Here is a 57,671-nt window from a genome sequence, read left to right as displayed (position 1 = left end):
TCATTAGACAGTTTATAAAAAGAAGAGCGGAGTCCACACCATTCGTAGCGACTTCCTTCCAGAAGAGAAGATTCAATATAATACGCTTTTACCTGTGTTCCATCTTCCATAGGAGAGATGTCTAAAACACGTGTTCCCGGTTTCAGGGCAACAGGGGGCTCTCCTGCCAAAGGTACAGAATACGTACCGTCAGACTTCTTCTCCAAAAGTAAGTCTGAGTTGAAAAAAACAAACCAATAATAATTCATTATTTATTGCCAAATAGGATAATACGATCCCTTTCGCCGGCAGGTATCGTCCAAACCTCCGGAATAAATTTCCAATTATGGTTAGGCTTAGGGTCAAGAACTCCTTGCTTTTCTATTTCCTGCATCAAGTAATATCGTTGATCTTTTTTACTCCGCCAGATAATACGCTTCTCTAATTCTTCTCTGGGGATTCCCGCGCCTTTAGTCAATAGCTCTCCTCCTCCATTGCCTCGATAGCTGTTTACCGCAACTTTATAAACTTTATTTTTATCAAAAATCTGGCCATTACTCATGTTGAGAATATTAACCTTTTCACCATAGGGCTTCGTTACGTCGACAGTATAATCTATACCGGCGGCACTATCAAAATTAAAAGAAAAATTTTTGAATCCCAGACGTTGTTGGTCGCCTTGCGTTTGATTATCAAGCAGCAGCAGGTGATCGTCCGGAGATTTCATTGTATTGATCCATAGATTATAGCTCATTTCCAGATATTTTTTAATCTCTTCCCCGGTAAGAGTCATAACATAGAGTTCGTTCTCAAATTTGTAGAGATTGAACATATCAGAAACATAGACCGGTCCCGCATGAATAGCAGCGTCGAAGAGAAGAGGGGCATTGAAAGAAATGTCCGCTCCTGTAATCTTTAATTGCAAATTCAGGATTAAATCAGTAAAGGCACTGTTGCCGAAATACGAATCTCTTGAATATATTGTACTTTTAAATTCTCCGATTTTTTTATTAACAAATTCATTCACCAAGTCTGTTTGGTGTTTAAACCGCCGCACTAAATTTTGATCAATGGGTTCATTCGTGATGTCAACAAGTTTGCCTATAACGTCTGTTTTGGTTTTCTTTCCATTCACAAATGTTATATCAATTTGCGCATCTGCAACTGCCATGGCATTATTTGCAGGATTAAGACAGGTTACTTTATTTCCGTTGATATCCGTAACGGAACCATTAAATCTTGTATGGTCATGTCCAAATAGAATAAGGTCGAATCCGGGAACTTCTTTCGCAACTTTAAGTGACGCGTCTTCTTCATAATCTTTTGTAACGATTCCCCCTTCTTTACCACTGTGAAACAGTCCGATAATCACATCAGGACGTTCGACTTCCTTCACATATTTAACCCACTTTCCGGCGCTTGTAACCATATTCTCAAATCGCAAGCCGCTCCATAAATCTTCTCTCAACCAGTTGGGTATAGCGGGTGTCAACAAACCAATAACAACAATCTTAACTCCATCACGATACAACACAGAATAGGGCTTGGTATAGGGTTTGTTAGTATGTGTATTGATAATATTCGCGCCTAAAACAGGGCAATTAAGTTCTTTGACCCATTTATCATAAACAGCGTGCCCCGTTTCTATATCATGATTCCCAAAGTTTTCTACATCATATTGCATATAATTCATAATATCCGCCGCAATATTTGTACTGCCGGTGTTTATGTAATTATAATAATAGCACGTAGGTTGACCTTGGAGAATGTCGCCATTATCAAGTAAGATAACATTCTTTCCGTAATCTTTTCTTAGAGAATTTACATAACTACTAACTCTTGCCAATGACCCTTTTTGAGGTTTTCTGTTTATAAAGTCATAGGGGAAAAAGCAGCCATGAACATCACTGGTTTCTATTATTCTTAATGAAACTTTCTTGATTTGAGCCATGGACGTAGAGTGTGTTGCAAATAGGAAGGCACTTGCGATAAAGAAATATTTTAAACGCATTTGAATGAATACTAAAATATAATTGATATGTTTTTTAATATCGATGAATATTTGTAAAAAGAATTTTATCTTAAATCGATAATCTCTGCTTTGGGATAGTCTTTAGACGGAAAAACAAATAGGGCATCAGACAACTTTCTGTTGTTAATGTTACTGATGGTTATAACCGTCCACTGGTCACCTTGCTTCATTTTAATCAAACTCGGTTTGTAGTTTGATTTGTTGATTGTAATATAAAGTTCTTGGATGCTACGTTGCTTGTTTTGGGCTGTCAGATGAACAATATAAGAGCCTTTAGCCTTTTTCAAGCTCATAGAGTCTCCGGTTTTATAAATGGTAATAAATTTGTAAGGATTCATCTGAGCCTGCTTAGCTTCATCCGGTACCGATATGTTGACCTCATTTGTACTCTTCATATAAGTCCATTGTGTTTTTCCATTATACCACACCGTTGCCATTGAAGTCTTCGCGCAAAATTTATTTCCTTTTAACAATATAGTTCCTTGCGAACTGATATGATTGCTCTTAATACTGAAATTCGCGACAGTCCCTCCGTGCGATGTAATGACTTGTGCAGCCTTATCTAAAATTTGGCGTGCGTTTTGGGCTATGGCTAAATGACTCGTTGTCAATAAGCAAATAACAAGAATGTATTTTATATTTATTTTCATTTCCAATAAATAATATTGATATTTATCCTCTAATTTGGGCTATAAGACTCTGTAATTGGCTATCATCCGCAATCAACACATCCCTTGGCTTGCTACCTTGAGCCGGTCCAACGATACCATATTGCTCAAGCTGATCCATCAATCTTCCTGCTCGGTTATAACCAATAGAGAATCTACGTTGTATCATGCTCGTGGAGCCTTGTTGTGAAATAACAATAGCATGAGCAGCTTCTTCAAAATAAGGATCCAAAGAATGGGTGTCGATACTTCCTCCTTGTCCGACGGAGAATCCTCCTTGTTCCTCGGTTGCCGGCTCCGGTAATTCCAAAGGCTCAATAGGGCCGGGCTGATCTGCAATAAATTCATTCACAGACTCTATTTCCGGCGTATCGATAAAGGCACATTGGACTCTCACGGGATCTCCTCCACCAAGGAAAAGCATATCGCCTTTGCCTACCAATTGATCGGCACCTTTCTTATCAAGAATGGTACGTGAGTCAATAACAGATGTAACACGGAACGCAATTCGTCCCGGGAAATTGGCCTTGATATTACCGGTAATGATTTTTGTAGTAGGTCTTTGGGTTGCAATAACCATATGGATACCAACGGCTCGTGCCAACTGCGCAATTCTTGCTATGGGTTGCTCTATCTCTTTACCTGCGGTCATTATCAAATCGCCAAACTCATCTATAATGACAACGATGTATGGCATGTATTCATGTCCCTTAGTCAATTCCAGACGACGATTTAGAAATTTTTGATTATATTCTTCTATCTTTTTCACGCCGGCCATCTTCAGCAAATCGTAGCGGTGATCCATAAGTTTACAAAGGGAACTTAAAGTCCGCACAACCCTACTTACATCGGTAATAATCGGCTCTTCATCATTTTCCGGTAAACATGCCATGAAGTGAGAAGCAATCTTGTTATAGATAGAAAACTCCACTTTCTTGGGATCAACAAGCACAAATTTGAGCTCATTAGGATGCTTCTTATAAAGGAGCGAGGTTATAATCGCGTTCAAACCTACCGACTTGCCTTGTCCGGTAGCACCAGCTACCAGCAAATGAGGCAACTTATGAAGGTCAAACATAAAAACTTCGTTTGAAATTGTTTTACCAATTGCTACAGGGAGTTCCATTTTGTTGTCTTGAAACTTTTTAGAATTTAGACAACTTTCCATAGAAACTATTTGTGGTTTTTTGTTTGGCACTTCTATTCCAATCGTTCCTTTTCCCGGAATAGGCGCGATGATACGGATACCTAACGCAGATAGGTTTAGGGCAATGTCATCCTCCAGTCCCCTGATTTTACTAACCCTGACACCTTCTGCCGGAGTTATTTCATAGAGTGTAATAGTTGGACCAACCGTTGCGTTGATTTTACTAATACTAACCCCGAAACTGTTTAAAACTTCTATAATACGCTGATTGTTAGCTTTGATTTCTTCCATATCAATTACCGGACAATCAGAATCATTATATTTTTTTAAAAGACTTAACGTTGGTTTCTTATATTTTGTAAATGGTTCAAGCGGATTGATGGGGGTATTTAGAATCTCCTCTATCGTTTTTTCGTTAGCGACCTCTTCTTTGGGGGCTGCCTCTACGGTCAATTCAGATCCATTATCGGACTTCATGGATCGTTCCTGAGAACCGATTATCGCCGGGCGCTTTTGTGGAGCGTCTATTACAATATCTGAAAGGTCAACGACAGGAGAAGGTACATCCACAGGAATATCTCCCAGCTTAGTATCATTCACTAAATTTTCAATTTCACTTTTCTTTTCCTGATCAACTGTGTCTCCATCCAAATCATTTTCACGTAGAGACTGCTCAGGCCCTTCCTTTTCTTGAACGGCAGGCTCTTGGTGAGGTTGCATATTTGTAATGGTAAGATGAACTTTACTTGTGAGATACTTTACCGGATTTAAAGCTTTTCTTATTACGTTTATCGTTTCTGCACTTAAATAAGTCAAAAAGGCTAAAGCAACAAACAGTAAAAGTCCGGTTAACCCCGGCGGGCCAATCAAATTCTCAAGTTGTTGTACACAAAAAAGCCCGTGATTGCCTCCCGGATTGAAAACTTGATCGCCCATGACAGGTGTAAGAAATTTTGCGAAGGTAACAGAAGTCCATATCATGACAAGCATGGTACCGAAAAACCATGAAAGCAAATTAATCTTATATACTTTCATTAATTGCAGCGCGGACAGAATCATGAAAGCCGGTATCATGACCGCAGGTAAGCCAAAATTAACAGTAATGAGGTAATAGGATATGATTGCGCCAAGAGATCCGCAATAGTTTGTAAAGGATTTATCTGTATTAATCCATTCACCAGGTCTCATGTCTTCTAAAATGCTTTGGTCAGCTTGGCCTGTCGCGAAATAAGACACCATTGCCATGATGATATATACGGATATGATAAGGAGGATTATGCCAAATAAAAAATCTGCTTTTTCATTACTAATAATATTTTGAAAGCCGACTGCTTGGCCTATATTCTTAGGCTTACGGTCAGATTTTTTTCTTGCCATCTTGATTTTTCTTATAATTTTGATTATAAAATTAAACATTAGGCAGCTTAATTCTATACATCGCCTTTGTTTATTTTCTTGCAAAAATAGTGGAAAAAACTAAGATACGACCATATTTCCATAACTTTTTTCTAAATTTGCAGTTTCTTAGAGGAATACGATGGGAAAGATTATATATAATAAATTTGACAAACAATTAATCGCTAATTTGCCACAGGTGCTTTTCCCCGGAAAAATTGTATCCGTAACTACGGAAAGTGAGGCAGATAAAGCTGTTATTTATTTGTTAGGTTGTAGTGTTTTAGGTGTTGATACTGAAACCAAGCCAACTTTTAGGAAAGGACAGAATCATAGGGTCTCCTTATTACAGGTGGCCAGCAAAGATATATGTTTCTTGTTTCGACTTAATTTAATAGGAATTACAGATTCGATCAAGAAATTACTTGAAAACAAGGTAGTTCCTATGATAGGATTGTCTTGGCACGATGACATTCTTTCACTGCATAAAAGACGGCCGTTTACACCTGGATATTTTATTGATTTACAGTCGATTGTTGGAGAAATAGGAATAAAGGATTTAAGCCTTCAAAAACTGTATGCCAACATCTTTCACCAGAAGATAAGTAAGCGCCAAAGATTGACTAACTGGGATGCGGATATTTTAACGGATAAGCAAAAAGAATATGCGGCAACAGATGCGTGGGCATGTATAAATTTATATGAAGAAATCAATCGGTTAAAATTAACAAGAGATTATCAATTAATTGTCGTGAAAGAAACTGAGCCTGCGTCTCCAAATCATGAATAGTTTTTCAGGCAACATTATATTTATTTTATCGAATAATCAGGTTAGCTATGACAAAATATAAGAATGTGTACCTAAAGCGCGGCAAGGAAGAAAGTTTAAAAAGATTCCATCCTTGGGTATTCTCCGGCGCAATCCTCCGTATGGAAGAAGGTATTCTTGAAGGTGAAATCGTTAGAGTTCTTACAAGCAATAATGATTTCATTGCTTTGGGGCATTATCAGATCGGATCTATTTCTATTCGGATTCTTACTTTCGAAGATGTCACTATAGATGAGGGCTTTTGGAAAGCAAGAATTCAATGTGCCTTAAATGCTCGCTTAGCCATAGATATAGCTGATAATCCGACAAATAACACTTTCAGGTTGGTTCATGGTGAAGGTGATAATTTACCGGGATTAGTGGTAGATTGTTATGGCGAAACAGCTGTCATGCAAGCTCATAGTGTAGGTATGCATATCGACAGGGAAATTATTTGCAAGGCTTTGGTCGACGTGATGGGTAACAGAATAAGAAATGTTTATTACAAAAGTGATACGACATTACCATTCAAGGCCGATTTACATCAACAAAATGGTTTTATCCACGGTTCAACGACGAATGATATCGCAATAGAGAATGGAGTAAAGTTTCATGTGGACTGGTTGCGTGGTCAAAAGACTGGCTTTTTTGTTGATCAGCGTGACAATCGTTCATTACTGGAGCATTACGCAAAAGATAAAAGTGTACTCAACATGTTTTGTTACACGGGTGGGTTTTCTGTTTACGCGATGCGGGGAGGGGCCAAGCTGGTTCATTCAGTAGATAGTTCGGCCAAAGCAATAGAGTTAACAAACGAGAATATATCTTTGAATTTTAAAGGTGATACGCGCCACGAAGCTTTTTGTGAAGACGCATTTAAATATTTGGACGAACATGATGACAAATATGATTTAATCGTGTTAGATCCGCCTGCCTTCGCAAAGCACAGAGGAGCACTGCATAATGCGTTAAAAGGTTATACCCGCCTTAATGTCAAAGGATTACAACGAATAAAAAAGGGGGGGCTCTTATTTACATTTAGTTGTTCTCAAGTAGTCACTAAAGAAAATTTCCGTAACGCGGTATTTACTGCTGCTGCACAGTCTGGCCGTAATGTTCGCATTTTGCATCAGTTGCATCAACCTGCTGATCATCCTATAAATATATATCACCCGGAAGGTGAATATCTCAAGGGAATTGTTTTATATGTTGAGTGATTTAAAGCTCTATGACTAAGTTCATTGAAAAAATCCACGAGTTTATCGTCGAGAATCATTTACTCGACAAGGATAAGAAATATCTGCTTGCACTCAGTGGCGGAGCTGATAGTGTGGGGCTTTTAACTGTTTGTATTCAGCTGGGATATACCATAGAGGCTGTCCATTGCAATTTTCATCTCAGAGGAGAGGAATCAGATAGGGATGAGCGTTTCTGTGAGCGATTATGTAGTAGCAAGGGGATACCATTTCATTGTGCCCACTTCTCAACGAAAGAATACGCTAAGACTCATAAGATTAGCATAGAAATGGCTGCGCGTGATTTACGATATAAATATTTTGAACAGCTTAGAAACGATATTGCGGCCGAAGCTATTCTTATTGCTCATCATCAGGATGATAGTGTTGAAACTATTTTGATTAATCTCATACGAGGCACAGGACTGCGCGGATTACAAGGTATAAAGCCCCAAAACGGCAATATAACAAGACCTTTGTTAGCGGTTTGTCACGATGAGATCGTAAACTATTTGAATTCTATTCATCAGGATTATATCGTTGATAGCTCAAATTTGGTTGATGATGTACAGCGAAATAAATTACGATTAAAAATCCTGCCATTATTACGAGAACTTAATCCTTCCGTATCTTGTAGTATTATCAAAACAGCTAAAAGGATACGTATGGCTGTTCAGTTTTTTGATTGTGCGATAAATGACAGTTTTGAAAGAGTAGTCATCAAACGAAGTGAGAATGAATTGCGTGTTTCAATCTCAGCGCTTGAAAGAGAATGTGCGCAAGAGTATATTTTGTTTGAATTATTACGGCCATACCTTTTCTCTCCCAAACAGGTTGAACAGATTGCGTTGCATTATAATTCCAATTCAGGACAGATTTGGGAGTCGTCTAAGTTTGTATTGTTGGCAGATAGGAATGAGCTCATTGTACAACTTAAAAAAACAAGAAGTAATAAGGTGATGAAAATTCCAGAGATGGGAGTTTATGTATATGACGAAGACCAAAGGTTTACTTTTGAGACAATCCCATGCACTTCATGCTTTGTTCCCAGTAAAACTAATAATGTAATTACAATTGATTTGGATAAGGTTAGTTTTCCCATATTTATCAGACATTGTAGACAGGGAGATAAATTTAGTCCCTTTGGAATGAAAGGTAGAAAACTAATAAGTGATTTTTTGACAGATTTGAAGTTAAGCCTTTTTGCAAAGCAACAACAATTAATTGTAGAAGACGCTTCCGGACAAATACTTTGGGTTGTAGGAAAGAGAATTGATGATCACTTTAAGGTTACGGCCAATACACGAAAAGTACTGACAATCAAAGTCGATTAGAGTTGTATAAAATCATAAAAAGCCATATTCTACAACGTGTAAAATATGGCTTTTTATCATTATGAGTTATTAATATATGTGGAAAACCTTAATAGCTTCTTGCAATTATCACCCGGTATTTTGCAGGTTTCCCACTCACCATATCAACTCCGGGAGTCTGTTCATACGCAAATGGAACGCAGCGGATAGTAGCTTGAGTTTCTTCCTTGATTTTTGCTTCTGTTTCTTCTGTGCCATCCCAATGGCAAAGGAAAAATCCTCCTTCTTTTATACGAGTTTTGAAATCTTCATAGTCTTCGCAAACATAAACATGGTCATCACGGTATTTACGGGCCTTTTCGAAGATGTTCTGTTGAATATCCACAAGTAATTTTTCGATACGACTTACAATGCCATCAAAGTTGACACTCTCTTTTTCAAGTGTATCACGTCGCATAATTTCTATGGTGTTATTTTCTAAATCACGACCTCCCATGACAAGACGAACAGGCACACCTTTTAATTCATAGTCTGCAAACTTAAATCCCGGGCGCTTATTATCCGAATCATCATACTTGACGGTAATACCAAGCTCTTGTAATTTATCTATTACCGGTCGCAATTTTTCTGTGATTGCTACATGCTGCTCCTCACCTTTATATATCGGTATAATAACAACCTGAATAGGAGCCAACTTTGGAGGGAGGACCAACCCATTATCATCTGAATGAGCCATGACTAAAGCTCCCATAAGACGAGTGGAAACTCCCCATGACGTAGCCCATACATACTCAGGCTTGTTCTCCTTATTCAAGAAAGTTACATCGAAACTTTTTGCAAAGTTCTGCCCAAGAAAGTGGCTCGTTCCACTTTGAAGTGCTTTACCGTCTTGCATCATGGCTTCGATCGTATAAGTGTCTAAGGCCCCGGCAAAGCGCTCTGTTTCACTTTTAACTCCTTGTAAAACTGGAACTCCCATCCATTTTTCAGCAAACTCTGCATAGATTTTAAGCATTTTCTGTGCTTCTATTTCTGCTTCTTCTCGGGTTGCGTGCGCAGTATGTCCCTCTTGCCATAAAAACTCAGACGTTCTAAGGAATGGACGAGTTCGCATTTCCCATCTCATGACGTTACACCATTGGTTACACATGATTGGCAGATCTCTCCAAGAATGAATCCAACCTTTGTATGTATTCCATATAATAGTTTCTGATGTCGGACGGATTATGAGCTCTTCGTCTAATTTAGCAGAAGGGTCAACCATCACACTATTACCATCCTCACCGGCCTTGAGTCGGTAGTGAGTTACAACGGCGCATTCTTTTGCAAATCCTTTTACATGCTCCGCTTCCCTACTTAAAAAACTTTTGGGGATAAGCAATGGAAAATAAGCATTCTGTACACCTGTTGCTTTGAACATCTTGTCAAGTTGCTCTTTCATTTTCTCCCATATTGCAAACCCATAAGGTTTGATAACCATACATCCGCGTACAGGAGATTGTTCTGCTAAATCTGCTTTTATTACAAGATCATTGTACCATTGGCTATAGTTATCAGCCCTTTTGGTCAACTCTTTCAATTCTTTTGCCATTAGTCAATATTTATTTGTTATAATTTCTTTATGATGATAAATCTTTACAAGTTATATAGACAGAATACACAAGAGTAAATTTATACAAGCTATAGGGAAATCCCTATAGTTTGATAGGATATTGTCTTTGATGATCTCATGTTTCTATAATACCTTTGCACCAGATTCAATGATTGCAAAATTACATAAAAAAGTTCAATAGTGTCCTAAATAATTTTCAAAAAGTGAAGAAAGTTGTTTTCACTAAGGCAAAAAAGTTTTATCTTAGTGTCTACCCAAAACCAAAACTTCCTTCATGACAAAGATAACACTTTTCGTTCAAATAATCCGACAATTACCTAAAGATTTAATCAAATCTCTGATTAAAAAGCATGGAACGGACAAACATTAGCTCACTCAATCATTTGTGGGGACAAGTCCGCAAGCGATGAAGTTATTATAAATCTGTCAATCGTTTATGGGAGCGGGAGAGACGCACCGGTGATGAAGTCTCCGGCTTCATCACTTGTAAGCCCATCCAATTGATTCAGCGTATCCGTGATTTTGTCAGAAAAAACTACCTGATTTTAACACTTCTACACCGCGTCATTTAGCTGCCGGCACGCCGAAAAAGGCCTTCACTTTGCCGATTTCGATACCCTTTCATGCCCAAAGTTATCCTTTTATCGGCTCAAAGCACAGCGATTACGCCGCCAAACCATAGCTTTTAGCCGATGAAAGGGCCGCGATTACAGCCTGAAAGCATAGCGATTAAGGGCGAAAAAGCGAAGAGAAAACAGCCTTAAAAGTACAATGTGTTGATAACCAACGTTTTATAAACTTGCTCTACAATCGCTTATTTTCGTCCGGCGCTTTTCTTTTTCAGAATAATGCCACTTTTTTGATGGTATATGTAAAGATAATTCAGGGTGCGGTAGATATCATCGATACTTGTAAACCTGTCCCCACTAATTTTCTACTGACCCGGTCAGAGATGTACAATTTACCGTTGAAACAAAATACGTCAAATCATATGATTTGATGAAACTTTGTATGCGTTTTCACAAAATTATTTAGGACACTATTGAAAAAAGTTAACAAAGCTGTGGCGTTGGTAAAAAAAACGATTACCTTTGCAGAAAATTGACATATTGAATAATAAACTATTATATTTAAAAAGATTAGAGATTATGAAGAAATTTAAATTGATGACATTAAGCATGTGCATGCTGGCTATTTGTAGTTGTGCAACCAAGCAAGGGACAGGAGCTCTAATTGGAGCCGGTGGCGGTGCTCTTCTTGGGGGTATTATTGGCAAAATTGCAGGAAACACAGCAGTTGGTGCGGCAATAGGAACTGCTGTGGGAACAGGCACAGGTGCAATTATTGGCAAACATATGGATAAAGTGGCAGCAGAAACTGCAGCTAAGGTTCAAAATGCCAAAGTAGAAGAGGTTACGGATGCAAACGGGCTCAAAGCAGTAAAGGTGACATTTGATAGCGGAATTTTGTTTGCGACTAATAAAGCTACGTTAAATTCAACAAGCAAAGGTGAGTTGGCAAAGTTCTCTACTGTGTTGAAAGATAATAATCAGTGCTATGTGGATATTTATGGACATACCGATTCTACAGGTAATGATGGTATCAATATTCCTTTGAGTAACAACCGTGCTATTAGTGTTGCTAATTATTTAAAAAGTTGTGGTGTAAATGCCGCTCAATTGCAGAATATTAATGGCAAAGGCAGTTCAGAACCGGTTGCAGATAATTCAACTTCAGCCGGCCGCCAACAGAATCGCCGTGTAGAAGTTTACCTCTATGCAAGCAAGGCTATGGTGGAAGCTGCCAATAATGGCACATTGAAATAAATGCTGTTTACATAATAATAATTTGTAGAATGGTCATCGTTATGTTGATAGCGATGACCATTCTTGCATTATAAAAACGGTTTTAGTTATTATTCTACATGTTTACTCACAAAATTTGGAAGGCTTTTAGATGGACGTTAGGGCTATTTTTAGCCACCTCGTTTTTGAGTGTTATCCTTCTGAAATTTCTTCCTGTCTATATTACCCCATTGATGGTCATTCGTTGCTTTCAACAACTTAGTAATGGTGAAAGCATAACCCTTCATCATCATTGGGTATCATTAGATGATATATCTCCCAGTATGCCGGTCGCCGTAATGGCAAGCGAAGATACGCGTTTTCTTTTGCACCATGGCTTTGATTATGCAGCTATTGAAAAAGCAGTACGGCGAAATATGAAACACAAAAAGAAGTTAGGAGCAAGTACTATTAGTCAACAGACTGCTAAAAATGTTTTTCTTTGGCCAGGCCGTAGCTGGTTGCGCAAGGGTTTTGAAGTCTATTTCACTACATTAATAGAACTAATGTGGAGTAAACAACGTATTATGGAAGTATACTTAAACTCTATAGAAATGGGTAATGGTATTTATGGCGCAGACGCTTGTGCGGAATATCATTTTGGCAAGAAAGCCATCGAACTGACACGGGCTGACTGTGCCTTGATAGCGGCAACATTGCCCAATCCAAGGGTATTTAGCAGCAAGATTCCAAGTGCATACATACAGAAACGACAACGGCAGATTCTGAAAAACATGCGTTATATACCAAGTTTCCCCAAAGCGGGTGAGGACTATGATCCAAACACGGCGGTAGGAGGAATTTATCACCATCGCTAATAATATTACTTCCTATTTTAATTTTGAAATGAACATATTAGAAGAGCTTAATCAATCACAGAGAGCAGCCGTTGAATATAATGAAGGGCCTGCACTTGTTATCGCTGGCGCAGGTTCCGGCAAGACTCGTGTACTTACTTTTAAGATTGCTTATTTGCTACAACAAGGATATCATCCATGGAGTATTTTGGCATTGACTTTTACTAATAAAGCTGCAAATGAAATGAAAGCAAGAATTGCGGCAATTGTTGGTGAGGAAAAGGCACATTATCTTTTTATGGGTACCTTTCATAGTATTTTTGCAAAGATCTTGAGAGTAGAGGCTACGCGATTGGGATTCTCTTCTAATTTTACCATCTATGATGAGAGTGATAGTAGGTCGCTGTTGAAGACAATTATCAAAGAGATGGGGCTTAATGATAAAGTTTACAAGCCTGCTTTTGTGCACAAGAAGATTTCTTTAACTAAAAACAAACTGATTTTACCAGCCGCATATAGCAGTAATTCTGCATTGTTAAAAAATGACCTAAGAGACGATATGCCTGAAATGGCAAAAATCTACTTAAATTATAACCAGCGCTGTCTGAAATCCAACGCAATGGATTTTGATGACTTGTTGGTTCATACATTCACGTTGTTTCAGAACTTTCCTGATATTTGCAATAAATATCAGGATCGCTTTGATTATGTCTTGGTTGATGAGTACCAGGATACAAACTATGTTCAGCAGCAAATTGTCTACATGTTGACGCAAAAGAAAAAGCGTATATGTGTAGTAGGAGATGATTCGCAGAGTATTTATAGTTTCAGGGGGGCTAACATTGATAATATCCTGAGCTTCCGGCAACAATATAATGGAGCTAAGCTTTTTAAATTGGAACAGAATTATAGGTCTACTCAAAATATTGTAAAAGCAGCCAACAGTTTAATAAAAAAGAACACGCTTCAGATAGAAAAAGAAGTCTTTACTTGTAATGCCGAAGGGGAAAAAATACAATATAGAAGCGCTCATAGTGACAAGGAAGAAGCTCTGATCGTATGTAAAAATATAAAGAGGATCAAGCGCGAAGATGATTGTAACTATTCCGATTTTGCCATTCTGTATCGGACAAACTCTCAAAGTCGAAGTTTTGAAGAAGAGTTACGAAAACAGAATATTCCCTATAAGATTTTTGGAGGTTTAAGTTTTTATCAGCGCAAGGAGATAAAGGATATAATCGCGTATTATCGTTTAGTAGCCAATCCCGATGATGAAGAAGCATTGAAAAGGATTATTAACTATCCCTCTCGCGGCATAGGGGATTCTACCATGGCAAAAATATCAGATTGCGCAATAGAAAATGCAACAAGCTTTTGGCATGTGATCAGTGATCCTGTCCATTTCAATTTAGATATCAATCAAGGAATTGCCGCAAAGCTTTCAATATTTCATAGTTTGATCCAGAGCTACATACAACGAGCCGACAAGGAAGATGCCTATGAGTTAGGGGCGGATATTATTAAAACATCAGGAATTAATAAAGACATTTATGGTGATACATCACCGGAAGCAATGGCTCGTCAAGAGAATGTTGATGAATTTCTTGGCGCTATACAAAACTTTGTAGAAGAGCGTAGAGAAGAAGGAAGAATAGAAGAGGCTGGAATTTCTGACTTTTTACAGGAGATTGCATTGCTTACGGATATAGAAAGCGAAGACGAGCATGGCGAAGATAAGGTAAACCTTATGACTATTCATAGCTCTAAAGGATTGGAGTATGGAACGGTTTTCATCGTCGGAATGGAACAAAATATTTTCCCGAGCCCTCTGTCTGCAAGTTCATTACGTAGTTTGGAAGAAGAGCGTAGATTGTTGTACGTTGCAATTACACGGGCAGAGCGGCATTGTTTCTTAACCAATGCGCACAATCGCTGGCGCTACGGAAAGACAGAGTTCTGCACCCCCAGCTGTTTCCTTACAGAGATAGATTCTCGCTTTATGTCTGTAGAGGAAGAAGTCGATATGTATGAGAATACTGCCCACAAAGAGTATGATGAAAGATTGAACTCTCTTCGTACAGCTTTCTCTATGGAACGACAAGATTCCGGTAGATATTTGAGAAAAAAGGTAGACCCACAGGAAGCAGAAGCAAGCTCCATTACAAGCATTAACACCTCTCAGGGCAAACTATCTATTGGAACCTTGATTGAACATCAGCGTTTCGGTTTGGGAAAAATCGTCAAATTAGAGGGTACCGGTGAAAATCAAAAGGCAACTGTCGAATTTGAAAATAGTGGGAGTAAACAGTTACTTCTTAAATTTGCCCGTTTTACGATTGTCAAGTCATAAATAGTTTCTACCAAAAAATTATCCAATATTACAGGTTCGGGATAAGTTTTTTCTCTAAAGACTGATTTGCGTCTACCGGGAAATATCGTGGTGTGAGCCGTTAGGGCATGATTTATCACTTTCCGCCCGGACAATCAAGCCGTGGCGTTTGCCCGTGTTGAGCAAAGCTGCTGTCATTTGCCGGGACGTTTGCTCAGCGTGAGCATTTAGCATCCGTTTCGCTTTGACGTTTGCTCAAGCTGAGCATTTAACATCTATTTTGCTTTGACGTTTGCTCAACTTGAGCAAGCCTGCCGTCATTTGCCGTGACTTCCCGCCCGGGCAATCAAAGCATTAAAACACTGCTAATTTTAGAAAACTTATTCCGAATTGGCGTAATATTGCAAAAATCCCTCAGAAAACAATGTATGAAGTTTTCTGAGGGATTTTTATTTATAGAAAAGCTTATCTTAGAAGAAGAGATATCTGTTGTCAGTCACTTTTGCATTGATATAAAGTTCATTCATAAAGTTACCTGCATATTGAGTGATCTTCTGTCGAATCTTCTGCTCCTCGGTCTTATCATCAAACTTGCCGGGGCGCATACTCTTATTGGTAACTTGGAAAAGATAAACGCCTGCGTTACCTTTTACGACATGCTTAGAGAACTGTCCCTTGGCTGTTGCCGCTACAGCACCGGACAGTGCAGGTTCGCTTGCCCCGGTAGCCGCAATAAATGCAGGAGCTGCAAAAGTAACTTGGTTCACAGGCGCAACTTTAGCTCCTTTGGCCTTAGCCGCGGCAATACTTGTAATACCATTCAATTTGGCAGATAACATTTCAGCCTTTTTGTCTTTCAAAACTTCTGCCTTAACCATCTCCTTCACTTGAGGATCATTAAGAGAACGGTAGCCCACCGCATGAATTTTATCAAGAACAACTAACAACAAATGATCATTGTCACCACATTCATACATTGGAGATACATCACCCTCTTTTGCGCCAAACAGCCATTTTAAAGCTTCACGAGTACTGTGAATATTGGCCAGATAATGTGTTGCGGTCGTGATATTATTTGCTTCTAAAACCCTAAATCCGCTTTTAGCCGCATTCTTCAAAACATCAGCACCAGTTTGATTAGCACTAACAAATGAACTAAAACGATTAAACGCAGCACTATAAGTATCTTTTGAGAATTCAATGGTCTTTTTTATCACAGCAGCAATGTATTTGCTTACCATGCTCTTGCGATCTACAACCTGGACAATTACATTACCCTGCCCCAGCTCTATATTCCTTGTTTCATTCAGCCCCAAAGTATTCAAAGTATTGATATAATTCTTTGTATCTTTATCCAAAGATGGCGCATTCTGATACTGACTTGTAGTTAGCCATACTTTCTCGCCTGTTTGTCCGTATTTTTTAGCGAGAGTTTCAAAATCTGCACCCTTCTGGAGTGCTGTATAAATTGAATCCGCGGTTTTATGCGCGTCTGCGGCAGAAGCACCACCTACTTGAATCTGGCGATACTGAATAGAATCGGGCAATTGCTGTTTTGCCAGCAACTTAATCAGATTCATCGTGTTATCCTGTTTGTCTTCTACAGGGCCCCAAACTTGTCCCACAGACATCGAATCAATGCGATTGGCTATATCAAAAGGAAAAGCTGTTTTCAAAACGGGAATGCCCAAATAGTTTATAAGAGAAGTACTTTTACGCACCACTTCCGTAGGATCAGATGCAGCGGCAAGTTCTTTTCCATAAGCGGCAAATTGCTTTTGGATAGCCTGTCGATCTGCGGCAGAGGGTGTCACTTGAACGTCAACATACTTAATATCACGACTTTCTACATACTGCTTAAAACGAGGCTTCAACTCGTCATATTTAGCTTTTAAATCTGATTCTGTAATCTCAACTTTTGAATCATCAATAGATGAATACGGAAAAGCTGCTAATTGGATCTGGCTTTCTTCATTAGCTTCCTTGAAGGCCATTTTTGCTTCTACAGGATTAGAAAGAAGGCAATGGGCAAAAAGTCCTTGGAACTTTTGAGCCAAAATCTGTTGGCGTAAAGTTTTCTCTATAAATGACCAGTACTTATAAATCGCGTCATACTGCTGAGCAAGTTGTGGATTTGTACCCTTTTGAGTTTTGTAGTCTGACAAAAACTTCTGCAAGGCGGATACATCAAAACGCCCGGTTTGACGATTAACAAAAGGTGTCTGCATCAACATGGGGTTAGTTCCTTCTTTCAAGATATTCTGCAACTCTGTATTAGTTACAGCTAATCCCAGTTTTTCTGCTTCTTTCTCTACAATCTTTGTCTGGATATAGGTATTCCAAACCATATCCTTTACTTGATTAAGCTGATCCTCATTCAAGCTTTGAGTACCTTGTTGCATTTTTACAACTTCTGTGTACTCATCTACCATTTTTTGAAAATCTTGAACACTGATTTTCTCACCTAACACTTCACCCACCTGCTGGCGCCTGTCATTCTGAGTAGCCTCGCAAGAGCGGAATGCCTCTTCGGCAATAAACGCAAACAGGCCAAAACCGATTATACCAATCAGAATTGGACCTCTGCCTCTAATTTTTCCTAATGCTGCCATTGTTTTATAAACTTATTTATATTTCTATTTTCTCATGTGTTAGCGACAACATATTCTGCTGTCTAAAAGCTAATAAAGATTTCTTATTGCACAAATTGCGTACAAAAATAATAATAAAATAGCAAATAGCGTAATAATTACCTAAAAAACTTGCTGTCAAGGACTTTTATCATCTTGATTCTAAAACCGTTAATTTTACTAACTCGATTTTCGTTCTTGTATTCTTTAATATCTTAAAATTGTATTTACCCAAACTTATTACTTCATTCAGTTTAGGAAAACTTTGGTACGCATGTAAAATCAAGCCTCCGACAGTCATATACTCATCACTTTCCGGCAATTCCAAACCAAACATCTCATTGATTTTATCAATCTCCAATCGAGCAGAAATAATATATTCATTCTCGCCGATCTTTTGAGCAATATATTTCAAATTATCATGCTCATCTTCTATATCACCAAAGATTTCTTCCACGATATCTTCCAAAGAAACAATACCACTCGTTCCTCCAAACTCATCGACAACGATACCCAATGACTTCTTTTGCTGTAAGAAAATTTGCATCATTTTAGGTGCAGACATTGTTTCCGGCACAAAAGGAATTTGTCGTATACCACTATGCCAATCCAAAGGCCCTTTAAACATTTCTGAAGAATGTATATAGCCAACAACATGATCAATATCCTCATCGTAGACAATGATTTTGGAGTTTCCGCTTTCCACAAATTTTTGCATCAGCTCACTTTGTGAACACTTTATGTCAACGGCATTAATCTCTGTTCGCGGAATCATGCAATCTCTTACCTTAGTCTCTGACAAATCAAGCGCATTTTGAAATATCTTCACCTCATCATCTATCTGTGTGTCATTCTTTGCACTGTCAATACTGGACTGAACCAAATAATCCAAATCGACTTTTGAGAATTCATCGCTATCCGAGTCTCTGGCAACCTTAATTCCTATCATTTTCAATAAGCCTTTCGACAACGAAGTTGCAAATCTACTAATCGGCCAAAGCATAATATAAAAAACGAATGCTGGAATTGCAAAAATCGTCAGCAAATAATTAGGATTACTCTTAAATAATGTTTTGGGCAGAAACTCTCCGGTAAAAAGAACTATCACCGTAGATAAAATCGTATCAGCCGGAACTGTAAACGCCGGCTCAAATTGACTAAATATTGTCGAATCAAACAAACGTGCTATCAAGATTCCATAAACAACTAAAACGACATTATTTCCAACAAGCATCGTCGAAACAAAATCATTTGGATGATGATAGAACAAATCTATGATTTTACGCGACAAACGCCCACTCTCTTTTTCCATTTCCGCCAACATTCTGTTGCTTGAGACATAAGCTATCTCCATTCCGGAAAAGAATGCCGAAAGAGCCATCATTACGATGATGCTAACAATCAACGAAACATCAACCTGTTCCAATATATATGCTTTTAGTGGGTTAAAGGTATTGATACATTCTTACGTTGAGGCAAAGCCTGTTGACGCATGGATTTCTGAATCGAATCCTGCGCATTCTTTGTAGAGTCTGATGACGTGTCTCCCTCACCTACCAAATCAGTACGTTCAAATGCCCCTTTCGAATTCGAAACGAAATATTTTGTCATTTTCTCATCACTTCGAAAATAACTACCTTGCAAGGTACGCTCGGGAGTTACCAACCGAGAAAATACATGAGAATATAATTCATGGGAAGACTCATCCCAATAAAGTTGTTCACTTGAAAATCTCAGCCCGTCTTTAGTCAGAATACGAACTCTGCTTCTTAACTCCCATAGTCTTAATTGATCATAATAAAAAGCCGTATCACACTGAACATAAGACTGCACATGAATTTTTTCGTCAAATTGCTCTAAGAAAAGTCCTTTGTTAAAGATCCAACGAGAAGGTTTTCTAATTTGGTTAACCTCCCACTCTTCTGTTACAATTCTATACTTTATAACGCCTGAATCAGATATTAAAGTATTAACACCATAAGTTATCATGACTGCGGCTGAATCGCGATCATGAATTGCGGGCGCGGTATGTTCTTTCTGTTCCTGGCAAGAGCAAAAAAAACAGACACACACACCAAGGTACACCAACAATCTTCTCATGCTGTAGCAAACTATAATTCTGAGAACAGCACTAAAAACTATTCAACTTTCCACTTAGCAAACCAACGTTCATTAAATGTCAAGCCAATATTAATGCGGAAAGTGTTTTCTGTAATAAATCCTTTAGCCTCCCGACGAACCCATTGGGCACTGATATTCAGCTGCGAACGATTATTCCATGAATTAGTAATCGGGAATCCCAAGCCAATACTGGCACTCATCTCTTTAGGACCATCCTGACCATTTATTTTATAATAAGGTGTCACATACGAGACTCCGGCTCTATAGTGCATTCTGTCTACATATTGACGACTACGGGCTGAAGGACACCAATCACCGCCTAACGTAATTTTCTGGCGATCCATATACTGTCCACCCACCAGCTGATACGTAGCCTTGGGAGTTTCGCTTGAATATAATGGCATTTTTAAATCACCCCATTTCTGTGTCTGATAATCAATACCAAAGCGCCAAGAATCCCTATGTGCCCACATCACCCCAAAGCCATAACTCTGAGGAAGTTCCAAACCATTGGCAATCGTATATTTGGCAGTATCAGCAGTTGCTGTCTGCTGATTAGAAGAAATCACGTCACAAGTCAAATCCGCGCCTAACTTATGACCAAGACCGTAAACTGCCCCTAATGTCAAATTGTCTTTTTTATCAATCGTAATTGAATACTGGGCACCCAAATCAATCTTGTAGTTATTGACGGAAACTGAATATTTTTTAGAAATCGAGTTCACGCCGGATTCACTGTAACTATTGACAAGAGAACGATTAATTCCTCCCCAAACGTATGAAACGTTTGCTCCCATAGCAAATCCCTTAAAAGGCATCCAGCCCAGACCAAGATATGCCTGATGCAAACCGCCACTACCGTTGTAGGTATTTTGATATGACGTAGTCTTATTACTGCTTACATAATTTGTAACAGCGTAATTATAGCCTACATTAGATAGGGGCAAAACACCAAAACTAAGGCCAAGATGGCGTGCAACCCGGAAACCGGCTACTACGTATTCAAAATCGGCGTTTTTTGCATTTTTCTTTACATTCCCTTCCTTAAAATTGGTAATTTGGCCGGAAACGCCCGCATCAAAAATAAAAGTAAGGGAATCCAATTGTGAATAAGATGCAGGATTAAGATAATTTACTTGGTTATGTTCATAAAAACCAATGCCCAATCCGTTCATTCCCCGATTAAAACTTCCCGATTGATCACTTAGTATTCCTATACCATAACGACTGTAAGGAGAATTTGTCCCACTCTGTGCAGACGCAACTAATGTTGAGCTCAGAATGACCACACTCAGAAATATTTTTTTCATATATAACTTATTCACGATACTTTATCACCAACTTTTCAATGAAAGTTTCTGACATATTCAGCATGCAAAATTATCAAAAAAAAAAGAAACAATTGCACGATAACTGAGAAATTAAGGTTATTTTTGCATCATGAAACAATTTAAATGGTATTTTAGAAACGCCATCTTCCTTATTTTAGTGTCTTTAACAAGTTTTGCTAAAGCACAAGATCGCGTTCTTACCTCCCAGATAAATAGGTTTCAGCACGATTCCATAGCAATTAGCCTTATTACATGTGGCCCTGGAGATCAAATCTATAGTCTTTATGGACATACCGCCATACGATACTGTAACCGAGCCGACGGAGAAGACTTTGTAATAAATTATGGAATGTTCTCGTTTCGTCAAAAATATTTCATTTTGCGTTTTATCTTTGGATTAACTGATTACGAAATGGGCATCATCCCCTATTCCAACTTTATTACTGAATATTTATCAGAAGGAAGATGGGTGAAAGAACAAATTCTAAATATCAGCAATACGGATAAACAAAATATCATAGAAGCTATTCGCACGAATTACCTTCCAGAAAATCGAGTTTACCGATACAATTTCTTTTATGACAATTGTACGACAAGAGCACGGGATATTTTGTTGAATCATTTAAATGAATCAATTGTTTTTCCTCATAATCAATCCATTAACACATCCTTCCGAAAAGAAATCCATCAATGGAACAAAGAACATCTTTGGTCACGTTGGGGCAATGATCTTTTACTCGGCTTTAAGGCGGATGTTCGCATCGACGAGAAAGCGCGACAATTCCTTCCTGATCAATTGAGGCAGGATTTTGATCGCGCAACCCTGGTCTCAAAGGACGGAAAGGAATATAAATTAGTAAAAGAGACACGCTGGCTGGTCTCACCTCATGAAGCTCAAATCCACCAAAAGGCTCGGTTAGATGCTCTTTTAATAAATAATCCGCTGTATCTTATCATAGCCATAGCCATCGTCTTTATATGTATCTCCATCCATGAAGTGAGACACCATACTTACCCTATCATTGGCAAAATATGTGACAGTTTGACATGGGGAATTTCCGGATTGGCAGGTTTCATACTCACAGCAATGATCTTCAGTCAACACCCAACCGTCAACTGTAATCTCCAAATATTCATTCTAAACCCTCTGAATATAGGACTCTTAGTCCCTCGCCTACGAAAGAGTCGCAGTTATAGCACCATATTACTTGGCTGTTATATTGTCGGCTTATTGGGAGCTCTTATTCAGACATATGCCAGTGGCATCATCTTGTTGGCATTAATTTTGATACTGCGAGTTACATTGTATATACGAGTAAATAACCTTTATACATAAAAAGCGTTGAATCGGTATTTAGCTTTCTTAATAGCAGCTTTTACAACTGCTGAGATACAAGCTTTTCAGCTAGCCCCCAGACTTGTGGTTAACATCACGGTAGACCAGTTACGCTCTGATTATCTGGAAGCTTTTTCACCATTATTTACTCTCAATGGCTTTAAAAAACTTTTAAGGGAAGGCAAAGTTTACGAAACTGCTTCTTATCCTTTCACTCCTGTTGACAGATCATCCGCTTTGGCCACATTGTCAACAGGAACTACGCCTTTCTATCACGGAATTATTTCTACGAATTGGCTGGATCGCAAGACATTACGGCCTACCTATTGTATTTCCGATGATCAATTCATTTACTCTCCCGGTAATCTCAAGACATCAACGTTAGGGGATGAAATGAAGGTTTCATCCCATGGAGCCAGCATTGTCTACGCGATCGCATCAATGCCCGACGCAGCCATATTGTCTGCCGGTCATGCGGCTAATAATGCTATTTGGATTGATCATGAAAGTAAAAGATGGAAAGGAACGTCTTTCTATTCTAACAGCTCAGAAAAATGGTTTAACAGTCTGTCCGGCAAATTAGCCATAGACAAGCAACATCCCTCTAAAAACGACGCACTTGCCGCCATGGCTGTCACAACCATCAAAGCCGCAGCAATGGGAGCTGACGAGATTACCGACTTACTTCATATTACACTGTCTGCCTCGGCACCAACAGAAGCTCCTGTACTCAATTGGCAAACCGAAATGGAGAGTGTTTACATGCAATTGGACAACACGCTCAGTAAACTCATCAATGAGATCGAATTACAGGTTGGCAAAGAACGTGTACTATTTGTTCTGACAAGTACAGGACGGGATGATGAGGCAGAAGATTATCAAAACTATAAAATACCAACTGGGACATTCTACATTAATCGGACTTCCAAACTGTTGAATGTCTATCTTAGTGCTATTTATGGGCAAGGGCAATATGTCAGCGCCTACTATCACAATCAAATCTATCTCAACCACAAGCTGATAGAGCAGAAGAAACTTTCCCTACACAATATTCTGAACAGTTGCCAGGAACTGCTGATTCAAAATGCCGGTGTTTCAGATGTTTATACACTCGAGCGGCTACTATCTGACAATGGAACATTGCATAAAGTAAGGAATGGCTTCAATCCGGCAAACAGCGGTGATATCATTATCGAGATTGCTCCAGGATGGAAACTTTATAACGAAGATACACAAGAGACTTCCACAAGTCGTTTTGCATTTATCCCTTTCCCCATTATTTTTTACGGAAACGGACTTAAACATGAAAATATTCTTACGCCTGTCACGGTAGATCACATTGCGCCTACCATCGCAAAATCCATCAGGATTCGAGCACCTAATGCGTGCTCTAAGTCACCACTTTTTTAATATTTATATGAATTTGGGCCATACTTGCCCTCAAAACCCATATAAACGATAACATACTGTAGATTTACAAAGACTGTTTTGCAAATTTGCAACATCATAATGAAATAATAAATATAATATATAAACAATGAATTTTAACAAATTTCTAAAATCATTATTCGGTGATAAATCCTCGCGTGATATGAAGTTGATCCAACCTATTGTCGAAAAGGTTAAAGCCGCATATCCCGAAATTCAAGCACTTAGTAACGATGAGCTTCGCGCCAAGACCCGAGAAATCCAAAAGTATGTTCAAGAATCGGCCAATGAGCAAAAAGAAAAGATTAAAGAATTAAAGGCCCAAATAGAAGAACTCCCTATTGACAAACGCGAAGATATCTTCAACGAAATAGATAAATTAGAGAAAGAAGTCTTAGACATTTATGAAGAAGCTCTGAACGAAGTATTGCCTGTAGCTTTTAGCATTGTAAAAGATACGGCACGCCGCTTCGCCGAAAATGAAGAGACAATCGTAACCGCTACCGATTTTGATCGTGAGTTAGCTGCCAATCCTCAAAATGATTTTATTTCTATCGACGGTGATAAAGCTATCTATCATAACCATTGGACGGCCGGTGGAAACGACCTCAAATGGGAAATGATTCACTATGACGTACAACTTTTCGGTGGCGCGGTACTCCATCAAGGTAAGATTGCCGAAATGGCCACCGGTGAAGGTAAGACTCTCGTCGCTACCCTCCCGGTATTCCTTAATGCACTTACCGGCAATGGTGTCCACGTTGTAACCGTCAACGACTATCTGGCCAAGCGTGACTCTGAATGGATGGGGCCACTTTATATGTTCAATGGTCTTTCCGTTGACTGCATCGACAAGCATCGCCCTAATTCCGACGAACGTCGTAAGGCTTATTTGGCAGATATTACCTTTGGTACAAACAACGAATTCGGTTTCGATTATTTGCGCGATAACATGGCTAACAGTCCGGCCGATCTTGTACAACGCAAGCACAACTACGCTATTGTCGATGAGGTAGACTCCGTGCTGATTGACGACGCTCGAACACCATTGATTATCTCAGGTCCTATCCCCAAAGGAGACGATCAGATGTTTGAGCAATATCAGCCTTTGGTAGAAAAGCTCTATGAAGTACAACGCAAGCAGGCTACAGAGCTTCTGGCCGATGCCAAACAGAAGATTACCGCTTCTCAAAACGAAACAGATAAGAATAAAGCGGCCCAACTCAACGAAGAGGGATTTCTGTCACTCTACCGTTCATACAAGGCACTGCCTAAGAACAAGCCACTCATCAAATATCTTTCTGAGGAAGGTATCAAGGCCGGTATGCTGAAAACGGAAGAATACTACATGCAAAACAACAACAGAGAGATGCCAAAGGCTGTTGAACCTCTGTATTTTGTTGTTGATGAGAAACTGAATTCCGCAGATCTCACAGACAAAGGTGGCGCGTGGTTAGCTCGACAGACGGGCGACGCCGATCTCTTTGTATTGCCCGATATAACCTCTCAACTCTCCGAATTGGAAACCCATAAAGAACTTAGCGAAGAAGATTATCTGAACAAGAAAGATGAACTTCTTAATCATTATGGTATTCAGAGCGAACGTGTTCATACACTCCAACAGCTTCTCAAAGCCTATACCATGTTTAATAAAGACGACGAATATGTCGTTATGGATGGCGAAGTCAAGATTGTAGACGAGCAAACGGGTCGTATCATGGAAGGTCGCCGTTGGAGCGATGGGCTTCACCAAGCCATTGAGGCCAAAGAACATGTAAAGATTGAAGCTGCCACGCAGACGTTTGCTACCATTACGCTGCAGAACTACTTCCGTATGTATCACAAACTGTCAGGTATGACCGGTACAGCTTCAACAGAAGCCGGTGAGTTCTGGAATATCTACAAACTTGACGTGGTAGAGATTCCGACAAATCGCCCCGTTGTACGCAAAGACTTAGACGACCGCGTCTACAAGACCGCACGTGAAAAATACAATGCCGTCATCGAAGAGATTATTGCCATGCGTGAAAGTGGGCGCCCTTGCCTGGTAGGTACCACTTCTGTAGAAATTTCAGAGCTGCTGTCAAAGATGTTGCAAATGCGTCACATCCCACACCAAGTTCTGAATGCCAAGCTTCACCAGAAAGAAGCCGACATCGTGGCGCTTGCCGGTCAAAGTACCAATGGCCTTGGCGCGGTGACTATCGCGACCAATATGGCTGGTCGTGGTACCGACATCAAGCTATCAGCCGAAGTAAAAGCAGCAGGTGGCTTGGCCATTATCGGTACAGAACGCCATGAAAGCCGTCGTGTCGACCGCCAGTTGCGTGGTCGTGCAGGCCGTCAAGGCGATCCGGGCTCTTCCGTATTCTATGTTTCATTGGAAGATAAACTCATGCGCCTTTTCGGCAGTGAACGTATAGCCCATGTCATGGACCGTCTTGGTTTTGAGGATGGCGAACGTATCGAAAGTCCGATGATCAGCAGTAGTATTGAGCGTGCGCAGAAGAAAGTCGAAGAAAACAATTTCGGTATTCGTAAGCACTTGCTCGAATATGATGACGTGATGAACAAGCAACGTACCGTTATCTATGAAAAACGTCGCCACGCGCTCATGGGCGAACGTATCGGCATGGATATTACGAATGCCATTTGGGACCGCGTCACCAATATCATCGAACAGAATGATTACGAAGGCATGAAAGAAGCATTCATGAAAGTGCTCGCCATGGAATGTCCGATTACCGAAGAAGAGCTTCTTAACGACAATCGTGAGGAAATAGAAGAGCGCACGTTCCAAATGGCCATGGATAACTTCAAGCGCAAAATCGAACGCATTCAAAGTGTTGCCTTCCCCGTTATCAAGCAGGTTGAAGAAAACCAAGGCTCTATGTTTGAGCGCATCCTTGTGCCTATTACCGATGGCAAGCGTACCTATCAGATTCCTTGCAACCTTAAAGAGGCTTACCAATCTGAAGCAAAGAGCGTTGTTAAGGAGTTTGAGAAGCAAATCATGTTGCATATCATCGACGATAACTGGAAAGAAAATCTCCGACAGCTCGACGAACTACGCCATTCCGTTCAAAATGCAAGCTACGAGCAGAAAGACCCATTGCTTATCTTCAAACTGGAAAGTGTAAAACTCTGGGACGGGATGATCAACGACATGAACAATCGCATTTGCAGTGTGTTGATGCGTGGCCAGATTCCTGAAATGCAGCAACAGGAAGTGCATGAGGCTGCTCCCGAAATTCGCGAGCGACAAAACTACGTAGAGCAAAAAGATAATATTGAAGAGTTGGAAGCCCGCAACGCACAACGGCAGGCCGCTACGCAAGATACACGTGAGGGAGCCTCCCGAACTAACCACACCCCCTATCGTGCCGAAAAGCTGCCTCGTCCTAATGATCCGTGCCCGTGCGGGTCTGGCAAGAAGTTTAAAAACTGCCACGGCAGGAATATACGATAAAGTCCGGGCTTCTATAGCTTATCACTTTTAACGTTTTGAAGACAGCGTTTTCTTAGATTAACAAAAAAAGAGATTTGTTTTTCCGGCCTTGTTGGCCTTAACCAACCAGGTTTGAAAGAAACAAATCTCTTTTCTTATATATTTTTTCATTGTGTGGGCACACAACTATTTTCTTAAAAAAATATTAATCAAAATATTTTGCGCATCAAAAATTAATACGTATATTTGCATCGTTATCCTGAAAACAATCTTTTTACCTTAAAGAAACTAATACCTATTGAAGATTTGGAGCGGTTGCCTGTGAAGGCCATCGCTTTTTTTACGCGCTTATTTTACCTATAAAATAATGTTATTCTTGCGCTAAACAAGACTTCTCTCCTATTTCTTATTTTACAATGCCTGCCTGATTAGACTTTTTTGATATTCAGTCAAACCGGTTGGCAATACAACATTATAGGTAATTATCAAATCGCCCATCGTGCCATCGCCTTTGTCATAGCCCTTGCCACGCAAACGGACTTTGGTACCGTTCTGTGTTTCAGGTTTAACTTTCAAACGAACTTTCTCCCCACCATTTAACTGAATAACAACTTCGCCACCCAATAGGGCCGTTTTCAGACCAATGTCTACGCTCGCGTTCATCATACCCGAATTGCCACTACTCTGGCGCGACCGCCGCCCACCGGCTTTAACTCCACCTCCAAAAAGATCTTGGAAGAAGCTGGAAAAGCCTCCGTCCGATCCAAACGATGAGAAATCAAAACCGTCAAATGGCGAACCACCGGCACTACTCCTGCCAAAGCCTCCACTACCCTGCTCGGCACTACTATTGAACATGTCAGCTTCACGCCACCGTTCGCCATACTGATCATACTTTTTACGCTTATCCGGATCAGACAACACGTCATACGCCTCATTCAGTGCCTGAAACTTGGCCTTAGCCTTTACGTCATTAGGATGCAAGTCGGGATGAAATTCCTTGGCACGCTTTCGATACGCACTTCTGATATCTTTCTGTGGAATATCTTTTGAAACGCCTAAAATCTTATAATAATCAATAAATGCCATAATTCAAACCTCCTAATTATAATTCATTTATAGACTCTCCCAGCAAAAAGCATGCCTATGGGCATACGTGCTACTATAAACGTGAGAATAATATAACAGAATGCTCAATGGGATTAATGTGCTCCACCGGCGAAAACATTATAAAAAACAATGCTTTTCCAAAAGCAGCCCTTTCACCTTGCAAGATAATTCTCAAAATGTATCTAATTGAAAATAAAGAAGTTACCTTGTTGCATAGACTAAATAGGTAACGATTTGGAAACGAGCGAATTACTTTCAATCGCAGGTTTCTGCATTAACAAAGAACGCTTGTTATTCTATTTGCAAAGATAATCATTTGCTTTGAATAACAAGCGTTTTTGATGAAGATTTCTCTCTTTTGCTTTGTCTTCGTTTTGGGATAGAGACTAGGAATAGAGAAAAGTGGTTACAATCCTCTTCCTCTTTTCTTCTTTTTCTTGGCTTGGTTTCTGAGCCTGTGCTGCCATGCTGTCTCGGCATAATCATCACCGTGTGTCTGTGGGTTGATTAACCCGCCTGCTCCGGAAATGATTTCTTCGGCTGCATTTATGGCAGTACTTGCCACATTGCCTACGGCTTGTGCAATAGATGAACGTTCATTTGTGTTGGCAGATGGTATATAGGAGCGGCTGGGAGGAACAAGTTGATAGCCTCTATCGGATTGAGCGTTGTTCTTTGCCGGCTCGTCTGCCATTGTCGTTGCTTTCTTTGGTTCTGTCTTGTTGCTTATCTCAAAGTTCTTCTGCAAGGAACGGTAACCGAACTCCCTGCCGATTTCAGAAGCTTTGAAACTTTGTCTGTTATATGAGAACTTCAAGCCATAGACCTTGCCCTGCTTGTTCTTCAAGCGGTCAATGGTTACGCCACTCTTGCTAAGGTCGTAGAGGAACATAGAATATCCAGATATGCCACTGCCCTTGTATTTGCCGAGTAAGGCATAGCAGATTTGTTGCACCTCTGTCTTTGTCTGTTCTCTCGTGGGATTGGCTTTTACCTTTTGGTGTTTCCTTTCCGCCTTGACCTCTTTTGCAATAGTCAAACCTTTCTCCCTGCTGATTTCCTCCGCCACCCTTGCTGCCCTGTTGCTCACAAAGGTGGTATCATAGACCTCTCCGTACAGACTGATACGGTTGGCAATGATGTGAATGTGTCTGTTGTCGGTGTCCTTGTGCGTTACTGCCACCCATTGGTGGTTGTCAAGTCCCATTCGCTTGGCAAACAAATGGGCTATCCTCATAAGTTCGGACACAGGCAGCTTTTTCTCGTCCTGAGGTGCGATGCCTATTTCGATACGGAGAAACTTGTTCCTGCAACGGCTGTTGTAGTCGCTGACCACTTTCATTTCCTCATAGATTGCCTTTGGCTCCCTGTTGCAAAGATTGTGGAAGGCAAGCCGATAGCCGAGCTTGCCCTCTCTGAAAATATAGTCCAGAGCCGTGCTGCCGTGGGCTATCGCCTTACATTTTCCTATCATCTCTTGTCAGATTTAAGACCTTATATATCTCATCGTCCACACGAAAATAGGGGTCGTAAAATCGCTTAAATGCTTCCTTTGCACATAGCGAGAGGTTCTTTGTGATATGTAGCCAATCCTCGTCCTTAACCTTGATGAGATTGGAAACCTGCCCATAGAATCGTCCTGTATGCTGGAGTATAGCAATGGCTTCCTTTTCATTGTCCGTCATCTTAGGAACTGCTGTTACCTCTCCATTAAGGAGTATCTCACGGCAGTAATCTGAGAACTTCCGCCCTGCGCTTTCTGCCTTTGATTTAATTCGTTGCTTCTCCTCTAAGGTGCACCTTACCTTGATGAACTCCGTCTTGTTCATCCGCAGTTCTTTCTTCTCCTGCTGCTGCCATCGGGCAGTCTTGCTATTGTATCTGTTCATATAAAAGTCCTCTTTTCGTTATTGCTTAATTCCTGAACACTGACCGATGAGAACGGAGTGATTACGGTCTAATCTCCCCGACAGTCTCACAAGGGGAGCAAGCGCAGTTTGTGGGTACAAACTGACGTCTTGCAATGTCAGTGATAAGACCATTTACGCACGAGGCGTTTTGCAGCCGAAAAGTGAATGCCGTGCATTCTGTGTTTAACTGTGTTCGTGGTGTTCTCACCATTCTGCCTGTTCAGTAAATTGCCGTTATCGTATTCTCTAAAAAAGGTTGTGGGTTTTGAATAAAACCCTCGACCCTTTTCCTGCGGTTTACAGCTTTCTCCATTTCTCTATGTCCTCACCGTATTCCTCCAAATGAATGCGCACGATATTCTCTACAAAACTTGAAAGGTTGCTGCCCCTGTCGCCCAGTCTGCGGACGATGATGTCTGCGCGCTCCTGTGTCGCCCTACTCAGATAAACCGCCTTTCGGTCGTTCAATTTGGTCGGAACAAGGAAAGCCTGCTTGTAGGCTTCGAGCGTTCCCCGTCTCATCTTGGCACTGATACGCCGTTGAACGGTTTCATTCTCTGTGTGCTGTGCAGGCTCAGAAGCTATTACTTCTTGGCAATCTGTTTCCTTTGATGGAGCTTTTGCCTGTGGTTGTTCTTCCACCTCGTCTTCTGTATCTCCCAAGTAGTATGAAAGACTTTTCCTTTCTGTTCTTTCATTACTTTCCTGTCTGTTCATGTTGAACGCTTCTTTTATGGATTGGTCTATCTCCTCTCTGCTTGCTTTTATCTTTTTCATCGTTCTATCGTATTTTTAGTTTGACTTGTTTGGGTTTATTGTTTGTTTTTGGAGCTTTCTCCAGCTTTTTCTGTTGCTCACGAACACGGCTGACATGATACTCGTTGAGGTCTTTGAAGTTCCCGTAATGTACAGACATGTCTTCTACCTTAAAACCTGCCCTTATCAGCTCCTGTGTTGCTCTCCGCCCGGCATCGTCGTTATCAAGGAAAGTACGGATAGAAGATACTTGATGGTTGTTCAGGTAGCTGATACTTCTTCCAATGTTGCTCACAGAGTTTATCACAAGGCAGCGGTTATTCACTTCTTCTTTCATTGAAAGGAAAGAGAGAAAGTCCATAAACCCCTCGAACAGACAGACGGGCTGTGGCTTATTCTCAAATACCGGGGTTATATCTTTCGGGACTACCGTTCCTTTGAACGTCTTGTCGTTCCGAAGTTCATAGCCGCCGGAGAGGTTGGCAAAGCCAATGGCTTCGTATCTTCTTCCTCTTACCTCATAGCTGATACATTTGAGAAAGGGTATCGCCTTTACCAAGTTGATGCAGCGCACCTTTGTAAGATACTCCTGCAAAGGTGGCGGCAAGGTGTCTGATACTTCTATCAGTCTCCTTGTCCCATTGGCCATTTTCTCTTTTAGCGGTTTGATACTGCCATTGCTGCTGTATGCCTTCTCCTTTGAGGGTTCGACATTGTTGCACGTTGTATCAAAGGAAGTGGTCTGCCCCAAACGGCAGATGGCTTCCGAGAGCGTGCAGTTCTCCAATCGCATACAGAGGTCGATGATGCTTCCGCCCCTGCCTTCGGCATAGTCTATCCAAAGGTTCTTCTCTGTGTCCACCTTGAAACTCGGATGTGTTTCTTCACGAAGTGGTGAACGGTACAGGGCATAGGCAGGGGTCCTGCGTACAGGCTTGATGCCTTTCCTTTCAAGATACTCCACGATGGGGTATCGCTTGATAAGTGATAAATCTTCTTTCATTGTCATAAACTTTAAATGGTAGGATAATTCTTATTTGAATAATAATGGTTGGTTTGAATTATATTTGAATGCCATTTGAATGAAATCCTCTTTTCTAAAGTTTTCCCCTCCAAACTTTTTTACCTTTCTTCTTACTACATACTATTTTAATATAAGTAATTGATAATCAACAATAATTAGTAGTATATGGAGATACTACACATTCTACTACATTTGGCTACTACAAGTTTGAATGAGTGGACATGGCAAGATTTTTCTAATCTTGTAGACATAGATGGGATTCCTACCGTTTCTTCGCTTACTCACCTTTATATATCCTGCTTTCTTCAAGGCTTCGCCCATACGTTTGGCAAGAAGTGGCTGGTGGGTATAAATACCCAAATAGGTGAGTATCTCCGTAGTGGTCATTAACAAATAGTTCTCGTCCTCCGTTGGCTTCTCAAAACAACGTAGCAAGAGTTCCATCTCTGCTGTCTGTACTTGGAAATCCTCGCTCTCCCGATACAGTTCGGCTATCTCGTCATCGTCAAACCAATAGCGGAAACCTGACCTTAACAGGGCTTTGGCTTCCGTATAAACTTTATCCATAGAAATTGCCTTTGCTCTTTCTATGTCTATGGAGAGTACTTCGAAAGGCAAAAAACGTCTGCTGCCTGTCGGGTCGGTAAGAAAGTTATTCCCGTTCACTGACGCCACGAAGCTTGCCAAGTGGGGATGCTCCTCAACATACTTGTCATACGGCATACGGTACTTGACCATCGGACAGGTGATAAGGTTCTTCAGTTCGTTTTCGTCCCGCTTATTGAGGGCTTTTAGCTGGTCGTCTATGTTTACGATAAGATTCTGACCGATATAGGTAAGTGTATCCTTCTCTTGTGGGTATATCTTGCCCGTATAGCTGTAACCGTGCAGTTTGGGTGGACAGAGCAAATCGAGAAACGTCGTCTTGAACTTGCCTTGCTCGCCTGTCAGCACGAGGCAGGTATGGTTGCGACACTCGCGGTCGTCCATCGCATTGGCGACCACCGCAACAAGCCATTTGGTAAGATACGGCAACCATTTGTTAGAATTACGGATAACAACGCAACTTGCCAAATCGGAAATTGCTTTCGGCGAAAAAGAAGGCACATTACTATCCCTGCAACCGACATCATCACAGCTACTGCTATCACCTATATCTATCAGTAGCAACTCTTTGAAATACTCCTGCACGGGATTGATACGGGGAGAGAAGCTGCTCTCGATGATGGAGTAGAGATTATCGGAGGAAGTCATTATATCTTCATCACAATCGAGTTCCCTGCGAAGCGTGTTGATTTCGTAGCGACCGACTTTTACAAAATCGCTATTATCCTTACTGCGATATTCGGTTCTGCCCAATATCGTGTTGCATCTGAACTCGTAGTGTGTGGAGAGGTAGTTTTCTATCTCTGCATTCTTGGAGGAACTACCCCTGCGATGAGGATTTCTCCTGCTGCCTATATTGCCTGCATCTGCGTTCTTTTTCATTATTTCCTTGAATTGGTTTCCAAGAGTGAAGTTAGGGTGAGAACGCGTAACTTCCAAGCATTCAGAGACTTCTTGCATAATGTTGCATCTGTCTGCTGCAAAATTCTTAGGTAAACGGGCAGGCAAGAAGAGCATTTATCGTCTCATTAAGCAAAAAACGGATGACAGGAAAGATAGGTTAGTAGAAATACGATTGTCGTTGTCTGCTTTCAGATACAGTTTTTTGCTCCAGCTATCTACAAACTATTGATTGGAGCATATTTTATCTCGGATTACTGTGCCAACCTATTCCACTACGACGCCACAAGCTGCCACTTGAATGGAAAGTGATGGAATAAGAAATATCCAATATTAATTTTGCATAAGACAAGCTGCGCTCAACAAAGGATAAGTGAACTTTCCTCTGCACTCGCTTGCATTGTCTTTGCAACAAAAGAAGAAGATGGGGCAGGAAAACGCAAATGCGAACCGATGGAACGGATTACCCTTTTCCCTGTTCTTCCCGAAACTTCCCTGCTGTTCACCACGGCTTTGAGAGGTGTACGTACGCCATTATCTTTGCCGATGGAAACAGGAAAGACCTGAAACAACAAACAATAACAATATAAAATTATGAACTATTACATCATTACAGAAACTAATTGGGCAAAGCTTCGAGATGAAATCTTGAGCCTTGCAGAATGCTGCCACAAGGCATTCGGAGAAAAGAGTAAGCACACGGACTGGCTGCACAACGGCGATGTGTGCCGACTGTTAAGCATCAGCAAACGCACCTTGCAGCATTATCGCGATACGGGCGTGCTGCCGTTTACGCAAATCGGGCACAAGTGCTATTATAAGCGCGAGGATGTGGAAGCATTGCTTCTTACGAAGTCTAACAAACCTAAAAACAGACAGATATAATGGAAACAGCAAGAGACTTGAACATGGAGACGGACGAGATGCAGCTGGTTGTCTCGGCATTGAGAGGTGTAGGCAAACGGATTGTGGAAGTGTCGGATACACACAAACCACTCTTTGCAGGAGAACTTTTCCTCACGGGTAAGGAAGTGTGTGAGCGGCTGTATATCAGTCCCCGTACCTTGCAGGACTACCGAGACAGGAAGATTATCCCCTACACACAGTTTGCAGGAAAGATACTCTACAAGGCTTCGGACTTGGAGAAGATGCTACAGGAGAATTACAAGAGCAGTAGAACAGGATAAAGGCAATAAGCGTATATTGCTGAACGGACAACGGTACTCGGATAGAGATGCATCTACTCCAAGTACCGTTTTATTTATTTCTCAATATAAGAATTTTCGTTCTTCTTGGGTTCATTTTATAATATTTATTGTATCTTTGTCATCGTGAATAGTAATAATTGTTTGACACATAGCAATAAAGGCGTGATGCTGTTACAGAGAAATACACATTTCCTTGCATCGCGCTTATACCTTTATATAATGTTACCGGCAGTTTCACTCTTGCTAATTCCTGATTGAATGTTATTTACATTTACAATTCACGCTGCAAAGATAAGTAAAAGTTTTGAAACAGACAAAATCTAATCTATTTTATTGGTTTGAAATAGAGCGTATTGGAAAACAGGAATGACCAAATATCGAGCTTATCCGCATGAAGCAACGCGTTTGGCCCTACGGAAAGCACAAAAATCATCAGCAATACCGACATACTTAGATTTATTTCACTCAGCCGTTTAACACCCATGTTTACACCAGCCACCGCCGACGCTATGGCCACAGAACTAACTAGTATGATAATTACGCATTGAAAAAAGAGACTTGATTGATTAAGGACTCCCAAGTGAACTAAACCAGCATTTAACTGAACTACACCAAAGTCCAAAGATGTTGCTATACCAAAAAAGTGCTCACCAAGGCAAAAACGTCAACAACATCGCCAATGCGCCCTTTTATACGTTCACCTAATAGGGGATAAAAACCACTCCTGATAGCCAAAGGTAGCTTATAACGGAAAGAGAAATACGCAAGGATAAGCCCCATAAGTGCAAATATACTCCATGCGTGCAAACCCCAATGAAAGAATGTAGCCAGCTGGGACTCCTTGGCCGGATTAGCTATATTAGGAAGTGCCGGGTTCACATAGTGAGACATCGGTTCGGCCACACCGAAATACATCAGACCGATACCCATTCCTGCGGCAAAAAGCATCGCTATCCACGAGAAGAAACTGTATTGCGGCGAAGAATTATCTGTACCCAAACGAATGTTGCCTAACTTGCTGAACGCCATTACTACGAGGAAAATAAAGAAAAACGACACCAAAAGGATATAAGACCAACTAAGGCTTCTGTAAATACCAGACTGGACCGAGCTTAGCATTGCATTCGTCCACTTTGGAAAAAAAGCACAAACCAATGATAAGCCTATCAGGACAAACAGCCCGGGATAAGCAACGTTACGTGTAAAAGTTGATTTCTTAAAATTCATCTCTCAATAATTAAAAATAATGATTCCGCCTACAATATATAAACATATCACAGGTGAGGAATTATCTATCTTAAATTAGATTAGATAGCACTGCCGGAAAGGTTGAAAACCGACACAAACAATTATTGTGTGGTAATGAGCCGCAAACTGTCTGCTTTCGACCGCGCTTTCAACCACCGTTGAAGCTGCAGGCGTTCAGCGACGGACAAAGGATTGCTACAGCCGGCAACGGCAATTGTGTAGCGGAGTGTTGTCGAAGTATCGGTGCGGGCTTCAGACACTTGCGAAAGACTTATTCTTTTCACCTTCGGGCAGACAGCTTTCACTTCTTGGGAAATCTCTTTCCCCAGATTCTCATAAGCGGTATATTCTTGTAGCTGTTTGCTCACTGTGTTCAGTTGCGCTGTTTGTTCTATTAGCTGCTGCTGGGTTGCTTTTGATGCCTGTGCCATCGTTTGTCCTTCAAGCAACAGGAGGCTGTCGGATTGGTATCCCTGAATGACATTCAGACGATACCCTGAAAGATGATAGTTCTCCAGCTTAAGGTTTGCCTTGTCAATGGCATTTTTCTCAATGGATTTTCCTATAGCCACGACTCTTATGGTCTTCTTGTCGTCGTTGCGACTATGGGAGAGTATCTGCGTGCCTTTAAAGGTGAGTTCATTCTTAATGAATTGCTGCGTATTGCTATCTCGCACACTCGTTCGAATAATCTGTATCGTCATATAGGTGGCTGGCAACATGGTTATGATAGTTATGGCAATAATATACTTCTTTACCTTTTTCAACTGTTGGGTATTAACAAACGTCTTCCGCTTGAACCGTAACATTCTCACCCCGACAAAAGTAGAAAGGGCTATGAAAACGGTGTTGATGAAAAAAAGGTAGAACGCTCCGAAAAAGAATGAAAATTCGCCAACAGCCAAACCATATCCGGCCGTGCATAATGGGGGCATTAATGCCGTGGCGATGGCTACCCCCGGTATTACGTTTCCCTTGCCCTTGGTGGCTATGGCAAGAATGCCGGAAGCACCACCGAAAATAGCCACGAGCACATCGTATAACGAAGGTGAAGTGCGCGCTAACAACTCGGACTGTGCCTCATTAAGTGGCGTGATGACAAAGTAGATGGTTGCCGTTATCACACTGATGACGGTAGCAACCAAATAGTTTTTGATAGACCGCTTGAGCAATTCAAAATCATTGATCCCTACAGACAGCCCCATGCCGATAATCGGACCCATGAGCGGAGAAATAAGCATGGCACCGATGATTACTGCGGTGGAATTGAGGTTCAATCCCAATGAGGCAATAAAGATGGCAAAGATTAATACCCAAAGGTTGGAACCGTGAAACCTGACCCCACTACTGATCTGGCTGATTGTCTCCGCCTCGCTTTCCTTATCGGGAAGAGCATTAAAGTATCCCTTTACGACCTGCCAGAGTGTTCTTTCGTCTTGCGTCATTGTCTTTTGTATTTTTGTTACAAAAATACAAAAAAGAAATAACAATAAGGCCGAAAAATACCGAAAATGCAATGACAACCACTGCTATCATAACACAAAATCTAACAAAGAAGTGGTAGCGTGTAGTCAGACTGTAGTAATAGCGATTTCTATTTTCTGACTACACGCTTAACCTTTTTCTTTCACCGTATTCCTTCTCCTTGTAGTTATGTAGTAAGATAATATCAGTGAAAGAGAAAGAAATGTATCAGCTATCCGTCTTGCCGATTAAGAATATCGGTGTTATGATATTTGTCGGGCGGTGTATTTCCCTATAAATGTACTTTCTGAACAGATAGGGCTTCCGTGCTGTCCAACTGAAAGGACAGGGCAATGATGGTTGAGAGCAGATAAAGCGGCGCATAGCCTTTTGGTCGTCCGTTCACAAAAACTTCTTCCTCACCAGCATCCCTTTCGTCAGGGTGCAGATGAGATGTTTTCAGAAGCAGTTGCAGACGATAATAGAGCTTCCTCCATGTTACACCGAAGAAATCTACAAGTTCAGTCTCCGTCATGGCTATATCGCCATTTCCTTTGCGGACAATTTGCATCTTATCGCCCCATTCGAAATAACTGCGGTCTCTTTTTGCTTGATGGTGATTGACGTTCATATCGCTTCCTCCTTTGCTTTCTCCTTTTGATATTTCCTAATCAGTCTGTCCATATCCTCCGAAATCTTATTATCGGTTACTTGCGCATAGATTTGTGTGCTGGCGATAGATGCGTGTCCCATCATCTTGGCAATGCTCTCTATGGGAATGCCGGCACTCAAACTCATCGTGCCGAACGTATGCCGTGCCATGTGGTAGGATAACCTTTCTCTAATGCCGCAAGCTTTGCCCACGATGCTTAGCTTTGCACTCATCATACTTCGGCTGCAATCACTGGGAAAGACAAGGTTATCTGTCGTTATTTCAGTTTTACCTTTTTCTTTCATCGATTGCATTCCTCCGTTTTCTTTTGTTTAGCCTTGCAATGTTTGATAATGGCTTCGGCTATCGGATGCAAAGGAACGACAAACTCCACCTTTGTCTTCTGCCGTTCCTTACGGATGTACTTCTGTCCGCCCGCCGCTGTTTGGATATGTCCATATTGCAGATGCTCCATGTCGGCAATAGCCAAGCCTGTAAAGCAAGCAAAGATGAACAGCAGTCTTGCCTGTTCTACTTCCTTGTCGTTTACTTTCAAAGCCATGAGTTTGGCCACATCCTTCTTTTGCAGAAAGCGTATTTTCTGTTCCGTTTTCTCGTACTTGGCATTCTCAAAGGGATTGCAACGAATGAGCCTTTGGCTGACCGCACGATACATCAATCGACTTAGCCAGCAAAGGAGCTTATTGATAGTTGATTCTTTCAGTCCGTTTTTTTTAAGAAAGAAACAATACTCTTCAAACAAATCTTCCGTAATGGTGATTACAGGTATATCCTTTACACCTTTATCCTTGACAAACTCGCATAACAGCTTGTCGGAATAGCAAAGATTCTGGTACGTACTTTCTGCTTTTGACTTTCCCACGCACTCTTTGACGGATTGCAGTTCAGCCTTGCTCATGGCAAGCAGCGTTGTCGGATGAGTGGCAATACCTTGCAAGCGGTTCTTGATTAGCTCCACGCTGACCATTCCGTCCCTCGTCAGTAAATCCCGATAAGTCTTTTCTACAAGTTCTTTGAACTCTGCAAGCCTTTTGTTTATTCTTTTGTCGGTAGTCTGTCCTTGTTTGGCGTTCCACTCTGTCGGCAGGCATTCCTCTCCTGTGGTTATGGCGGAACTTTTCCCATCTATGGTAATACGGCAGAGAATGGCTGTCTTACCATCAGTCTTTGTTTTCTGCCTGTTGATATAGAACAATATCTTGAATGTACTCCTCATTGTCTTGATGGTTTTGTATGTATATTTTTATCCAAAACGATGTCGAATGAAAGCAATTGGTCAAATAACCAACTGCAAATCTTCTGTGAAAGAGAGAAAGCGACCAAACTCTTCAAAGAGCTTTTGCGGGGTTACCTTTGCATAGCGTTCGGTCATACTTACGTTCGTGTGTCCGAGCATCTTGCTCACCGTTTCAATCGGTACGCCCTGTTCCAAGGTGATAAGCGTGGCAAAGGTGTGCCTTGCTGTATGCGTGGTAAAGGGAAAAGAAATACCTGCCCGCAGTCGTAAGGCTTTCAGGCAAGACTGATAAGCGGGATATTTAATGAAGGGGAGCAATGTTTCCCTTTCATCGATGTGCATTTTCTCGATTAGCTGGATGGCTTCGGGCAATAATTTGATGCGACAAAGCACACCCGTCTTCTGCCGATTGAACTTTAACCAAAGGCTACCATTATCATCACGAACAAGATGCTTCTTACCAAGCATCATCAAATCACAATAGGCTGCACCGGTATAACAGGCAAAGAGAAAAATATCCCTTGCCGTTTCCATTTCCTCCTCCAAGTCATCAAAGCGGAGAGCCTTTAACTTCTCCAAGGCTTCCCTGTCGAGTGCTTTCGGCGTTTTCTTGTCTCCACGTTCTATATGCGCTTTGTCAAACAGAAATGTATCGGCTATTCCCTCACGATAAGCAAGCCTACAGACAGTCTTCAAATCTGCTGCCACTCTGAAGAATGTGCTTTGCTGATAACCAAGTTCACCGAGACAGAACGTCTGCAGTTCGTAGATGAAGTTTTCTGTCAGCTGCGAGAATGCCAAGTCCGAAACATTATATTTCTTTTGAATGAACTCCTGCAATCGTTTTCGGGTGAGACGATAGGCAGACATAGATGCTCTCTTCATATCTATACCGATGTGCGCTTCACGCTCCTTGATAAGCATATCCAGCCTTTCGATGAACATACACCGTGCCTGTACGCTGCCTTGAAACTGCTCTTTTACTTCGGTTGCGTCAAATGGGCAACCTTTTGAAAACAAGGATTGATAAGCTGATTGAATGGAAAGCAGTAGGTTCTCCAACTTGCCGTTAATCTCCACCGCCTCGCGGCTCTTGCCATTCATACGACTCTCACGTGGATTCCACAAATCGGGAGTACAAGATAGTTTACAACTAAATTGGGCAATGGAACGCCCTATGGTTATTCGTCCCATAATCGGAGCCTTGCCCGACTTGTCCAAACTGCTCTTTTTAAGGTAGAGCAGCACCTTCATCTTCTCTGTTTTCATACGCTTTAATATTTGTGGGCAAAATTACCCGAATTAAAGCGTTCCTCACTTACGCAGAAAACTGCCGACCGAAGCAACAGATGCACGAGCGAAAATAATTCAGTTACCGAACATTACTCCATCGTTACCTATCCCAAAATCAGGTAATACTTTGGTAACTGAACTTCTGCCTAAATCTGCACTTTTCTGCCTTTTACGAATAAAGACGTATTGTGCAAATTAGAGCATTTCCTACTCATTATCAGTTAGTTTACATCAATTTCGATATTTCTCCATTTTCATTGATTAGTTACACGCTAAAAGCAGCCCTTTTACACGCTAAAAGCAGCCCTTTTACACGCTAAAAGCTGCCCTTTTAAAACGACCAAGAACAGCTTTCGACAACCAACTACTAAATTCCTGTTAATCAGTACATTAGAAAGATGAAGATGATAAACGTATAGTGCGTGAATTATTTGAATAATAAAAAAAGCATTGTGTATGTTAGGTGTCAGCCAATAGCATACACAATGCGATAATAAAAGTCTAAAAATCGGATCGGAAAAATTTAATTACCCAAAGCTTTAAGTTTAGCCCTGTACTTAATTGCTTTCTGGGCTTCTTTCAAAGCTTGCTTCTTTTGCTTTTCAAGTGTCTTAGCTTCTTGATAAGCCTTCTTTGCTTGTTGAAAACTCTTTTGGGCGTCTTTGTAGATTTCTTTAGCCTTCTTGCTTTGAGAAGTAGCTTCTCTCAACTCGTCTTGAAGGTTTTGCACACGAAGGTCCAACTGTTCGCGGGCCATTGTCCTGTAGTTAACGACCTTGTCATCCTGGGCCAAAGCAGTGCCTGTGAATGTCAATACTGACAATAGAATCAAAATGTTTCGTTTCATATACGATGTTTTATTACAAAATAAATATAATGTAGTTAAAAAATATTTAGTTTTCTCGGAGTGCAAAAGTAATACTAATAATCCAAAGCACCAAATTCTATCCAATTTAGATAGGTATTATTGCACAAATAAATATTTTTCAGTAACTTAGTGATCACATAATCAATGTAGAATATATGAGTACTTCAAGCCATATCGCTGTGATAGGTGGTGGCGCGGCAGGTTTCTTTGCTGCCATAACAGCCAAGCGTACTAACCCGAATGCTACAGTCATCATCTACGAGAAAACCGGTAAAGTGCTTGCCAAGGTGGGCGTTTCGGGTGGTGGGCGTTGCAATCTGACGAATAGTTTTGCAAATATAAAAGATCTGAAACACGTATATCCCAGAGGGCACAAACTGATGAAGCGCCTATTCAAGCAATTCGACTATAAGGAAGTATATCAATGGTTTGAAGATAACGGTGTAGAACTCGTGACACAGGCCGACCAATGTGTTTTTCCAAAGGCTCAGAATTCGCAGGCTATTATCGAATGTCTGACAAACGAAGCTAAAAAACTTGGCATTAAGATATTGTTGCACCATTGTCTCTCGGGTATTACGCCATTGGAAGAAGGCCGACTGAAAGTAAGTTTTGCGAATCAGCCTGCCCAACAGTTTGATAAAGTTATTATTACGACGGGTGGCTCACCCTTGCTCAAAGGACTTCAACACCATGCGCAGACGGGACATGAGATTATAGAGCCGGCGCCTTCGCTATTCACGCTTAGCGTCGAGGACAAGGCCTTTACCGACTTGATGGGAATCGTGGTAGACCCGGTTAGCCTGTCAATACCTTCCACCAAGTTTAAAAGTGAAGGCGCACTGCTTATTACTCACTGGGGCATGAGTGGTCCGGCAACACTGAAGCTATCGTCCTATGCAGCCCGCTATCTGCATGAGCATAAATATAAAGTCAACGTGGCTATCAACTGGATAAACGAAACGAATGCAGCTATCGTTGAGCAGCAACTTACAAAGATGATTCAGCTCAATCAAAAGAAACAAATGGCCGGCGTCGTCCCATATCAACTTACGACCCGCGTCTGGCAATATCTGTTGGAGCGGGCTGGACTGGACAGCAAAAAGCGTTGGGAAGAATTGGGACGTAAAGGCATGAATAAACTGATAGAGACACTCACCAATGACGTGCATAACATTCAAGGAAAAGGCCGATTTAAAGATGAGTTCGTAACTTGCGGTGGTATCAGTCTGCAAAGTATCACCCCCCGCACGCTGGAAAGCAAAGTATGCCGACACTTGTACTTTGCAGGCGAAGTGCTTGATATTGACGGAATAACAGGTGGCTTCAACTTGCAGGCTGCTTGGACAACAGGCTATGTTGCAGGAAAAGCGGCAGCGGAATCCTTCTCGATATAAACAAATATACTAAATGAGGGTATGTCAAAATAGGCATACCCTCATAGAAAGAATAATCTTACAGAAAAAGAGTTCTCGCCTCAAACCCATAAACATTATCACCAAAATCGGCCATATAAAGCCAACCATTAGCAACGGCTACCGTTGAGAAAATAGGAACACCTGTCTGAAACTTCCATACCGGTTTTCCCGTTTTTCGATGTAGTCCATAGAGATAGCCATCTGAAGCACCGATAAATACAATATCTCCCTGCAAAATAGGACGCGTTTCGACCGTGGCAGAAGGAGGACGCGTATAAGGTGACGTGTAGATTAAAGCAGGAGATGTTTGAAAACGCCATTTCTCCTCTAACGTTTCTTTATTCAAAGCTACCACTCCTCGTTGAGCTGTACCGAAGATAATCTCGTCATCGGTTATCAATGGAGCCGTATTAACATCCACTCCATACCCTAATGATTTATGAACAATGATGTGACCAGTATGGCCATCAATAAGAAACAACGACTTACCGGAAAGCAAATAAAACTGTTCGCCACTCCAAGTAACCGATCCTGAACGATAACGAAGTTCCTTATCTTTCTTCTCCCACAGCATTTTACCTGTACGGGCGTCATTAGCATACAATCCTTTCCAGTTGGCATGACCAATCAAAATATGTTGGTGAAGCGACAACGTGGCCACACAACCTTCTCCTCGCGACCATTCCTTGTTTCTCCACAATAGTTTCCCGTCAGATATTTGTAACGCGCACAAAGATAATCCTGTGCCGGCATACACAACATCGCCCACTGCCAACAAGCCATCATTCAATCCCGGCAACAAGCCAATGCCCAAGTTTTTCTCCCAATTCAATTGTCCCGTCAATGCATCAACAGCATACAACGAACCATAGACATCTTGTGCCAACACATAACCTTTAGAAACCGCAATACTACTTCGCACAGAACCGCGAATGGGATACTTCCAGCAGATTGCTCCAGTATTGGCATCCAAGCATACTAAGGCCGATTTGCCTGTTCCATTCTCATCAATGGTTGCTAAATAGACTTTGTTTTCCTGAACGACAGGTGCCGTCATATAAACCGAAGCACCAACATTCCGCACCCATGACAAACGCATGGGAGCCGGTTGTTCTAAAAGTCCATTAAAAAACGAACGCTTTGTCCTCTTTACCTCGCCATTCTTAAAAGTAGCCTGCACCTCTATGGTCACCTTGCGGTTGTTCCATTGCGAAGCTAACTCCAGCTCCGCATACCACGTAAAGTCGCTCTGCGGCTGCATAAAACGAAGAGGAGTTATGGGGCGACCTTCACACGTGCAGCGATATTGCACTGATTGTACCGGAGATACAGACGAATAGGCATTCACAGACAATGGAATTTTTCCCGAAGATAACTTCGGACGCTGCAATCCATTCAAAGAAGCGATCTGCACATAAGCAGGCAGATAGCTGTAACGCATCTCGGAAGTCGTCTTCCCCTTTGCGTCAACAGCTAATACCCGAAAAGCAGAAGTGGCATGATCAATGCCTCCGCTTGCAGGTGTAGCGGTACAAATGAGATTCATTTTCGTAGCAGGATGCTGAACCTGATGATGAATATGCCAATGTCCATAGAACCAGTTCTTCACTCCTCTTGCGGGCAAATCTATATATTCAGTCGGACTGATTCCATAGCGAAACGTGATAGTATCTTCGGGTATGCTATGATTGAAGAATACGATTGGTCTGCCTTTTTCCACCAAGGCCAAATCATTCTTCAACCAGCGATATACATCTTCTTTCCGATAGCTAGGACGATGGTCTCCTTGAAGCATCGGTGTCATCACATAGTGTACGGCTCCCACATCAAAAGAGTAAAACACGGGGCCATAGATTTTTTCATAAAGTTCTTCTCCATAAGCTCCCTTTACCAAATCATGATTGCCTATGCCATAAAACACCTGAGTATTATCCATCAAACGAGTATTCAGAATCCGAATATGACTTTTCAAACCTCCTTCGTAACAAATATCTCCTGTATGAACGACAAAGGCTATTTTCTCATTGTCGGCATATTCACACAGTTGACGTGACCACATGTCATGTCCTTCCTCCGTAGATATCTCCGTATCAGACAGATGGATGAATTGATGACTGCCATCTGACTTTATTCCCACAGAACAAGGATACAACGCAAAATCATACGAAGACGTTCCTTTCCTTACTTGTTGATAAAACGCATTAAAAGTCTTGTAGCCCGAAGGCGTTGTAATAAACAGAAAGCGCATACGCTCATGCCCCGGCAAGAGATAAGTTCCTTTTGCATCTGTCTGCACTACATGCAAACCATCAGACACCGCCACTTTCGGAAGCAACTTATCTCCTTTATCATATACGCCATTCCAATTTCGATCTTCAAACACTCTACCCGTATACTGAGCATAAAGAGGGAATGGAATAGTTAGCAAAAACATCAACAAACACACAACTTGAAAGAATGTTTGTTTACTTCCATTCGTACAACTCACACCCAAAGCAGTTTCCTTTTCGTATATATACATATTTCTGTATTCAAAGAAAATCATATTATTATCTTGTATCAGCTAAGTAAATTTTATACAACTTTCATCCTTTCGATAAAAAATAAGTTGTCGTTACACTTTGCGGCATCTATATCAAAAGCCTTTTGTTAATTGAATATTGATGGAGGTCTGTTGGCGGACAGCAACTTTCTTTTCTGTATACCCTTTTTTCGAAAACAAAAGAGTATCATTATCTGCAACCTTTATCTTATAAAGTCCTTTAGAATCGGTTTTTGTCGCAGCACCTGTCTTCAGACACTTCACCAGACATCCTGCCACAGGAGTTGCTTGCACATCACGCACACACCCTTCTATCATGAGTTGCCTGCTTGAAATAATGACTTGCTTTTTAGACGTTTGTACTTCGGAATCTCTAAACTGCATGTCCATAACACCAACAGTAACTGGCAATGTGTGATATATATGATCAGAAGCAGTACCTACTTGTATTTCAAAAACACCAGCTTCTAACATCCGCTGACCGAAATTATCGGTAAGATATAACTCTGTAACAGGCACTTTTATCACAGTTTCTATTGTTTCCCCCGGACAAACATCTATTTTAGAAAATCCTTTCAACTGCTTCACAGGTGTAACAACCGAGCTTACTACATCGCGCACGTAAACCTGCACAACCTCTTTACCCTTAACCGGCCCTGTATTCTTCACCGCCACAGTCACGTTGATGGTATCAAAAGGCTGATACTGCTTTTTATCAGTCACGGCATGCGAATAAGCAAAAGATGTATAACTCAATCCATGTCCGAAAGCCCAAAGAGCGGTTGGATCTGAAAACACATAATCTCTACCTGGTTTCTCGTATGTTCCAGGTTCCTTATAAAATCCCTTGTCGGTAGGTAAATGGTTATAATACGCTGGCAGATGGCCTGTACTCTTAGGGAAAGAAAAAGATAATTTGCCAGAAGGATTGACACGTCCGAACAACACATCTGCAATAGCATGGCCCTCTTGTTCTCCGCCATACCATTGAGCCACTATCGCAGGAATATGCTCTTTCACCCAAGGCATGGCGAAAGGCTTTCCTGCCACCAACACCACAACCACCGGTTTACCCGTAGCATATACCTGTTTGATGAGTGTTTCCTGTGCGCCTGTCAGCGATATATCGTTCAGATCAATACCTTCTCCACTTGTGGATGGTTCTGCGCTATGCCGCACAAAAGCCGTACTCGAACTACCCACAAATACCAATGCGACATCACTCTTCTTAACAGCCTCAACGGCTTCGGCAATCCCTGTCGTATCCATAGAAGCCAACGAACAGCCTTTTGCATAATGCACTTTCACTTTCCCTTCTAATAGCTGACGAATACCTTGTAACGGAGTAACTCCATCTTCCTTGTTTTTACTCCAAGTATAATCACCAAACTGCACATAATCGGCATTAGGGCCTATCACCGCTACTGATTTTAGTTCCAATGGATTCAAAGGAAGTAGTTGATTCTGGTTCTTCAGCAACACAATAGATTCTTCAGCAATTCGCCGACTTAACGCTACACTTTCGGGTGCACGCAATGCCAACCGATAAGTTGTTTTATCCAAATAGGGATCTTCAAACAACCCCAACTCAAACTTAGCAATTAAGACTCGTTTCACAGCTCGGTCTACAATCTTTACATCAAATGCGCCTTTGCGAATTTGCTCTATTAAAGAAGGAAAGCAGCTACTGGACGCTTCCACATCCACACCAGCCTCTAATGCCTGACGGGCAGCATCGAAGTTAGAACTTGCTGTATGATGAAATGTTTTCAACATATCAATCGCTCCCCAGTCAGAATAGACATAACCTCGAAAACCGAACTTATTACGTAAGATTTCGGTCAACATAAAATGGGAAGCGGAATTGGGCGTGCGATTCCAGGAATTATAACTCGACATCACCGCTAAAACACCCGTTTGAGCACAAACGGCTTCAAACGGCTTTAAATAGATATCAAACAAATCACGAATCCCACATTCTACCGAGGCTAAATTTAAGCCTCCCAACGGATTGCCGTGTGGACCATAATGCTTCAACATGGGAGAGATACCATGGTCTAAATAGCCTTTCACCTCGGCAACTGCCATCTGAGAACAAAGAAAAGGATCTTCTCCAAAAGATTCCTCCACCCGTCCCCAACGCAATTCACGTACTACATCAATACAAGGAGCCAGAACTTGTTTCACTCCCATCGTATTCAGTTCTCCTGAAATATGCTTTGTCTTCTGGTAAGCAAGAAACGGGTTAAACGTACTTCCCAAAGCTATATTTTGCGGATAGATTGTAGCTCCCTCGTGTACCACGCCATGCAATGATTCCGCTACAGGCAAAGCAGGAATACCCAAACGAGTATTCTCTACTAAATACGTCTGTATTTCCTTAAACGTCTTTTGACAATTAGCAGCTGTCAATGGAAAACCTTCAAAAAAACCATAACTAATGCCCGAGCATTTTTTTTCTAACTTATCTTTATTCAACTGTTGACCATCAAATACATCCCATGAATGTAGATGACGAATCTGTGCGACCTTCTCCTCTATGGTCATGCGGGAAAGTAAGTCCTCAGCCCGCGCCTCAGCAGGAAGCAATGGATTTTGATACGGCAATGCCTGCTGGGCATACCCAGCCAACATCCCCCCAAAAGCACCAGCTAACAATAAACATTTCAGTTTTTTCATGTTTCTATCTTACAGAATAAGCAAAACCTGCTACATCGTTTGGGCTTTAATTTCCTAATTTAAACAAATGACTCTTGGGATAACTGAACGTATTGTCTTGCATCCAACGTCCTTTATAAATCTTCGCGCCTCTAATAGTAAAGATTTTCTTGCCTTTCTCATTAATCAAACCGTCTGACCACCATTCTGTAGTTGGATACAACATCAACATCCCCTCTTTACTATCAGAAACACTCTTCACTGCATAAAACGGAAAAAATCTCTCCAACGTTTTCGTTTCTATGTCATATTGCCAAACTGTTTCGTTAGTAGTCAGCCACAAGCTATTCTCTTTATTTTGAACTGGGAACAAGTCATGTCCACAAGATTCTGTTTTCGGCAATTCCGTAATCAGAGTTTTATCCAACAACATCGGAGCCTTGCTGTCATTATTATATTTATAAGAATACAATGCACGATCTTGAGTTGTATACAATACGCTCCTCTTTCTATCCCACACTACATTGTGGGCACTTGGTAATTCATAAGACGCATGGAATTTACCAAAACCTTTAATGGTATCAGTCACAAACGTACGCAACTTACTGTCTGTCGAAGAAACTGCTACAATATTCCCATCAGGCAACAACTCTGCCGAGTGAGGATTACTTCCTACCTGGGCATAATACATCAACTTACTATCTGCAATACGAATCAGCGCCACCGCTCCTCCGGAAGCCGTCATCAAAATATATTGACTATTATATACGGGCTTTACTTCACTTGGATTTGTAAACCAAATTTGATGTTCTGCAGGAACTCCTGCTTGAACAGCATTCCATGACCACACTTTCTGATATGTATCTGCATCAATAATAACTACAGATTTTGTAGCCTGCTCAGCCAATACGATGGAACGTATTGGTATCTTCACAGTTTTATTGGGTAATACAGGATCATTTTCTGAACTACAACATAAAAACAATATAACACTAAGAAATATAAAGATAATATTTTTCATACTTATAAAATATTTAAAATGAATATAGAAGGCAACCGCTCCTTAGTCGCAACCGTTGCCTTCTTTGTCTACATATTATTTATCAAGTGGATGATATTCAAAGGCTCCCATATCAACTACATTATCCCAAATACGAAGTGCACCTAATATATCACAAGTCAAACCCAGCTTGCCGATTTCCTTATTTGAGCCTGCATTAATCAAGGGGGATGTTCCTTGCAACAGATAATCACTCTTTGTCGGATTCACAAAACGAGGGCCATTCACGGCGCCATTATCAGCATTCAACGTTATACACCCTTCTGTAGATAAAGGTGTAAAACCTCTATTAAATACATAACCATCTTGCACGGCACAATGAATAAACTTAGCATTCTTATCACTATCAAGATAACCTTGATGGTTTGCTCCACGTGTATGTTTATTACCCCAAACCACCGTATTAACTACGACGACATCCTTTCCTCCTAAACGCAGACCAGCACAACCGCCTCCACTTTCATTATTCACAATGGTAACATTATATAAATTCGTACCCGACGCATTGACAGTAGAAGATGTTGTCTGAGTCGTATTATTACAAATCAGCACATTAATTAGTGTGGCATTTGCAAAATAGCCACCAGCATCTCGATAAGCCGTATTATTACGAATAATACAATTACGAATCACCCAGTTGTCGTAAATAGTCATCGTACCTTCTCCTTTTTTTACATTTGATCCTGTAAATACAAAACCATCGATATAACGAGTTGTACCTTCAATCTTATAACCATAAATAGAAGGCCACGGATTCTTCGGAGCAGCAATCAATATTGACTTGTTATTCAAATCACGGTCAACCAACTTCGTTTCTGTTCCTTTGAATCCACCATATATATTGATCTTACGGAAGGTTGTATAGTCTTTCAGTTGATACTCACCAGCTGCTACCCATAATTCCATATCACTATAGTCGCCGCAAACTGCCAAAGCATCTTCTACTCGACCAAAAGCTCTGTCCCAACTTGTACCATCACCAGTACCACCTTTCTTCACATATACAATGCGACTGAAAGCGCGTTGAGTAATCCATAACGTATCCGATACGACCACTCTATCTCCTTTGTTTCTCACTACGACAGAGGCTGTACGTTCTTCAACACCATCATTTGGCTTCACTGACAAAGATATATTGATATCCTGTACAATATCACCTGTAAATTCCGGATACTGCCCTACGGCAACCCAGTTGTCAGATGCCACACACTCAAATGGAACATTTACCGATATCGGCATAACCAAAGAATGCGCTCCCTTCATCAAGATTTTATCTTTTTCTTCTTTCGTCAACGGAATAGACAACATTCTTTCTACATTACTCTGAATAATGGTAAGTTTGGTTTCCGTACTTCTTTTCGCATCGGTTAATGTCACAACTTGTTTCACCTCTTGCCCTGTTGTATTTTTAGAAACTTTAATCTTCAAATGTCCCTTATCAACCTTTTCAAACGTAATGCCACTTGCTTGTCCCTGGTCGACCAGCCAATCCAAATCAGTCACCACATCTAACATAGTTTCACCGCCATTCACATTGAAACAAAGCAACTCCTTTGACAAAGTAATCAATGATCCACGACCATTCTGCTTCACAGAAATACGTTTAGTCATCTGGTCCATCAAACGGATTTCAATCCATCCCTCTCTTTGTTTCATTTCTGGATTTTCCCCCAATTCCATCACAATAGAATCTGGCTTCAAAGCCTGCCCCCGATAACGATACAACTTAATCCATGCATCAGAAGCTTCAGCAAACCAAGGATAAGTAGAACGAAGTTTCACCACTTGACGCGCCCTTGAAGGCGACACTAACAACTCTTCCTCAATATTCAAATTAGGTTCTACCCTACGTACAATGTCAGAATCATCACACGCAACCAAACTTATCAATGTAAGTAGTCCTAACAGGGCTCTCCATAAATGATAACGTTTTATATATCGCTTTTTCATACTACTTATCTATTAATTATTTTTCTCTACTACCTGTATGCCATTCAACACGGCTCTGGCCGGATTATCTGAAGGCTTGTTCATCAATTCAAAGGACAATGGCTGACCAGGTTGTTCTACCCTGCGTACCATTGTTGTAGAACCACCTCCATCTAAATTCAGAGCCTGATAGCAACCAGCTCCCTTACAAAGAAGCATCATATCTTCTATCCGCATGCCATTGGAATAATCACTCTGGCGACCGTCAAGTACAAACAGAAATACTTTTTTATGATCTTGAGAAACACCCACAAAAGTGCGAGGGTGAAATTGCATCGAATTATCATTCACAGTAAAGTTGTCAACGGGCTTTCCATCGTCCACTAAATATTGCCAACCACCAATAGCATTTAGTACCCTACTTTCTTGCAACTGAAATTCTGGAATCAAAGAAATATGAGCAGTTCCATCATCCAAGATATAAAACACATAATTTGCTTCTGCATCTTTCAACGTTTTGATAGCGACTCCATCCTTATAACACAATCCATTGGTGTACCAACTACCATCTTTAGCTTTACCATAATAGTCGCCATTAGTAGCCAAAATGACTTTTCTTCCTGCTTCTTCAGCCTTCATTGCTTGATCAGCTACTGTCTGAAGTTTCGTTCCATAACTATTCTTGTTATCAGGTGTAGAAGTGACTAATGTCACATTCTTATTCAAATCTACCTCTGCAATAATCATACGGGTAGGTTTTGTGCAATAGGTAAAAGTTACATCCGTAATATGTACTCCTGCGTGCAATTCGTACGCTTGCTCTTTATCAATAGACTGAATGAGTGGTACATTTTGGGCAATCCCCTGAGTAATAGGAAGAGTAGCACCCTTAAAAGGTACATCTTCTTCATTATTGGAGCAACTGCACGAAAGCACCACGGCAGACACCAACATGGTAGCACGAAAGAATTTCGCTATATCTAAAAATAAGTTTTTCATATTTTTCTTTATTAAGTTCTTTATAATCTATTATTCCCAACCAGGATTCTGAGGAAGCAGATTCGGATTCAAAGAAATTTCATTCAACGGAATGTTATACAAATAATTCTTCTCCTTAAAATTCATCGTATAAGGAGAACGCTTCGTATACGGAGTTATGAAACCATCTTTATCAAATCCTACTTGTTCTCGGATAATTGCTATTTCTTTTTCTGTATACAATTTCGGATCCATCTTAGCACCACGGCGTTCGCGATTATACACCACTTCGCCCACATTCCAACGACAAATATCATCCCATCGATATCCTTCCGCAAAAAGTTCTATACGACGTTCGCGACGGATTTCTCGAATTAAATTCTTGTTAGGACCTTTCACATTGGGATATTTGGCCACCAAATCAGGATCTTCTATAGGATTTTCATTCAACTTGATGCTCAAACCAACACGCGCACGAAGTGCATTAATAGTTTTATCCAGATTCGGGTCTTTACCTAATTCTGCACCAGCTTCTGCACGAATCAACAAGACTTCTGCATAACGCATCACCAAACAATCAATACCACCTTTATGATTACCTATTAAATGTTCAGAATCTCTATAGAATTTACACATTGCATAACCTGTACTAGTAGCGCCATAAAACGTACGTTTATCCGATCCTGGAAGAATAGAAAAGATGTTGGGAGCTCCTCCTCTTATAGAGCCGCCATCAGCACGGAACAGATAACGAGCATACTTACTCCCTTTTTCTGGCAAACAAAGCGTTTGAAGCAGACGTCCATCACGATTCTTCATTTCTTCAACATATCCCATATTAGGATTATGACAACCACAAATTGAAATCGGTTTACCTGTTTTTGCACATAAATATTCTTCAAAGCAATCACGACTCATACCAATTTCGCTGTTTGGAATACTATTCGACACATTATGTCCCATATTAATTACCGGATCGTATTCACGCGACAAGATGGCTTCAGGATTATTATTATAATTATCTTGAATGAACAAATCAAAATAGCTATTTTCCACACCTGTTCCTTCATAAAGAGAATAACCATAACCCATCAATTTACCAGCTGTATCGTAAGCTTCTTGCAAATATTCCACATCACCTTCCACTCCACGATAACGTCTCCATGTTCCTTCATACAGACAAATCCGAGCCTTCAGCAACAAAGCTGCGTCACGGCTTACACGATAAACCTTAGTCTTTTTAGGCAAAAATTTAATGGCTTGATTAATCGTCTTCAAGATATTACGCATCACTATTACACGCGAATCACGCCCTTTAAACAATTCTGGATCATTCTTATTCAAGGTATTATCATACCATGGAACATCCCCAAAAAGACGCACCTTATTGAAATAGTCCATCGCCTTAAAAAACAATATTTCTCCTGCGTATTTCTTCTTATCAATATCTGAAGCTGGCGACTTCTGATAGTTCTCTAAAAAAGCATTACATCCTCTGATTATAGACCAATCCCAATCGGCACTTTTAGTCATCACAACATTCTGACCAAATGTAATCGCGCTCGGACCTGCAGACAACAAGTTGTCTGACTGAAATTCGGCGGTAATCATTGACCCAAGATTCCAAGCTAAAGGATCACCATGACCTTTTATCAATCTTGGATAATATAGGTTACAATATTGTTCCAAAGCCGCAGCATTGGATGTTTTCCAAAAATGATCACTGAAAATCACATCTCCTGGTTCTGTATCCAAATAATTACATCCAGAAAACAAAAAGGACAATAAACACACAAATGAAATCATATAGTATTTCATAATGGACAATTTTAAAATGTAAGATTAACACCAAACGAAAAACTCCTCATAAAGGCATATTGTTTACCTGAATTTTCTGTCATCAAACCAACATCTTCACCTGTCATTTGATCAACAATATCAGGAGTCATGAAAGGAGGCAGACCTGTTTTTTCCCAAAGGTTCAAACCACTAACATACACACGAGCCTGTTCCAACTTCAATTTAGACAACCAATTCTTAGGAATGTTGTAGCGTATCGTAATATCTTTCAAGCGAATATACGCTGCATTTTGTAGATATTTACTTTGAACCTGCTTACTACGTTTATTAGCACTACCTGTTAAACGAGGATAATATGCTTTCGGATTCTCATACGTCCACGTATTATCTATATGATATTGGGTGACACAAGAATTGTAAATTCCACGAGAAAATCCCCAGAAGATATCACTACTTGTCCACATATCGCGTTTTCCTATACCTTCAAAAATAGCACGAATATCAAAGCCATGCCATCCAACACTTCCTTGGAAGTTGAAACGATAGCGCGGAGTAGAGTTACCAATAATTTTCTTATCACCAGGATTATCCAACGTTACAGTACCATTATTAATTACACCATCACCATTCAAATCCTTATAACGAATGTCACCTGGATACCACTTACTTGAAATGAATTTCTGCACATAATTCATGCGGTCAGCTTCAAACTCATCTTGAATAAAACCATCAGTTACAAATCCCCAAATCTCTCCGAATTTATAACCTTTATAATACATACTCAACGAGCCATTTGGATTATCGAATTTTGTAATCTCTGCCTGATAATCTGATAAGCCTACCGTAAGCGAGTAATCCAGCGGACTACCTAACACATTCTTTATTCGATCCTTCCAAGTACATTCAACTTCCCAGCCTATGGTTCTCATATCGGCTACGTTTTCCTTGCCGCCACCTGTACCCAGCACAGCCGGCAGTGTTACCGAACGAACCATATCTTTTGTATCACGAATATAAAAATCGAAAGTTCCTGCAAAACGATTATTAAATATTGCCCAATCTAAGCCAACGTCCTTACTCACAACTTTTTCCCAAGTCACCAAACTCGGTAAAGTCGGAATATTCAAAGCATTAATTACCTTACCATTCATCATATAATTATTCAACACCCTACCTGTAAGCATAGACATATAGGGGTGATAACCATCTGTTATTTGATTACCAAGCGCACCTATAGAAGCTCTGATTTTTAGATTATCAATGATTTTACTCAGAGGCTTAAAGAATTTTTCTTCAGAGATACGCCATCCTACAGAAGCTGATGGAAAGAAAGCCCAACGATCATGTTTCGCATATTTTGACGAACCATCATACCGACCATTCAATTCCAACAAATATTTACTCTGATAGTCATAATTCAAACGGAAGAAGGTTCCTTGAACTCTCCATATATCATCCTGTTCATCATTATCTTTATAATTGATAGCCAAATCCGACACAGGTAGGTCATTGTTATACAAATCAGTCATGGTATATGCCGTAGAAAAATAGTGCTTTTCTTCTTGGTTATAACCCAACATCACAGCTAAATTATGCGTCTCATCAAATACTTTCTTATATTCAGCCCACACATTGATAGCTTGATAAATATTGTTCGAATTATAGTTCTTCACATAATTTGGCGTTTCTACGGTATATACAGGGCCACCTTCCGGAAATGTCTGAGTCATTTCTTTACGATGGATTTTCTGAATTGTTGAATAACGATTCCATGAATAATCTCCTTTAATCGATAGTCCTTTAATAGGATGCAAATCAAAGCGACCTGTATACCACTGATCCCACGTATTTTTCTTATTACGCCCAGCTAATGCCATCTTACCAATAATGTTAAAGTTGCCACTATTCAGATATAAGCCTGCAAAATCTCCATTGGGCAAGAAAACAGATAAAGTAGGATACATACGATATACCTCATAATACCACGTTTGAGCAGACGATCCACCATTATCCATATAAGGTTCGTCATTCTTTATATTGCTCATGCGAGTCGCAAAACTCATATCTAACCAAGGAGTCAGCTTTGTATCAAAATTAAACGATAGGTTGAAACGTTTATAGGTATCATTTCCATAACGGAAAATACCAGACTGATCTTTATAACCAACGGATGCATAATAATTATTACGCTCTGTTCCACCAGAAAGGCTCACGTTATGTTGCTGCATGAAAGCCGCTTTGCGATAGAATTCTCTCAACCAGTTCGTATTACCCACATACGCCCATCCTGGATTACTCGGACTATAATTAGAGTTCTGTATACCTTCGGTATCTACAAGAATGGCAGGATTGTTTGCAGGATCCGCAATATGAGCATCTAATGCAGCCATAAATTTGTCATTAAAATAATAACCACCCGGAGTATCATAGCCGTATGCCTTGTTCCACATACGCGCCCATACGTCTGAACGAGGCATCTTTGGTAAACGAGCTGGAGAACTCCAAGACATATTATTATTATAAGTCACACGGGTCTTTTGATTGCGCTGTCCTTTCTTGGTCGTAACCAACATCACACCAAAAGCAGCGCGAGCACCATATACAGCTGCAGCCGACGCATCTTTCAAAACAGATACTGTTTCTACGTCTTGCGGATTAATCAAAGATAAATCAGATATTTCTACCCCATCTACCAACACCAAAGCATTACCACCATTCAGTGACGTGTTACCACGTATATTGATTTTTGCAGCTTGATTGGGCTGACCGCTATTGAAGGTAATATTTAAGTTTGGAATCATTCCCTGCAATCCTTGTGCAATATTACCAATCGGACGATTCTCTAATATCCCCCCCGATACAGTAGCCACAGCACCGGTCAAGTTCAATTTCTTTTGAGTACCATAACCCACTACAACCACCTCATTTAAAGATGCAGAACCTTCTTCTAATTTTATTTTCAAGAATCCTGTTTTATCTGTCACCCATATTTTCTTCGTATTGAAACCAATGTATGAAACCACAAATAAAACGCGCTGTCCTCCTTTTACTTCTACAGAGAACGCACCATCTAAATCGGTGATCGCATTAATATTAGTTCCTGGCAAAGTAATATTAACACCCGGCAAAGGAACTCCATTCGCGTCTACGACCTTACCGCTAACTTTATAGTCTGTTTGAGTATCTACAACATCCTTGACCGCATCCTCTGTATTTGCTAAATTAACTATGACTACTTGTTTTCCTTTAACGGTATATCCCAAATTTCTAGACGGAAGTACTTTGTCTAAAATAGAAACTACTGATTCATTGTTTGCCTTAACTGTTACTTTTTCGTGATTTCTTAAAACATCATCTTTAAAAAAGAATACATATTCGCTTTCCTTTTCCAATGTTTTAAATAAAGTAGTTAAAGGCTTATTTATCAAATTGATTGATACACGTGTAGATTGAAGCAATAACAAACTTTCATTCGCCCGAGTTTTTGGCAAATGGACCATTAAAAGAAGACATAAAAGTAAAATTCGCCCTACATT

At 40.7% G+C, this 57,671-nt stretch carries 37 protein-coding genes and 3 pseudogenes (2 of these 40 cut by a window edge); 12 read left to right on the top strand and 28 right to left on the bottom strand.

Translation table 11 applies throughout. From position 1 onward, the window contains the following. The 4 genes from nudC to JHU38_RS02610 form a co-directional block, all read right to left on the bottom strand. On the bottom strand, nt 1-248 hold the start of the coding sequence (gene nudC / locus JHU38_RS02625) for an NAD(+) diphosphatase (RefSeq protein WP_107582583.1). The gene continues 532 nt to the left of window position 1, outside the view; only the first 248 of its 780 coding nucleotides appear in the window; its start codon is at nt 246-248; its stop codon lies off the left edge, out of view. Continuing rightward, nucleotides 248-1,990, bottom strand: coding sequence for a bifunctional metallophosphatase/5'-nucleotidase (locus JHU38_RS02620; RefSeq protein ID WP_369917271.1), 1,743 nt, complete (start codon nt 1,988-1,990; stop codon nt 248-250). Before JHU38_RS02620 ends, nudC begins: the two co-directional genes overlap by 1 nt. Before the next feature lie 65 nt (nt 1,991-2,055). Next, a complete protein-coding gene (locus tag JHU38_RS02615; protein WP_232369808.1) occupies nt 2,056-2,661 on the bottom strand; it encodes a LolA-like putative outer membrane lipoprotein chaperone in 606 nt (201 codons plus the stop codon). A 22-nt stretch (nt 2,662-2,683) separates the two neighbouring features. Continuing rightward, nucleotides 2,684-5,203, bottom strand: a complete 2,520-nt coding sequence (locus JHU38_RS02610) for an FtsK/SpoIIIE family DNA translocase (RefSeq protein ID WP_107583146.1) — start codon at nt 5,201-5,203, stop codon at nt 2,684-2,686. Between the two features lie 160 nt (nt 5,204-5,363). Between JHU38_RS02610 and JHU38_RS02605 the strand changes: the two genes are divergently transcribed. The 3 genes from JHU38_RS02605 to tilS are packed head-to-tail and all read left to right on the top strand — an operon-like array spanning nt 5,364 to nt 8,598. Continuing rightward, a complete protein-coding gene (locus tag JHU38_RS02605; protein WP_107582585.1) occupies nt 5,364-6,011 on the top strand; it encodes a 3'-5' exonuclease in 648 nt (215 codons plus the stop codon). A 47-nt stretch (nt 6,012-6,058) separates the two neighbouring features. Beyond that, nucleotides 6,059-7,246 (top strand): class I SAM-dependent rRNA methyltransferase, encoded by a 1,188-nt coding sequence (locus JHU38_RS02600; protein WP_107582586.1) that lies wholly within the window; start codon nt 6,059-6,061, stop codon nt 7,244-7,246. A gap of 11 nt (nt 7,247-7,257) precedes the next feature. Beyond that, the gene (gene tilS, locus JHU38_RS02595; protein ID WP_107582587.1) at nt 7,258-8,598 is read left to right on the top strand and encodes a tRNA lysidine(34) synthetase TilS; all 1,341 of its coding nucleotides are present in this window, start codon (nt 7,258-7,260) and stop codon (nt 8,596-8,598) included. Nucleotides 8,599-8,686: 88 nt separating this feature from the next. Here the strand turns inward: tilS and proS are convergent, their stop codons facing one another. Then, complete coding sequence (gene proS, locus JHU38_RS02590) at nt 8,687-10,168, bottom strand: proline--tRNA ligase (RefSeq protein ID WP_107582588.1); 1,482 nt, start codon at nt 10,166-10,168, stop codon at nt 8,687-8,689. Between the two features lie 1,169 nt (nt 10,169-11,337). Between proS and JHU38_RS02585 the strand changes: the two genes are divergently transcribed. The 3 genes from JHU38_RS02585 (at nt 11,338) to JHU38_RS02575 (ending at nt 15,180) form a co-directional block, all read left to right on the top strand. After that, nucleotides 11,338-12,015: an OmpA family protein gene (locus tag JHU38_RS02585; RefSeq protein ID WP_107583148.1), complete on the top strand. Its 678-nt coding sequence runs from the start codon at nt 11,338-11,340 to the stop codon at nt 12,013-12,015. Between the two features lie 98 nt (nt 12,016-12,113). After that, nucleotides 12,114-12,851, top strand: coding sequence for a monofunctional biosynthetic peptidoglycan transglycosylase (mtgA, locus tag JHU38_RS02580; RefSeq protein WP_107582589.1), 738 nt, complete (start codon nt 12,114-12,116; stop codon nt 12,849-12,851). 28 nt (nt 12,852-12,879) lie between these two features. Then, complete coding sequence (locus JHU38_RS02575; RefSeq protein WP_199222675.1) at nt 12,880-15,180, top strand: ATP-dependent helicase; 2,301 nt, start codon at nt 12,880-12,882, stop codon at nt 15,178-15,180. Nucleotides 15,181-15,629: 449 nt separating this feature from the next. On the opposite strand, the gene JHU38_RS02570 is transcribed toward JHU38_RS02575, so the two are convergent. The 4 genes from JHU38_RS02570 to JHU38_RS02555 all read right to left on the bottom strand — a co-directional run bounded on the left by JHU38_RS02570 (nt 15,630) and on the right by JHU38_RS02555 (nt 21,220). Next, entirely contained in the window at nt 15,630-17,771 is a 2,142-nt protein-coding gene (locus JHU38_RS02570; RefSeq protein ID WP_107582590.1) for a peptidylprolyl isomerase, read from the bottom strand. A gap of 169 nt (nt 17,772-17,940) precedes the next feature. Continuing rightward, entirely contained in the window at nt 17,941-19,173 is a 1,233-nt protein-coding gene (locus JHU38_RS02565) for a hemolysin family protein (protein WP_199222683.1), read from the bottom strand. Nucleotides 19,174-19,226: 53 nt separating this feature from the next. After that, nucleotides 19,227-19,889, bottom strand: coding sequence for an LPS export ABC transporter periplasmic protein LptC (locus tag JHU38_RS02560; RefSeq protein ID WP_107582592.1), 663 nt, complete (start codon nt 19,887-19,889; stop codon nt 19,227-19,229). A 38-nt stretch (nt 19,890-19,927) separates the two neighbouring features. Beyond that, entirely contained in the window at nt 19,928-21,220 is a 1,293-nt protein-coding gene (locus JHU38_RS02555) for a hypothetical protein (RefSeq protein WP_107583152.1), read from the bottom strand. A gap of 130 nt (nt 21,221-21,350) precedes the next feature. Here JHU38_RS02555 and JHU38_RS02550 point away from each other — a divergent pair, with 130 nt between their 5' ends. The 3 genes from JHU38_RS02550 (at nt 21,351) to secA (ending at nt 27,474) form a co-directional block, all read left to right on the top strand. Then, on the top strand, nt 21,351-22,577 hold the full coding sequence (locus JHU38_RS02550; RefSeq protein WP_107582593.1) for an Lnb N-terminal periplasmic domain-containing protein: 1,227 nt from the start codon (nt 21,351-21,353) through the stop codon (nt 22,575-22,577). A gap of 6 nt (nt 22,578-22,583) precedes the next feature. Then, nucleotides 22,584-23,987 (top strand): alkaline phosphatase family protein, encoded by a 1,404-nt coding sequence (locus JHU38_RS02545; protein WP_107582594.1) that lies wholly within the window; start codon nt 22,584-22,586, stop codon nt 23,985-23,987. A 127-nt stretch (nt 23,988-24,114) separates the two neighbouring features. Next, nucleotides 24,115-27,474: a preprotein translocase subunit SecA gene (gene secA, locus JHU38_RS02540; protein WP_107582595.1), complete on the top strand. Its 3,360-nt coding sequence runs from the start codon at nt 24,115-24,117 to the stop codon at nt 27,472-27,474. Nucleotides 27,475-27,864: 390 nt separating this feature from the next. Here the strand turns inward: secA and JHU38_RS02535 are convergent, their stop codons facing one another. From JHU38_RS02535 to JHU38_RS02510, 6 genes are all read right to left on the bottom strand, one after another. Next, nucleotides 27,865-28,542: a DnaJ domain-containing protein gene (locus JHU38_RS02535; RefSeq protein WP_107582596.1), complete on the bottom strand. Its 678-nt coding sequence runs from the start codon at nt 28,540-28,542 to the stop codon at nt 27,865-27,867. Between the two features lie 427 nt (nt 28,543-28,969). Beyond that, the gene (locus JHU38_RS02530) at nt 28,970-30,037 is read right to left on the bottom strand and encodes a relaxase/mobilization nuclease domain-containing protein (protein WP_107582597.1); all 1,068 of its coding nucleotides are present in this window, start codon (nt 30,035-30,037) and stop codon (nt 28,970-28,972) included. Further along, nucleotides 30,021-30,452, bottom strand: a complete 432-nt coding sequence (locus JHU38_RS02525; protein WP_107582598.1) for a plasmid mobilization protein — start codon at nt 30,450-30,452, stop codon at nt 30,021-30,023. Before JHU38_RS02525 ends, JHU38_RS02530 begins: the two co-directional genes overlap by 17 nt. A 318-nt stretch (nt 30,453-30,770) precedes the next feature. After that, nucleotides 30,771-31,250, bottom strand: coding sequence for a DUF3408 domain-containing protein (locus JHU38_RS02520; RefSeq protein WP_107582599.1), 480 nt, complete (start codon nt 31,248-31,250; stop codon nt 30,771-30,773). 4 nt (nt 31,251-31,254) lie between these two features. Then, complete coding sequence (locus JHU38_RS02515; RefSeq protein WP_107582600.1) at nt 31,255-32,238, bottom strand: toprim domain-containing protein; 984 nt, start codon at nt 32,236-32,238, stop codon at nt 31,255-31,257. Between the two features lie 201 nt (nt 32,239-32,439). Beyond that, complete coding sequence (locus tag JHU38_RS02510) at nt 32,440-33,876, bottom strand: VapE domain-containing protein (RefSeq protein ID WP_107582601.1); 1,437 nt, start codon at nt 33,874-33,876, stop codon at nt 32,440-32,442. A 477-nt stretch (nt 33,877-34,353) separates the two neighbouring features. Here JHU38_RS02510 and JHU38_RS02505 point away from each other — a divergent pair, with 477 nt between their 5' ends. After that, complete coding sequence (locus tag JHU38_RS02505) at nt 34,354-34,644, top strand: helix-turn-helix domain-containing protein (protein WP_107582603.1); 291 nt, start codon at nt 34,354-34,356, stop codon at nt 34,642-34,644. Continuing rightward, nucleotides 34,641-34,946, top strand: a complete 306-nt coding sequence (locus tag JHU38_RS02500) for a helix-turn-helix domain-containing protein (protein ID WP_036859640.1) — start codon at nt 34,641-34,643, stop codon at nt 34,944-34,946. The genes JHU38_RS02505 and JHU38_RS02500 overlap by 4 nt, the downstream gene beginning before the upstream one ends. A 346-nt stretch (nt 34,947-35,292) precedes the next feature. Here JHU38_RS02500 and JHU38_RS02495 read toward each other — a convergent pair. The 6 genes and pseudogenes from JHU38_RS02495 to JHU38_RS02470 form a co-directional block, all read right to left on the bottom strand. After that, a pseudogene (locus JHU38_RS02495) lies at nt 35,293-36,194 on the bottom strand (BCCT family transporter). Between the two features lie 122 nt (nt 36,195-36,316). Further along, nucleotides 36,317-37,660: a TIGR00341 family protein gene (locus tag JHU38_RS02490; protein ID WP_107582604.1), complete on the bottom strand. Its 1,344-nt coding sequence runs from the start codon at nt 37,658-37,660 to the stop codon at nt 36,317-36,319. A 247-nt stretch (nt 37,661-37,907) separates the two neighbouring features. Further along, a pseudogene (locus JHU38_RS02485) lies at nt 37,908-38,310 on the bottom strand (hypothetical protein). Continuing rightward, nucleotides 38,307-39,568: pseudogene (locus JHU38_RS02480) on the bottom strand (tyrosine-type recombinase/integrase). Before JHU38_RS02480 ends, JHU38_RS02485 begins: the two co-directional pseudogenes overlap by 4 nt. Before the next feature lie 60 nt (nt 39,569-39,628). After that, on the bottom strand, nt 39,629-40,858 hold the full coding sequence (locus JHU38_RS02475) for a site-specific integrase (protein WP_107582605.1): 1,230 nt from the start codon (nt 40,856-40,858) through the stop codon (nt 39,629-39,631). A gap of 547 nt (nt 40,859-41,405) precedes the next feature. Next, the gene (locus JHU38_RS02470; RefSeq protein ID WP_107582606.1) at nt 41,406-41,729 is read right to left on the bottom strand and encodes a hypothetical protein; all 324 of its coding nucleotides are present in this window, start codon (nt 41,727-41,729) and stop codon (nt 41,406-41,408) included. 176 nt (nt 41,730-41,905) lie between these two features. Here JHU38_RS02470 and JHU38_RS02465 point away from each other — a divergent pair, with 176 nt between their 5' ends. After that, a complete protein-coding gene (locus JHU38_RS02465) occupies nt 41,906-43,147 on the top strand; it encodes a BaiN/RdsA family NAD(P)/FAD-dependent oxidoreductase (RefSeq protein WP_107582607.1) in 1,242 nt (413 codons plus the stop codon). A 58-nt stretch (nt 43,148-43,205) separates the two neighbouring features. Here JHU38_RS02465 and JHU38_RS02460 read toward each other — a convergent pair whose 3' ends face one another. The 7 genes from JHU38_RS02460 to JHU38_RS02430 all read right to left on the bottom strand — a co-directional run. After that, nucleotides 43,206-45,689 (bottom strand): outer membrane protein assembly factor BamB family protein, encoded by a 2,484-nt coding sequence (locus JHU38_RS02460; protein WP_394370893.1) that lies wholly within the window; start codon nt 45,687-45,689, stop codon nt 43,206-43,208. 114 nt (nt 45,690-45,803) lie between these two features. Next, nucleotides 45,804-48,389, bottom strand: a complete 2,586-nt coding sequence (locus JHU38_RS02455; protein WP_107582608.1) for a glycoside hydrolase family 3 C-terminal domain-containing protein — start codon at nt 48,387-48,389, stop codon at nt 45,804-45,806. Between the two features lie 46 nt (nt 48,390-48,435). Further along, complete coding sequence (locus JHU38_RS02450; RefSeq protein WP_107582609.1) at nt 48,436-49,389, bottom strand: DUF6528 family protein; 954 nt, start codon at nt 49,387-49,389, stop codon at nt 48,436-48,438. A gap of 75 nt (nt 49,390-49,464) precedes the next feature. After that, nucleotides 49,465-51,378 carry a BACON domain-containing protein gene (locus JHU38_RS02445; protein WP_107582610.1) on the bottom strand — a complete coding sequence of 638 codons (1,914 nt, stop codon included), beginning with the start codon at nt 51,376-51,378 and terminating at the stop codon, nt 49,465-49,467. Nucleotides 51,379-51,390: 12 nt separating this feature from the next. After that, nucleotides 51,391-52,356 carry a phosphodiester glycosidase family protein gene (locus JHU38_RS02440; RefSeq protein WP_107582611.1) on the bottom strand — a complete coding sequence of 322 codons (966 nt, stop codon included), beginning with the start codon at nt 52,354-52,356 and terminating at the stop codon, nt 51,391-51,393. 30 nt (nt 52,357-52,386) lie between these two features. Further along, complete coding sequence (locus tag JHU38_RS02435; RefSeq protein WP_107583156.1) at nt 52,387-54,153, bottom strand: RagB/SusD family nutrient uptake outer membrane protein; 1,767 nt, start codon at nt 54,151-54,153, stop codon at nt 52,387-52,389. 11 nt (nt 54,154-54,164) lie between these two features. Then, on the bottom strand, nt 54,165-57,671 hold the 3' portion of the coding sequence (locus tag JHU38_RS02430) for a TonB-dependent receptor (RefSeq protein ID WP_107582612.1). 48 nt of this gene lie beyond the right edge of the window; 3,507 of the gene's 3,555 nt are visible here — the last part of the coding sequence; the start codon falls outside the window, past its right edge; the stop codon is at nt 54,165-54,167.

The organism is Prevotella illustrans (assembly GCF_017426725.1).
Classification (GTDB): domain Bacteria; phylum Bacteroidota; class Bacteroidia; order Bacteroidales; family Bacteroidaceae; genus Prevotella; species Prevotella illustrans.
Note: the sequence above shows the minus strand (reverse complement) of the source record. Positions and strands in the feature narration are given on the sequence as shown.

Excerpts from the sequence above, each read along its gene's own strand:
- JHU38_RS02620 (WP_369917271.1), bottom strand. The coding sequence starts at position 1,990 with ATGCGTTTAAAATATTTCTTTATCGCAAGTGCCTTCCTATTTGCAACA.
- JHU38_RS02615 (WP_232369808.1), bottom strand. The coding sequence starts at position 2,661 with ATGAAAATAAATATAAAATACATTCTTGTTATTTGCTTATTGACAACG.
- JHU38_RS02610 (WP_107583146.1), bottom strand. The coding sequence starts at position 5,203 with ATGGCAAGAAAAAAATCTGACCGTAAGCCTAAGAATATAGGCCAAGCA.
- JHU38_RS02605 (WP_107582585.1), top strand. The coding sequence starts at position 5,364 with ATGGGAAAGATTATATATAATAAATTTGACAAACAATTAATCGCTAAT.
- JHU38_RS02600 (WP_107582586.1), top strand. The coding sequence starts at position 6,059 with ATGACAAAATATAAGAATGTGTACCTAAAGCGCGGCAAGGAAGAAAGT.
- tilS (WP_107582587.1), top strand. The coding sequence starts at position 7,258 with ATGACTAAGTTCATTGAAAAAATCCACGAGTTTATCGTCGAGAATCAT.
- proS (WP_107582588.1), bottom strand. The coding sequence starts at position 10,168 with ATGGCAAAAGAATTGAAAGAGTTGACCAAAAGGGCTGATAACTATAGC.
- JHU38_RS02585 (WP_107583148.1), top strand. The coding sequence starts at position 11,338 with ATGAAGAAATTTAAATTGATGACATTAAGCATGTGCATGCTGGCTATT.
- mtgA (WP_107582589.1), top strand. The coding sequence starts at position 12,114 with ATGTTTACTCACAAAATTTGGAAGGCTTTTAGATGGACGTTAGGGCTA.
- JHU38_RS02575 (WP_199222675.1), top strand. The coding sequence starts at position 12,880 with ATGAACATATTAGAAGAGCTTAATCAATCACAGAGAGCAGCCGTTGAA.
- JHU38_RS02570 (WP_107582590.1), bottom strand. The coding sequence starts at position 17,771 with ATGGCAGCATTAGGAAAAATTAGAGGCAGAGGTCCAATTCTGATTGGT.
- JHU38_RS02565 (WP_199222683.1), bottom strand. The coding sequence starts at position 19,173 with ATGATGGCTCTTTCGGCATTCTTTTCCGGAATGGAGATAGCTTATGTC.
- JHU38_RS02560 (WP_107582592.1), bottom strand. The coding sequence starts at position 19,889 with ATGAGAAGATTGTTGGTGTACCTTGGTGTGTGTGTCTGTTTTTTTTGC.
- JHU38_RS02555 (WP_107583152.1), bottom strand. The coding sequence starts at position 21,220 with ATGAAAAAAATATTTCTGAGTGTGGTCATTCTGAGCTCAACATTAGTT.
- JHU38_RS02550 (WP_107582593.1), top strand. The coding sequence starts at position 21,351 with ATGAAACAATTTAAATGGTATTTTAGAAACGCCATCTTCCTTATTTTA.
- secA (WP_107582595.1), top strand. The coding sequence starts at position 24,115 with ATGAATTTTAACAAATTTCTAAAATCATTATTCGGTGATAAATCCTCG.
- JHU38_RS02535 (WP_107582596.1), bottom strand. The coding sequence starts at position 28,542 with ATGGCATTTATTGATTATTATAAGATTTTAGGCGTTTCAAAAGATATT.
- JHU38_RS02530 (WP_107582597.1), bottom strand. The coding sequence starts at position 30,037 with ATGATAGGAAAATGTAAGGCGATAGCCCACGGCAGCACGGCTCTGGAC.
- JHU38_RS02525 (WP_107582598.1), bottom strand. The coding sequence starts at position 30,452 with ATGAACAGATACAATAGCAAGACTGCCCGATGGCAGCAGCAGGAGAAG.
- JHU38_RS02520 (WP_107582599.1), bottom strand. The coding sequence starts at position 31,250 with ATGAAAAAGATAAAAGCAAGCAGAGAGGAGATAGACCAATCCATAAAA.
- JHU38_RS02515 (WP_107582600.1), bottom strand. The coding sequence starts at position 32,238 with ATGACAATGAAAGAAGATTTATCACTTATCAAGCGATACCCCATCGTG.
- JHU38_RS02510 (WP_107582601.1), bottom strand. The coding sequence starts at position 33,876 with ATGCTCTTCTTGCCTGCCCGTTTACCTAAGAATTTTGCAGCAGACAGA.
- JHU38_RS02505 (WP_107582603.1), top strand. The coding sequence starts at position 34,354 with ATGAACTATTACATCATTACAGAAACTAATTGGGCAAAGCTTCGAGAT.
- JHU38_RS02490 (WP_107582604.1), bottom strand. The coding sequence starts at position 37,660 with ATGACGCAAGACGAAAGAACACTCTGGCAGGTCGTAAAGGGATACTTT.
- JHU38_RS02475 (WP_107582605.1), bottom strand. The coding sequence starts at position 40,858 with ATGAAAACAGAGAAGATGAAGGTGCTGCTCTACCTTAAAAAGAGCAGT.
- JHU38_RS02470 (WP_107582606.1), bottom strand. The coding sequence starts at position 41,729 with ATGAAACGAAACATTTTGATTCTATTGTCAGTATTGACATTCACAGGC.
- JHU38_RS02465 (WP_107582607.1), top strand. The coding sequence starts at position 41,906 with ATGAGTACTTCAAGCCATATCGCTGTGATAGGTGGTGGCGCGGCAGGT.
- JHU38_RS02460 (WP_394370893.1), bottom strand. The coding sequence starts at position 45,689 with ATGTATATATACGAAAAGGAAACTGCTTTGGGTGTGAGTTGTACGAAT.
- JHU38_RS02455 (WP_107582608.1), bottom strand. The coding sequence starts at position 48,389 with ATGAAAAAACTGAAATGTTTATTGTTAGCTGGTGCTTTTGGGGGGATG.
- JHU38_RS02450 (WP_107582609.1), bottom strand. The coding sequence starts at position 49,389 with ATGAAAAATATTATCTTTATATTTCTTAGTGTTATATTGTTTTTATGT.
- JHU38_RS02445 (WP_107582610.1), bottom strand. The coding sequence starts at position 51,378 with ATGAAAAAGCGATATATAAAACGTTATCATTTATGGAGAGCCCTGTTA.
- JHU38_RS02440 (WP_107582611.1), bottom strand. The coding sequence starts at position 52,356 with ATGAAAAACTTATTTTTAGATATAGCGAAATTCTTTCGTGCTACCATG.
- JHU38_RS02435 (WP_107583156.1), bottom strand. The coding sequence starts at position 54,153 with ATGAAATACTATATGATTTCATTTGTGTGTTTATTGTCCTTTTTGTTT.